This is a genomic window from uncultured Desulfovibrio sp. (assembly GCF_910584445.1).
Lineage (GTDB): Bacteria > Desulfobacterota > Desulfovibrionia > Desulfovibrionales > Desulfovibrionaceae > Desulfovibrio.
The window spans coordinates 92,388-149,265 of sequence record NZ_CAJUBO010000001.1; the positions used below are offsets into that span (position 1 = coordinate 92,388).

General features: G+C 63.4%; 48 protein-coding genes and 2 tRNA genes (2 of these 50 only partly in view). 20 read left to right on the top strand and 30 right to left on the bottom strand.

Going from position 1 to position 56,878, the window contains the following annotated elements; translation table 11 throughout:
- The 6 genes from QZ294_RS00390 to QZ294_RS00415 form a co-directional block, all read left to right on the top strand.
- Positions 1 to 502 carry the 3' portion of a glycosyltransferase family A protein gene (locus QZ294_RS00390; protein WP_297045049.1) on the top strand. 176 nt of this gene lie to the left of the window's left edge, so only the last 502 of its 678 coding nucleotides appear in the window; its start codon lies beyond the left edge, outside the window; it ends in the stop codon at positions 500 to 502.
- 63 nt (positions 503 to 565) lie between these two features.
- On the top strand, positions 566 to 2,467 hold the full coding sequence (locus QZ294_RS00395; protein WP_297045052.1) for an ABC transporter ATP-binding protein: 1,902 nt from the start codon (positions 566 to 568) through the stop codon (positions 2,465 to 2,467).
- Entirely contained in the window at positions 2,449 to 3,282 is an 834-nt protein-coding gene (locus tag QZ294_RS00400; protein WP_297045055.1) for a glycosyltransferase family 2 protein, read from the top strand. Before QZ294_RS00395 ends, QZ294_RS00400 begins: the two co-directional genes overlap by 19 nt.
- The gene (locus tag QZ294_RS00405; RefSeq protein ID WP_297045058.1) at positions 3,282 to 4,439 is read left to right on the top strand and encodes a glycosyltransferase family 4 protein; all 1,158 of its coding nucleotides are present in this window, start codon (positions 3,282 to 3,284) and stop codon (positions 4,437 to 4,439) included. The genes QZ294_RS00400 and QZ294_RS00405 overlap by 1 nt, the downstream gene beginning before the upstream one ends.
- A 134-nt stretch (positions 4,440 to 4,573) precedes the next feature.
- Positions 4,574 to 5,035, top strand: a complete 462-nt coding sequence (locus tag QZ294_RS00410; RefSeq protein ID WP_297045060.1) for a Fur family transcriptional regulator — start codon at positions 4,574 to 4,576, stop codon at positions 5,033 to 5,035.
- A gap of 200 nt (positions 5,036 to 5,235) precedes the next feature.
- Positions 5,236 to 5,415 carry a FeoB-associated Cys-rich membrane protein gene (locus tag QZ294_RS00415; protein ID WP_297045063.1) on the top strand — a complete coding sequence of 60 codons (180 nt, stop codon included), beginning with the start codon at positions 5,236 to 5,238 and terminating at the stop codon, positions 5,413 to 5,415.
- Positions 5,416 to 5,465: 50 nt separating this feature from the next.
- Here the strand turns inward: QZ294_RS00415 and QZ294_RS00420 are convergent, their stop codons facing one another.
- Both QZ294_RS00420 and typA read right to left on the bottom strand, forming a co-directional pair.
- Complete coding sequence (locus QZ294_RS00420; RefSeq protein ID WP_297045065.1) at positions 5,466 to 5,771, bottom strand: Dabb family protein; 306 nt, start codon at positions 5,769 to 5,771, stop codon at positions 5,466 to 5,468.
- A 43-nt stretch (positions 5,772 to 5,814) separates the two neighbouring features.
- The gene (typA, locus tag QZ294_RS00425; protein ID WP_297045068.1) at positions 5,815 to 7,650 is read right to left on the bottom strand and encodes a translational GTPase TypA; all 1,836 of its coding nucleotides are present in this window, start codon (positions 7,648 to 7,650) and stop codon (positions 5,815 to 5,817) included.
- A 237-nt stretch (positions 7,651 to 7,887) separates the two neighbouring features.
- Between typA and QZ294_RS00430 the strand changes: the two genes are divergently transcribed.
- The 5 genes from QZ294_RS00430 to QZ294_RS00450 all read left to right on the top strand — a co-directional run bounded on the left by QZ294_RS00430 (position 7,888) and on the right by QZ294_RS00450 (position 13,686).
- Complete coding sequence (locus QZ294_RS00430) at positions 7,888 to 8,970, top strand: iron-containing alcohol dehydrogenase family protein (protein ID WP_297045071.1); 1,083 nt, start codon at positions 7,888 to 7,890, stop codon at positions 8,968 to 8,970.
- A gap of 71 nt (positions 8,971 to 9,041) precedes the next feature.
- Entirely contained in the window at positions 9,042 to 10,058 is a 1,017-nt protein-coding gene (locus QZ294_RS00435; protein WP_297045074.1) for a WcbI family polysaccharide biosynthesis putative acetyltransferase, read from the top strand.
- Positions 10,059 to 10,098: 40 nt separating this feature from the next.
- Complete coding sequence (locus tag QZ294_RS00440; RefSeq protein WP_297045078.1) at positions 10,099 to 11,286, top strand: DegT/DnrJ/EryC1/StrS aminotransferase family protein; 1,188 nt, start codon at positions 10,099 to 10,101, stop codon at positions 11,284 to 11,286.
- 25 nt (positions 11,287 to 11,311) lie between these two features.
- Positions 11,312 to 12,958 (top strand): cytidine 5'-phosphate N-acetylneuraminic acid synthetase, encoded by a 1,647-nt coding sequence (locus tag QZ294_RS00445; protein WP_297045080.1) that lies wholly within the window; start codon positions 11,312 to 11,314, stop codon positions 12,956 to 12,958.
- The gene (locus QZ294_RS00450) at positions 12,955 to 13,686 is read left to right on the top strand and encodes an NTP transferase domain-containing protein (protein WP_297045083.1); all 732 of its coding nucleotides are present in this window, start codon (positions 12,955 to 12,957) and stop codon (positions 13,684 to 13,686) included. Before QZ294_RS00445 ends, QZ294_RS00450 begins: the two co-directional genes overlap by 4 nt.
- Positions 13,687 to 13,801: 115 nt before the next feature.
- Here the strand turns inward: QZ294_RS00450 and glpQ are convergent, their stop codons facing one another.
- From glpQ to QZ294_RS00465, 3 genes are all read right to left on the bottom strand, one after another.
- Entirely contained in the window at positions 13,802 to 14,959 is a 1,158-nt protein-coding gene (gene glpQ, locus QZ294_RS00455) for a glycerophosphodiester phosphodiesterase (RefSeq protein WP_297045086.1), read from the bottom strand.
- A 169-nt stretch (positions 14,960 to 15,128) separates the two neighbouring features.
- On the bottom strand, positions 15,129 to 16,034 hold the full coding sequence (locus QZ294_RS00460) for an EamA family transporter (RefSeq protein ID WP_297045090.1): 906 nt from the start codon (positions 16,032 to 16,034) through the stop codon (positions 15,129 to 15,131).
- A gap of 134 nt (positions 16,035 to 16,168) precedes the next feature.
- Positions 16,169 to 16,906, bottom strand: coding sequence for a septal ring lytic transglycosylase RlpA family protein (locus QZ294_RS00465; RefSeq protein ID WP_297045094.1), 738 nt, complete (start codon positions 16,904 to 16,906; stop codon positions 16,169 to 16,171).
- A 396-nt stretch (positions 16,907 to 17,302) separates the two neighbouring features.
- Between QZ294_RS00465 and pdxS the strand changes: the two genes are divergently transcribed.
- Positions 17,303 to 18,202: a pyridoxal 5'-phosphate synthase lyase subunit PdxS gene (gene pdxS, locus QZ294_RS00470; RefSeq protein ID WP_297045097.1), complete on the top strand. Its 900-nt coding sequence runs from the start codon at positions 17,303 to 17,305 to the stop codon at positions 18,200 to 18,202.
- A gap of 3 nt (positions 18,203 to 18,205) precedes the next feature.
- Positions 18,206 to 18,811 (top strand): pyridoxal 5'-phosphate synthase glutaminase subunit PdxT, encoded by a 606-nt coding sequence (pdxT, locus tag QZ294_RS00475; RefSeq protein WP_297045101.1) that lies wholly within the window; start codon positions 18,206 to 18,208, stop codon positions 18,809 to 18,811.
- 83 nt (positions 18,812 to 18,894) lie between these two features.
- Here the strand turns inward: pdxT and proC are convergent, their stop codons facing one another.
- A complete protein-coding gene (proC, locus tag QZ294_RS00480; RefSeq protein ID WP_297045103.1) occupies positions 18,895 to 19,740 on the bottom strand; it encodes a pyrroline-5-carboxylate reductase in 846 nt (281 codons plus the stop codon).
- A gap of 19 nt (positions 19,741 to 19,759) precedes the next feature.
- Positions 19,760 to 21,166 carry a S41 family peptidase gene (locus tag QZ294_RS00485; RefSeq protein WP_297045106.1) on the bottom strand — a complete coding sequence of 469 codons (1,407 nt, stop codon included), beginning with the start codon at positions 21,164 to 21,166 and terminating at the stop codon, positions 19,760 to 19,762.
- A gap of 373 nt (positions 21,167 to 21,539) precedes the next feature.
- On the opposite strand from QZ294_RS00485, the gene QZ294_RS00490 reads away from it, so the two are divergent.
- From QZ294_RS00490 to QZ294_RS00500, 3 genes are all read left to right on the top strand, one after another.
- The gene (locus tag QZ294_RS00490) at positions 21,540 to 22,736 is read left to right on the top strand and encodes a D-alanyl-D-alanine carboxypeptidase family protein (RefSeq protein ID WP_297045109.1); all 1,197 of its coding nucleotides are present in this window, start codon (positions 21,540 to 21,542) and stop codon (positions 22,734 to 22,736) included.
- A gap of 83 nt (positions 22,737 to 22,819) precedes the next feature.
- Positions 22,820 to 22,913, top strand: a tRNA-Ser gene (locus QZ294_RS00495).
- Positions 22,914 to 23,085: 172 nt separating this feature from the next.
- Positions 23,086 to 23,322: an Arm DNA-binding domain-containing protein gene (locus QZ294_RS00500; protein WP_297045112.1), complete on the top strand. Its 237-nt coding sequence runs from the start codon at positions 23,086 to 23,088 to the stop codon at positions 23,320 to 23,322.
- A 105-nt stretch (positions 23,323 to 23,427) separates the two neighbouring features.
- Here QZ294_RS00500 and QZ294_RS00505 read toward each other — a convergent pair whose 3' ends face one another.
- From QZ294_RS00505 to QZ294_RS00560, 12 genes are all read right to left on the bottom strand, one after another.
- Positions 23,428 to 24,630 (bottom strand): class I SAM-dependent methyltransferase, encoded by a 1,203-nt coding sequence (locus QZ294_RS00505; RefSeq protein WP_297045117.1) that lies wholly within the window; start codon positions 24,628 to 24,630, stop codon positions 23,428 to 23,430.
- Between the two features lie 18 nt (positions 24,631 to 24,648).
- Positions 24,649 to 25,887 (bottom strand): class I SAM-dependent methyltransferase, encoded by a 1,239-nt coding sequence (locus QZ294_RS00510; protein ID WP_297045119.1) that lies wholly within the window; start codon positions 25,885 to 25,887, stop codon positions 24,649 to 24,651.
- A gap of 10 nt (positions 25,888 to 25,897) precedes the next feature.
- Entirely contained in the window at positions 25,898 to 29,635 is a 3,738-nt protein-coding gene (locus QZ294_RS00515) for a glycosyltransferase (RefSeq protein WP_297045121.1), read from the bottom strand.
- Positions 29,625 to 31,718: a methyltransferase domain-containing protein gene (locus QZ294_RS00520; RefSeq protein ID WP_297045124.1), complete on the bottom strand. Its 2,094-nt coding sequence runs from the start codon at positions 31,716 to 31,718 to the stop codon at positions 29,625 to 29,627. The genes QZ294_RS00515 and QZ294_RS00520 overlap by 11 nt, the downstream gene beginning before the upstream one ends.
- Before the next feature lie 59 nt (positions 31,719 to 31,777).
- Positions 31,778 to 32,869: a radical SAM/SPASM domain-containing protein gene (locus QZ294_RS00525; RefSeq protein WP_297045127.1), complete on the bottom strand. Its 1,092-nt coding sequence runs from the start codon at positions 32,867 to 32,869 to the stop codon at positions 31,778 to 31,780.
- Positions 32,870 to 33,907, bottom strand: a complete 1,038-nt coding sequence (gene gmd / locus QZ294_RS00530) for a GDP-mannose 4,6-dehydratase (protein ID WP_297045130.1) — start codon at positions 33,905 to 33,907, stop codon at positions 32,870 to 32,872.
- Between the two features lie 135 nt (positions 33,908 to 34,042).
- Positions 34,043 to 35,476: a mannose-1-phosphate guanylyltransferase/mannose-6-phosphate isomerase gene (locus QZ294_RS00535; RefSeq protein ID WP_297045133.1), complete on the bottom strand. Its 1,434-nt coding sequence runs from the start codon at positions 35,474 to 35,476 to the stop codon at positions 34,043 to 34,045.
- Between the two features lie 70 nt (positions 35,477 to 35,546).
- Positions 35,547 to 36,968, bottom strand: coding sequence for a phosphomannomutase (locus tag QZ294_RS00540; RefSeq protein ID WP_297045137.1), 1,422 nt, complete (start codon positions 36,966 to 36,968; stop codon positions 35,547 to 35,549).
- Complete coding sequence (locus QZ294_RS00545) at positions 36,962 to 38,788, bottom strand: ATP-binding cassette domain-containing protein (protein WP_297045142.1); 1,827 nt, start codon at positions 38,786 to 38,788, stop codon at positions 36,962 to 36,964. The genes QZ294_RS00540 and QZ294_RS00545 overlap by 7 nt, the downstream gene beginning before the upstream one ends.
- Complete coding sequence (locus QZ294_RS00550) at positions 38,781 to 39,905, bottom strand: glycosyltransferase family 4 protein (RefSeq protein ID WP_297045144.1); 1,125 nt, start codon at positions 39,903 to 39,905, stop codon at positions 38,781 to 38,783. The genes QZ294_RS00545 and QZ294_RS00550 overlap by 8 nt, the downstream gene beginning before the upstream one ends.
- Positions 39,886 to 40,773, bottom strand: coding sequence for a tyrosine-type recombinase/integrase (locus QZ294_RS00555; RefSeq protein ID WP_297045147.1), 888 nt, complete (start codon positions 40,771 to 40,773; stop codon positions 39,886 to 39,888). The genes QZ294_RS00550 and QZ294_RS00555 overlap by 20 nt, the downstream gene beginning before the upstream one ends.
- A gap of 862 nt (positions 40,774 to 41,635) precedes the next feature.
- Complete coding sequence (locus tag QZ294_RS00560) at positions 41,636 to 42,307, bottom strand: outer membrane beta-barrel protein (RefSeq protein ID WP_297045150.1); 672 nt, start codon at positions 42,305 to 42,307, stop codon at positions 41,636 to 41,638.
- Positions 42,308 to 42,525: 218 nt separating this feature from the next.
- Here QZ294_RS00560 and QZ294_RS00565 point away from each other — a divergent pair, with 218 nt between their 5' ends.
- Positions 42,526 to 42,855, top strand: a complete 330-nt coding sequence (locus tag QZ294_RS00565; RefSeq protein ID WP_297045152.1) for a hypothetical protein — start codon at positions 42,526 to 42,528, stop codon at positions 42,853 to 42,855.
- Positions 42,856 to 42,925: 70 nt separating this feature from the next.
- Positions 42,926 to 43,001 (top strand) — tRNA-Ile (locus QZ294_RS00570).
- A 73-nt stretch (positions 43,002 to 43,074) separates the two neighbouring features.
- Here QZ294_RS00570 and rlmN read toward each other — a convergent pair.
- Complete coding sequence (gene rlmN / locus QZ294_RS00575) at positions 43,075 to 44,163, bottom strand: 23S rRNA (adenine(2503)-C(2))-methyltransferase RlmN (RefSeq protein ID WP_297045156.1); 1,089 nt, start codon at positions 44,161 to 44,163, stop codon at positions 43,075 to 43,077.
- A 185-nt stretch (positions 44,164 to 44,348) separates the two neighbouring features.
- Between rlmN and panC the strand changes: the two genes are divergently transcribed.
- Together panC and metK are read left to right on the top strand one after the other, a co-directional pair.
- Positions 44,349 to 45,197, top strand: coding sequence for a pantoate--beta-alanine ligase (panC, locus tag QZ294_RS00580; RefSeq protein ID WP_297045159.1), 849 nt, complete (start codon positions 44,349 to 44,351; stop codon positions 45,195 to 45,197).
- A 30-nt stretch (positions 45,198 to 45,227) separates the two neighbouring features.
- Complete coding sequence (gene metK / locus QZ294_RS00585; RefSeq protein WP_297045162.1) at positions 45,228 to 46,400, top strand: methionine adenosyltransferase; 1,173 nt, start codon at positions 45,228 to 45,230, stop codon at positions 46,398 to 46,400.
- A gap of 215 nt (positions 46,401 to 46,615) precedes the next feature.
- On the opposite strand, the gene QZ294_RS00590 is transcribed toward metK, so the two are convergent.
- From QZ294_RS00590 to QZ294_RS00635, 10 genes are all read right to left on the bottom strand, one after another.
- Complete coding sequence (locus QZ294_RS00590) at positions 46,616 to 47,419, bottom strand: hypothetical protein (RefSeq protein ID WP_297045165.1); 804 nt, start codon at positions 47,417 to 47,419, stop codon at positions 46,616 to 46,618.
- Entirely contained in the window at positions 47,412 to 48,425 is a 1,014-nt protein-coding gene (locus QZ294_RS00595) for a stomatin-like protein (RefSeq protein WP_297045167.1), read from the bottom strand. The genes QZ294_RS00590 and QZ294_RS00595 overlap by 8 nt, the downstream gene beginning before the upstream one ends.
- A 406-nt stretch (positions 48,426 to 48,831) precedes the next feature.
- Positions 48,832 to 49,323, bottom strand: coding sequence for an NfeD family protein (locus QZ294_RS00600; RefSeq protein WP_297045171.1), 492 nt, complete (start codon positions 49,321 to 49,323; stop codon positions 48,832 to 48,834).
- A gap of 17 nt (positions 49,324 to 49,340) precedes the next feature.
- Positions 49,341 to 50,342, bottom strand: coding sequence for a hypothetical protein (locus QZ294_RS00605; protein WP_297045175.1), 1,002 nt, complete (start codon positions 50,340 to 50,342; stop codon positions 49,341 to 49,343).
- 125 nt (positions 50,343 to 50,467) lie between these two features.
- Positions 50,468 to 52,702: a polyribonucleotide nucleotidyltransferase gene (pnp, locus tag QZ294_RS00610; protein ID WP_297045178.1), complete on the bottom strand. Its 2,235-nt coding sequence runs from the start codon at positions 52,700 to 52,702 to the stop codon at positions 50,468 to 50,470.
- A gap of 480 nt (positions 52,703 to 53,182) precedes the next feature.
- Positions 53,183 to 53,452, bottom strand: a complete 270-nt coding sequence (gene rpsO, locus QZ294_RS00615; RefSeq protein WP_297045181.1) for a 30S ribosomal protein S15 — start codon at positions 53,450 to 53,452, stop codon at positions 53,183 to 53,185.
- A 35-nt stretch (positions 53,453 to 53,487) separates the two neighbouring features.
- On the bottom strand, positions 53,488 to 54,417 hold the full coding sequence (gene truB, locus QZ294_RS00620) for a tRNA pseudouridine(55) synthase TruB (RefSeq protein WP_297045184.1): 930 nt from the start codon (positions 54,415 to 54,417) through the stop codon (positions 53,488 to 53,490).
- Between the two features lie 152 nt (positions 54,418 to 54,569).
- Positions 54,570 to 55,217, bottom strand: a complete 648-nt coding sequence (locus QZ294_RS00625) for a precorrin-8X methylmutase (RefSeq protein ID WP_297045187.1) — start codon at positions 55,215 to 55,217, stop codon at positions 54,570 to 54,572.
- A gap of 24 nt (positions 55,218 to 55,241) precedes the next feature.
- Positions 55,242 to 56,762 (bottom strand): cobyrinate a,c-diamide synthase, encoded by a 1,521-nt coding sequence (locus QZ294_RS00630; protein ID WP_297045190.1) that lies wholly within the window; start codon positions 56,760 to 56,762, stop codon positions 55,242 to 55,244.
- Positions 56,759 to 56,878: the 3' portion of a hypothetical protein gene (locus QZ294_RS00635; protein ID WP_297045191.1), read on the bottom strand. 117 nt of this gene lie beyond the right edge of the window; only the last 120 of its 237 coding nucleotides appear in the window; its start codon lies off the right edge, out of view; the stop codon is at positions 56,759 to 56,761. The genes QZ294_RS00630 and QZ294_RS00635 overlap by 4 nt, the downstream gene beginning before the upstream one ends.

Sequence of the window (56,878 nt, forward strand, 5' to 3'; positions counted from 1 at the left end):
TGTGCAGCCGGCCTCCGGGCCGTCGCGGGCGCGCAATCTGGGGCTGCAGATGTCCCGGGGGGACTTCGTCATGTTTCTGGACCATGATGATGTCCTCGCAGATGGTGCGCTTGCAACGATGCTGGCGGCGGCGGAGAGTCAAATAGATATAGTCGCCTCACGTCTGCGTGATTTTGTTTCACCAGAACTGTCGGAAGCGCAGGCAGCCATGCTCCAGCCGCGTGAAGCTGCGTATGGAGGCCTGCTTACGGGAGCGTATCTTTTCCGACGTGGTGCGTTTGAAGAGTTGGGAAGCTTCAATGAGGAGCTGCCCAGCGGAGAATGCGTTGATTTTTTGCTGCGATGCCGCGCAGTCGGCACACGGCTCAGGCAGATCGAAGCGATCACCTGTCACCGGCGACTTCATCTTGACAACACAGGGAGGCATAGACGTGAAGCAGAACACAAGGGCTATGCCGCGAGTCTTCGGGCACGGTTACTGAGCCGTGGGCACAAACGCTAGACGAAGCATTCCCGCGAGGAGGGTCCACGGCACCGACATGGCACTTTCCGACGGATGAAACGTATGCCAGGCCAGCTCCTGCACACCTGCTTCGCCGACTTCCGCCGCATCTGCCGCATCCTGCCCGTGGCGTTGAAGCGGAAGACGGCGCTGGTCTTTCTTGGCGTCGTCATCCAGGCGCTGCTGGAGGTCGGCGCCATCCTCGCCATTTCGCTGGTGGCGGTGAGCGTGGCCTCGCCGGAGCGCATCCTCGGCCATCCGGTCACGCAGGCCATTCTCACCCATATCCCGGCCCTGCAGGGGCTGGGCGAGGACCTGCGTCGCCTGGCCCTGACCTGCGCCCTGCTCTCCGCCGCGCTCATCGTCGGGAAGAACGCCGTTTCGGCGCTGGTGGCCCACCAGACCAACGCGCTCGGCGAGCGCATCGCGCTTTTCGCCGGGGACACCATCTTTCGCGCCTTCTTGTACAGTCCCTATATCTGTCATCTTTCCGGCGACAGCAACGCCATGTTCCAGGCGCTTTCCCGCCGGGGAGAGCTTGGGCGCATGGTCATCCACCTGATGGCCGTTTACAGCTACGCCGTGGTCGCCTTTTTCATGACAACGGCCCTGCTGCTGCTGACGCCCGGGCCGGTGCTGCTCGTCATGGGCGGCATCATGACCATTGCCGTGGCGCTGTATCGGCGCCTGCGCGTGCTCATGGACATTGCGGGGCGCGAGGTCAACGAGCGCAGCCGTGATGAAAGCAAGGCCACGCTGGACGCCATGCGCGGCATCCGCGAGCTGCTCATTTACCGGCAGCAGGATGTCTTTTTCGAGAAGTTCGAGACAGCCTGCATCAAGGGCGCGCCGCCACGGGCCTTTCTCAGCATCGGGCCGACCATGCCCACCTGGATCCTGGAATCGGCGGGCTTTTTCGCCATCGTGGGGTCCATGGCCGTCATGTGGGGCCTGCTGGACGCGCCGTTGCCGCAGATCGCGGGCGTCATGACCATCATCATCCTCATCGCCTGGCGCGTCCTGCCGCTGCTGAACCGTTCGCTGGGCGCGCTGGTCACGGTGCGCGGCTCGCGCGCGGGCGCGCTGGAATGCCTCGACAAGGTCGAGGAGGCCCTCGACGCGCCCCCCCCGGCGCAGCCGGAGCCTGACCCGGACTTTGCCCTGCGCGGGAGCATCGCCCTCACGGCGGCGGGGTTCCGTTATCCCGGCGCGGAGCGTGATTCCCTGAGCGAGATTTCCTGCGTCATTCCCAAGGGTGCCCGTGTGGGCATCATCGGGCAGTCCGGCGCGGGCAAGAGCACCCTGGCGGCCATCCTCAGCGGCCTGGCGGAGCCGTGTTCCGGCGCCCTGCTCGTGGACGGCCGCGAACTCGAGCCGGCCGAACGCGCCGCCTATTGCGCGCGTATCGGCTATGTGCCGCAGAATCCGTACATCCTCGCGGGCAGCATCGCGGAAAATGTGGCCTTCAGCCAGTGGGGCAAGCCCTGGGACGAGGCGCGCGTGCTCCGCGCCTGCCGCATGGCCTCTCTGGATGTGGCGCTGGAGCGGGGCATTGAAAGCGGCCTTGGCGAAGGTGGCGCGGGCCTCTCCGGCGGCCAGATGCAGCGCGTCGCCATTGCGCGCGCCCTGTACGCGGAACCGGCGGTCCTCATCCTCGATGAAGCCACGAGCGCTCTGGACAGCGGCGTGGAAGCCGGGATCATGAATACCATCTTCGCCCTGCCGGAAGAGATCACCACCATCATCATCGCGCACCGCCTGAGCACCGTGGAGCGGTGCGACATGCTGTTCTGGATAGAGGGCGGCCGCCTGCGCGCCTCCGGCCCTCCTGCCGGGATCCTGCCTGCCTACAGGCGCAGCCTTGCGGAAATGGCGGCCCGGAAGCGCCCCGGGATGACGGAGGCGGGCGCGCCCCCCGGGCCGGCGCCGACGGAGCGGGAGGACACATGCTCTCCATCATCGTAGTTACGGTGGATCGGACCCGACAGACGGAGCATTTCCTGCTCAGCCTCACGCACCAGACCTGCGCGGATCTCGAGGTCGTCCTCATGCACGCGCCGCAGATGCCCGAAACCACTGTGGCCGCCATGTGCGCCAGGTTCCCCTCGCTCCGCATCCGCGCCTTTCCCTCGCCGGACACCTGTCTTTCGCGTTCGCGCAATGCCGCCCTCGCGCATGTGGCCGGTGACTGCTTCGCCATTGCGGACGACGATTGCCTGTACCCGCCGGAGGTGGTGGCGCGCGTGCTGGAGACGTTCCGGCGCCACGCGGAGCTTGCGGTGCTCATGGGCAGCCCGGTCTCTCTCGATCCCGGCGACATACCCACGGGCGATGCTCCGGTGCCGCTGCCGGCCTGGCGCCTGTTCACCGGCTGCCCCAGTTTCGTCCACTTCTACCGCACGGCGGTCTGTGACGCGGTGGGCGGCTTTGACGAGTGCCTGGGCGTGGGCTGCGGCACGCCGTACCAGTCCGGCGAAGAAACGGATTTCGCCCTGCGCGCGGTGCGGGCCGGCTTTGCGGCGGCGCGGGTGCCCTCCCTGGTCATCCTCCATCCCAGCACCACGCCCGGCGGTGCGGCCATGCGCCGCAAAATCCGCACCTATGCGCGGGGCCGCATGCAACTGTTGCGGAAACACGGCTGCCCGGCCGGGTTCATCGCGCTCAATGTGCTCTATCCGCTGCTGGCCCTGCCGGTGGAGTGGCTTGCCGCCGCGCGGCGCCTTGCGCGCTACCGGCTGTGCATGTTCATCGAACGCTTCCTGAGCCTGTGGCGTGATTGATGGACATTGCCGTCATTACCCGCGAATTTTCGCCGCTGACCCGAAATGGCGGCATCGGCACGGCGATGCGCCATCTGTGCGACACACTTGCCCGGGCCGCGGGCCATCGGCTGACCGTGTACTATACCGGGCGGCCACATGCGCGTCTGTGGCGGTTTTCCCGCGCCCTGCGCCGGTGCGGCATGGAGTTCCGTCCGGTCATCGCGCCACTGGGGCTGCTCCTGCGCGATCCCGTGCGCCGCAGCCGCGCCGCCTGTGCCGCCCTGCGCGGGACCCGGCACGATTGCTACCTCTTCCATGAATTCATGGCCGACGGCTGGTTTTTCCTCCGCGAGCGGCGGCGCGGGCATCCCCCCTGCGGCATCGTGACTCACGGGAGCGCCCTGTGGGTGGACGAGGGCAATGGCCGGGTGGCCGGCAGGGGCGCCCGGGCGGCGCTGTACGCCATGGAACGGGAGTGCTGCGAGCGGGCGGACTTTCTCGTCAGCCCGAGCCGGTACCTGCTGGGCTGGATGCGCGATCGCGGCTGGCACCTGCCGGAGCGCACCGCTGTCATCCCCAATTTCGCCTCCGGCTGGGGATGCCCGCCGCCCCGTTGCAGGGGAGGGCGCGGCGCCCCCGGGGAACTCGTCTTTTTCGGGCGCCTGGAAGAGCGCAAGGGGCTGCGTGTCTTCTGCGAAGCGCTCCATGCGGTGCCGGTCTCCCTCCTGGCGGGGCGGCAGGTGACCTTTCTCGGCAGGGAAGGCGGCTATGCCCCGGCGCAGGTGGCCGCGTGGCTCGCGCCCCTGGCGCGGAAGGGCCTGCGGCTCATGTTCCGCACGGCCATGGACGCCGACGAGGCGCGCGCTTATCTGTGCGGCGGCGACCGTCTTGCCGTCATGCCCTCCCTGCGGGAAAATTCGCCGTGCGTGGTCCATGAGTGTCTGGAAAGCGGCATCCCGTTTCTCGCTTCATCGAGCGGCGGCGGCCCGGAACTGGCGCGGCCCGAAGATCGCGATGCGTTTGTGGCTCCGCAGGCGGCGGCCCTGGCGGCACGCCTGGGCAGCATCCTTGCGGACGGCCTGCCGGCGCCCGCCCGTCCCCGGCATTCCCCGGCGGAGCTTCTCCATCTCTGGCAGACGTTGCTGGAGGAGTGGCGCCCCCGGACCGGGCTTTGAAAAAAGCGGTCTTCGGGAAGCGCCGGCGCTTTTTCTCTCGACCTTTTGGCGCCGCTTTGGCATCCTGAAGCCGTCCGGCAAGCGACCACCGAGTGGTCGGGCCGGGCGTCCGGTCAGAAAGGGATGGTGCAGCCATGACGAAAGCCACAACGCCCCTGGGCGCGTTTCTCGATTTCATGAGCAGCCGGGGGCTGAACACCACATCACAGCGCCGTGTCATCGCCCAGGCGTTTTTCGAGTTTCCGGGCCATCATTCCCTGGAAGAGTTCTATCAGTATGTCCTGAAGCTGGACGCGGGCATCGGGCAGACCACGGTGTACCGGACGCTCAAGCTCCTGTGCGACGCGGGCCTGGCAACGGAGATCCAGTTCAGCGACAATATCACCCGCTATGAGGTGGCCCGGCCGGACAGCCACCATGACCATCTCGTGTGCCTGGGCTGCGGGACCATTGTGGAGATCTGCGACCCGCGCATCGAAAAGCTCCAGCGGGAGCTGGCCGAGGCCAACGGTTTCAGCCTGACCGGCCATCTGCACAATCTGTACGGGTACTGCCGCGCCTGTCGTGACCGGCAGGCGGCGAAAAGCACGGACTGAAGCTCCGCCGCGCGTTCTTCCGGGGGAGGTTCCGGAGGGGAGTGATATGCGGCGGCGGAAATAAATTGACATTCATTTTCATTTAAGCGAGGGTCGCACCACCACGCCCGGATTGCGGGCATGCTCCGCCGCGCGGGCCGTGCCACCTGCGCGGCGACGAAACTTCAGGAAACCGCATCTTCGGATGCCAAGGAAAGGCTATGAACGTCCAACTGCTGCTGGTCATTCTTTGCGTGGCGGTGGCCGCGTTTTTCATCGGGCGTCGCTTTGTGCGCGCCCTGCGAAGCCGCGGCTGCGTGGGCTGCGGCAAGACCAACTGCTGCGACCCGGCCGCGTGCCCGGAACAGAAAACGCCGGAGGAGCCGCGCCCCCGGCGGTAGCGCCGCAGACGACGGACCAGGGGCGGACCGTCGAGAAAACGTGTCCTGCTCTAGTCCACCGCGTAGTCCAGCGCCTGACGCGAGGCGCAGACGGCCTTGACCCTGGCGGCAAATTCCAGATGCGTCGGATGCTCGGCATAGGCCCTGAGTCCGGCCATGTCGTCATGCGAGGACTGGAGCACCACCTGGGCCGCCACCGTGCTGGTGGGTTGGATGCGGCACGAGACCTCCACCGAGCGCACCGTGGGCAGCCCGTGGAGCATGGCCGAGGCATCGACCAGGCGTTGCGCGTTTTCCGCGGCGCTGCGGCCTTCGGCTTCTTCCTTGAGCGTCCACCAGACAATGTGCCGGATCATGGCATTCTCCTTGTGGGTGCCGCCGTGGCGGCGGTGCGGGGGTTCAGGCTTTGCCCTTGGCGGCGCGGCCCGCGGCCTGATAGCGCTTGAGCGCGGAAAGCTCGTTTTTGCGGAGGCGGATGGACTGGGGCGTCACTTCCACCTGTTCGTCCTCGCGCACGAAGTGGAGCGCGCGTTCCAGGGTCATGCGCCGCACCGGGGTGAGGATGACGTTCTCGTCCTTGCCGGCGGCGCGCAGGTTGGTGAGCTTCTTTTCCTTGGTGGCGTTGACGTCGATGTCATTGTCGCGGTTGTGCTCGCCCACGATCATGCCTTCATAGACCGGGTCGCCCGGTTCCACGAAGAGGCTGCCGCGCGGCTCCAGGTTGAAGAGGGCATAGGCCACGGCGGAGCCTGGCCTGTCGGCCACGATGGACCCGGTGAAGCGCGTGGGGAAGTCGCCGCGCCATTCCTCGTAGCCCTCGAGGTACGAGTTCATGATGCCCGTGCCCTTGGTGTCGGTGAGGAACTCGTCGCGGTAGCCGATAAGCCCGCGCGACGGCACGGAAAATTCCAGACGCACGCGGCCGGTGCCGCCGTTGGCGCAGTTGAGCAGCCGCCCCTTGCGCTGGGCCAGCTTGTCCGTGACCACGCCCATGAAAATCTCGTCGCAGTCCACATAGAGATGCTCCATGGGTTCCAGGGTCTTGCCCGCGGCGTCTTTCTTGAGGATGACTTCGGGGCGGCCCACGGAAAGCTCGAAGCCCTCGCGGCGCATGGTCTCGATGAGGATAGCCATCTGGAATTCGCCGCGGCCCTTGACGAGAAAGGCGTCCTTGTCCGGCGTGTCTTCCACGCGGATGGCGACGTTGCGCAGGCTCTCGCGCACCAGGCGCTCCTGGATGGCGCGGCTCTGGACGATCTTGCCCTCGCGGCCGGCCAGCGGCGAGGTGTTGATGCCGAAGCGCATGGCAACGGTAGGCTCGTCCACGCGGATGCGCGGCAGCGCCGCCGGGGCCTCGCGGGTGCAGATGGTGTCGCCGATGGTCACGTCCTCAATGCCCGCCAGGACCACGATGTCGCCCGGCTCGGCGCGCTCCACGTCGGCGAGGGCCAGGCCGTCATAGACCTGGAGACGGCTCACGCGCAGGGGGCGCGGCGTGCCGTCCTCGCCGATGCAGGCAAGCGCCTCTCGTGCGCGGACGGCGCCGTGCATGATCCTGCCCACGGCGAGGCGCCCGAGATAGTCGGAATAGTCCAGATCCGCCACCAGCATCTGGAAGGGTTCGTCCACATCGTGGGCCGGGCCGGGGATGGAGCCGAGGATGGTCTCGAAGAGCGGCGTGAGGTCCCGGCGCTCGTCCTCGAGGCCGCGCATGGCAACGCCCTCGCGGCCGATGGCGTAGAGCACGGGAAACTCCAGCTGTTCCTCGGTGGCGCCGAGGTCGATGAAGAGGTCGTAGACCTCGTTGAGCACCTCCTGGGGCCGCGCGTCCTTGCGGTCGATCTTGTTGATGACCACGATGACCGGCAGCCCCGCTTCCAGGGTCTTGCGCAGGACAAAGCGCGTCTGCGGCAGCGGACCCTCGGAGGCGTCCACGAGAAGGATGGCGCCGGTAGCCATGGAAAGCGAACGCTCCACCTCGCCGCCGAAGTCGGCGTGGCCGGGCGTGTCGATGATGTTGATCTTGACGCCGTTCCAGTGCACGGCGCAGTTCTTGGCGGCAATGGTGATGCCGCGTTCGCGCTCCAGGTCCATGTTGTCCATGACGCGGTCGTCCACGCGCTGGTCCTCGCGGAAAACGCCGCTCTGGCGAAAGAGCGCGTCCACCAGGGTGGTCTTGCCGTGGTCAACATGGGCGATGATGGCGACATTGCGGAGGGATGCGTTGCGTTCCATGGGAAGTCCCGGAAAGAGGAAAAGGGAAGGCCCGCGCGCAGTGCCCGGCGCGGACAGTGTCGGGCCGCGTTTTTTCTAGCCGCGCCCTTGCCCGAAGTCAACAGCGGACGCCCCCGGCGTTGCGCCGGACGCGGCGGCCCGTCCCGCCCCCGGGGGTCCGCTTGCCTGTGGCTCCGCCATGCCGTATGGTCGGTCAACAACCACGGGCGCCCCGCGTCCGGAACAGTGAGGTCTGCCATGTACCGCAATGCCAAGAATGTGGGCTACTATATGATCGGCGACGGCGCCCTGGCCCAGCTTCAGGACATTCTCGCCCCGCGCCGCGAGGCCATGCCGGACTCCCCGGCGGTCTTCTTCCTCGACCATTGCTTTGAGAACAGCAGCCTGCGCGAGCAGCTGCCCATCCAGGAATGGGACATGGTGGTCTTTGTGGACACCACCGAGGAACCCACCACCGACAGCGTGGACGGCTATACGGCCGACGTGAAGGCCTTCCTCCGCGGCCGCACGCCCTGCGCCCTGCTGGCCTTCGGCGGCGGTTCCACGCTGGACACCTGCAAATGCGTGGGCAACCTGCTCACCAACCCGGGCGTGGCGGCGGACTACCAGGGCTGGGAACTGGTGAAGCATCCCGCCCCGTACAAGGTGGCCGTGCCCACGCTTTCAGGGACAGGCTCCGAGACCTCGCGCACGGGCATCATCTGCAACGAGGCGAAGAATCTCAAGCTGGGCATGAACAGCGACTACACCATGTTCGATCAGGTGCTGCTCGACCCGCGCCTCACGGCCACCGTGCCGCGCAACCAGTATTTCTACACCGGCATCGACACCTTCATGCACTGCTTCGAGAGCCTGGACGGCGCCTACCGCAACACCGTCGTGGACGCGCTCTCGGAAAAGGCCATCGACCTCTGCAAGCGCGTGTTCCTCGACGATGACATGATGAGCGACCACAACCGCGAGCTGCTCATGATCGCCTCCTTCATGGGCGGCATGGCCGCGGGTTTCGTGGGCGTGGTGCATCCGCTCTCGGCCGGCCTGAGCATGGTCCTGCACATGCACCACGGCATCGCCAACTGCTATGCGCTCTCGGTGCTGGAAGACATCTATCCCGGGCCGTACAAGATTTTCCGGGAGATGATGGAGAGGCAGAAGATCGACCTGCCCGCCGGCATCTGCAAAAACCTCACGGACGCCCAGTACGATGCGCTCTATGAGGCGAGCATCGTCCATGAAAAGCCGCTCATCAACAAGCTTGGGCCAAAGTACCGCGAGATCCTGACCAGGGAAAACGTCATCGACCGTTTCAAGCGCATGTAGGGGTTCTCCCGGGGACGTTCCGCGGTCGGCATCCTTTGGCCGCCGGAACGCGCGACAGGGACGGAAGAACCATGCCCACCCTCATGCTTCTCGGCAACTGCGTGGCCCAGCGGCTGGAACGGCTCGTGGAGGCGTGCGCCACGGGGGAGGGGAGCGCCGGGCACGGATGGCGCGTGCTCCGGGCCACGCCGGTATATCAGCTGAGCACGGGACCGTCCCCGGACGAAGCCCTGGCCGCTCTGGCGGCGCAGGCCCGGGGCTGCGACCTTGTCTTCAGCCAGCCGCTCTTCCATTACGGCCCGTGCAATACGGAAGAACTGCGCGCGCGGCTGGGGGACAGGCTGCGGCTCTTTGCCGCGCCCAATTTCGAGGCCTATTTTCCCGACGTGCTGGAGGTCGCGCCGCGCGAACCGGCGCGCTTTGCGCCGCCCCTTGACTGGCACAGCCGCATCTTCGTCCAGTGCCGGGCGGCCGGCCTCCCCCCCGAAGAGTCCGGCGCCATCTACCTGACGCATCCGTGCTTCCGGGAAAAGGCCGTGGCCGCCGCTCTGGAACGGACATGGCGCACCTATGAGCGCCGCGAGCAGGGGCTGGATATAGGCACCCTGGCCGTGGCGCGGCGCTGGTACCGGCGCGAGCCTCTCTTCCACACCTGGAACCACCCCGCGGAGCGGCTCCTGGCCGTTCTTCTTGACGGCATCCTGGCGGAACTCGGCATGGCCGCGGATGCCCGCGGGGCATGTTTGCGCCGCGTGGGCTGGAACGGCGGCCCCCTTGACGCCGGGGACGAAGCGGGCGAGAGGAAGGAAGGCGGCGCGCCCTGCTCCGCCGTCCCCGCCACGGCCGGGAACGGAACGGACGATGACGGCGCCGTGCCGCCGTGGAGCTTCGGCTTCAACAGCTGGCCCATCATCACGCGGCACCACCGCCTGTTCGGCTTTCCGGGGCGGGAGTGGTTCCGCGTGGCCGGGACGCGGGTGGACCTCTCCACCATGGCCCTGGCCTGGTACACCTGGTATGACCTGCATCCGCGCACCTTTGCGGCGGCGGTGGACGCCGTGCGCGCCCGGCCGGAACCGGGACGGTGAGCGCCCCGGCCGCACGCGCGCCGAAAACGGAGAATTTTTCATGGAGATGAAAATCAATTTCAGCGGCCGCGCCATCCGCTACACGGAAGACGAGATCGCGGCCGTGGTCGAGGCCATGCGCACCGCCGACCCGCTCACGCAGGGGCGCTACATGCGCGAGTTTGAAAGCGCCTTTGCCCGCTACCAGGGGGTCGCCCCGGGTTCCTGCTTCACCACCATGAACGGCTGCGCGGCCCTGGAAATGTCCGCCCAGCTCTGCCGTTTCAAGCCGGGCGACGAGCTGGTCATCCCCTCGCACACCTTCACGGCCTCGGCCTATCCCTATCTCAAGAAGGGCGCCGTCCCTGTCTGGGCGGATATCGATCCGCTCACCCGGGTGGTCACGGCCGAAAGCATCGAAAAGGCGCTCACCCCGCGCACCCGGGCCGTGGTGGTGGTGCACCTCTACGGCTATGTGGCGGACATGCCGGAGATCGCGGCCCTCTGCCGGGAACGCGGCATCCTCTGCATCGAGGACGCGGCCCAGGCCATCGGCGCGGAAGTGGCGGGGCGCAAGGCCGGGAGTTTTGGCGACATGGCTGTTTTCTCCTTCCATTCGCACAAGAACCTCACCACCCTGGGCGAGGGCGGCATGCTCTATGTGGCGGACCCGCAAGCGGCGGCGATCATCCCGGCCCTGCGCCACAACGGGCACTGCGCCTACCCCTTTGAGCGGCCCGACTACTGGAAACCGGCCATGGGCAATGTGGACATCCCCCGGCTGGGCGATGACCTGCTCATGCCCTCCAACTATTGCCTGGGCGAGGTGGAATGCGCCCTAGGGCTCAAGCTGCTGGAACGCATCGACACCATCAACGACGAAAAACGCGCCCGCGCCCTGCGCTTCATCGACGGCCTGGCCGATTTCCCGCAGCTCCAGTTCCACCGCGTGGAAAGCAGGCGTCACAACTATCACCTGCTCGTCGCGCGCATGACCACGGGCACCGGGGCGCGCGACCGCTTCATCCGCGCCATGCACGACGAGAAGGGCATCAAGTGCGTGGTCCAGTATATCCCGCTGGACCGCTACGACTTCTACCGCCGCCTGGGCTTCGGCACGGCCCGCTGCCCCGAGGCGGACGCCTTTTTCGACACCATGGTCTCCTTCCCGTTCCAGCACTGGATGAGCGACGCGGAGCTTGACTACATGCTCGCCTCGGCCCGGGACGTGCTCGCGGGCATGGACTGAACCGGCCGCGTCCGGCGTGAACGGCATGAAAGAACGCTGCATCGTCATCCCGGCCATCAAGAAGAACGCGGTCATCCCCGACCAGCTCGTCAAGCGGCTGGCGGGCGTCACGCTCATGGAACGCGCCCTGAACACGGCCCGGGCCTGCGCGCCCGGCGAGGACATCGTGGTCCTCACCGACAGCCAGGAGATCTCGCTCATCTGCGAACGCGCGGGCGTGCGCCACTCCTGGAATCGGGACCTGCGCTTCACCAGCCTTGACATCGTGGGCGAAATGCGCGGGCTGCTGGAAAACCTCAGCCGGGACTACGAGCATTGCCTCATCCTGCGCGCCTCCTGCCCGCTCCTCACCTGGGTGGACATGGAGGACGCCTGGCGGCGCTACCGCGAGAGCGGGGCGGACAGCCTGGTGACGGTCCGCAGCGTGCGCCAGCGCATCTGGCGCGCGCAGGGCGACAGCATGGAGAGCCTGCTGGAGGGCGCGGGCGGCGATGACGGCGAACGCAGCTACCTGGTGGAGAGCCGCGCGCTCATCATCCTGCGCCTTGCGCTCCTGCGCGGGGACGCGACGGCCGCGGGCGGCCGCGGGCCGTGGCGCGTCATCCCCTACTTTCTCGACGAGCGGGCCATCGAGATCCAGAACTATCAGGACTGGTGGATCTGCGAGCGCCTGCTGGAGCGGCGGCATGTGGTCTTTGTGGTGGCGGGCTATCCGGCCATCGGCATGGGCCATATCTTCCGCGCCCTCATGCTGGCCCACGAGATCACGAGCCACAAGATCACCTTCGTCTGCACGCGCGAGAGCGAGCTGGCCGTGGAAAGCGTGGCCCGCAAGGACTACCGGGTGGTGCGCCAGGGCGACGGGGAACTGGCCGACACGGTGCTGGCCCTGCGCCCGGATCTGGTGGTCAACGACATTCTGGATACCGGCGCGGCCTACATGGAGCGCCTGCGCGCGGGCGGCGTCCGCTGCGTGAACTTTGAGGACGAGGGACCCGGCGCGCCCCTGGCCGATCTGGTCATCAACGCCCTCTACGAGCGCGGCGCCTCCACGGAACGCCTGCGCTGCGGGCCGGACTATTTCTGCCTGCGCGACGAATTCCTCAACGCGCGGCGCAACCCGCTCCGCCCCCAGACGCGCACCGTGCTCGTCACCTTCGGCGGCACGGACCACAGCGACGCCACGCGCCGCGTCCTGGACATCATCGAACCCATCTGCCGCGCCTTCGGCATTGCCATCCGCGTGGTGGCCGGGCCAGGCTACGCGCACAAGGAGAGCACCGAGGCCCGCGTGCGCGAGCTGGGCAATCCGCTGCTGGAATTCACCTGGGCCACCAATGTCATGAGCCGGATGATGGAGGGCGCGGACCTCGCCATCTGCTCCGCCGGGCGCACGGTCTACGAGCTGGCCCACATGCGCGTTCCGGGCATGGTGCTTGCCCACCACGAGCGCGAGGCCCGGCATGCCTTTGCCCGGCCGCGCAACGGCTTTGCCTTTGTGGGCATTCTGGACCGGGTGGACGACACGCGCATCCGCAATGTGTTTCTGGCCCTGCTCAAGCAGGAGCGGCGCGCCCGCTACTGGGAGCGGCAGGACCGCCTGGACTTCACGGCCAACAAGGCCCGCGTGGTGGGGCTGATGCAGGACCTGCTGGAAAAGGAGGACGCATGAGCGCTTCGGCAACCGGAACGGGCCGCGCCGGCGGCAAGGTGGTGGCTATCGTCCAGGCCCGGCTCGGCTCCAGTCGTCTGCCTCTCAAGTCGTTGCTTTCGCTGCGCGGCATGCCCATCATCGACTGGGTGACCCGGCGCCTTTCCCGGGCGCGGCGCCTGGACGGCATCCTTGTGGCTGTGCCTGATACGGAACTGGACAGGGTCCTGCTCGAGCATCTGGAGCGCCGGGGCGTGCCGGCCATGGCCGGTCCCGAGCAGGACGTGCTGCGCCGTTTCAGCCTGGCCGCCAGGGCTGCGGACGCGGGGCTTGTGGTGCGCGTCTGCGCCGACAATCCGTGCATCTGGGGCGAGGCCGTGGACCGGCTGGTGGACTTCTACCGCAACGGCGCCTGCGATTACGCCTACAACCATGTGCCGCGCAACAACCTCTGGCCCGACGGACTCGGCGCCGAGATCCTCTCGCGCGAGCTGCTCGAGGAGCTGGACGACCGGGCGCGGCTGCCCGCCCAGCGCGAGCACTGCCTCAACCATATCTGGGACAATGCCGCCCGCTACCGCATCGCCACCTTCGACCCCGAGGAGCCATGGCTGCGCCGCCCGGAACTCAGGCTGGACGTGGACAGCCCCGATGACTTCCGGCGCCTGGCCCTGCTGCCCCTTGCGCCGGACATGGACGCCCGCGCCCTGGTGGATGCCTGCGACGGCGCGGCGCGCCGCGACGCCTGAGTCCGTTTTTCCGCAATTCCGCAGCGCAACGCGGCAACACGCCCGCAAGCGAACGCCCCGTCCCCGGAACAGCGGGGACGGGGCGCAGCCATGTCTGGAAGCGGAAAAAACAGCCTCAGCGCAGGCCCTCGGCCTTGAGATATTCCACCACATCACCGGGGAAGTCCGAGAACAGGCCGTCCAGCCGGATCTCCTTGAAGGCCGCGTCCAGGGCCTGGCGCGAATCCTTGAATCCCTTGAAGGGCGCGTCGCGCCGGTGCGTCCAGGAATGCACCTTCATGCCGTTTTTGCGCGCAAGATCGGCCAGCCCGCTGACGGTGTAGCCCTTGCCGTCGGCCGAGGGCACCGCCAGGTGCGAGAACCAGGGCGCGTAGATGGTGGCATATTTGGAAACTTCGGCGACGCCCGAGGGCGTGAGCAGCCATTCGTGCACGGCCTTGTCGTCCGTGAGGTGCTGGCCGCCCCGGAGCACGAGCATGGCGAGTTCGCCCTTCCAGCCCTTTTCACGCGCGGCCTTGACCGCGTCATAATCGAAGATCTGGAGGATGGATTTGGCCTCCGGGCTGTTGTAGCCGTAGCGGTCCAGCATTGCGATGACCGCGCCCGTGATGTCCTTGCCCTCGCGGGCGTAGAACGCGGGTTCCTTCACTTCCACATAGACGCCCACATTGCCGCCCGTGGACTTGTTCAGGCCCTGGATGAGCCGAAGCTCCTCCTCAAGCGTGGGGATCTGGAAGCCGATGCCGGAATCGCCGGGGAAGCGGCCCGCAAAGACCGGCGTGCCCGTTTTGGGGTTGAAGCGTTCCGTGACCGTGAGGCTGCGCAATTCCGGGAAGGTGAAGTCCACCGCGTAGAAGCTGCCGTCCTCGCGGGCGCGTTCCGGAAATTTTTTCGCCACATCCGTGGTGGTGTCGAGCACCGGATCGTGCATGATCATGAGCACGTCGTCCTTGCTCATGATGACGTCCTGCTCGATATAGTCCGGGCCAAGGGCATAGGCCATGGCCTTGGCCGGCAGGGTGTGCTCCGGCAGGAAGCCGCTGGCGCCCCGGTGCGCGGCCACAGCCGGGCGCCAGGCGGGTTTTTTCGCGTTCTGGTCCGCCGCCCCGATGGCGGCCTGGATCTTGACGAGGTCGGGCGCGGCCCTGTCGCCCGCATCCGCCGGGGCGTTCCCGCCGTCCGCCGCAAGGGCGGGGCAGCAGAAAAGGCCAAGGCAAAGCAGCGACTGGAAGCAGATCCGCCGCGCCAGCGGCAACACTCGTGGCATGGGCATGGAACACCTCCCGCAGGGGTTGAAGGAAAGGGACGTGACGCGCGGCGTCCGTCATGCTGACTCGCGCTTTCAGCATAGGCGAAAGACAGGGAGCGGGGCAATGCTTTTCTGGCACGGCCGCGGTGCGTCGGGGGCGTTGCGCCCGGAACGGCGCCCCCCGCGGGCTGCCTCAGGCCGTTGCGTCCGCGCCGGCGGAGGCGCCCCGGTCGCGCCTGCGCGAACCGAGCATGACCAGCAGGACGGCGCCCGCAATGAGCGCCACGCCACCGGCCAGCGGCGCGGTGAACGGCTCGCCGAAAACGAGGACGCCCACACTTACGGCCGTGAGCGGCTCCATGACGCCCAGCACCGACGTCAGGGTGGAGCCGATGCGCTTGATGGCGAGAATGAGCGTGAGATTGGAAAATACCGCCGTCACCAGCGCGAGCAGGACGGCCGAGGCCGCCTCCGGCACGGTGCCGATCCACTGGAGCGAGCCTCGCGCGAGGCCGTCGCCCACGGAAATGGCGGCGCCGAAGGCCATGACGTAGAACGTCATGACCAGGCCGCTGATATTGGGGATGCGCGCGATCTGGATGCCGATCATGTAGCATCCGTTGGTAAGGCCCGCCAGCAGGGCAAGACAGACGCCCGTGACGCTCACGGCGGCGGCGCCTGTCTGCGGACCCCCGGCGCTGAGCAGCCCCACCCCCGCGGCGGCGAGGACCACGGCCACCCCGATGCGCCAGTAAAAGCGCTCGTGGAACACCACGATCATGATCAGCATGACCATGACGGGATAGAGGAACTGGATGGTGGCCGCGATGCCGCTGGGCAGGTGGCCGAAGGATTCGAAGAAAAAGAGCACGGCCAGCATGTAGCAGACGCTCAGGCCGGCGAGCTTGCACACGTCGATGCCGCGCAGGGCGAAGCGTTCGCCCCTGAGGCGCAGCAGGCACCAGAGCGCGAGCGCCGCGATGGTGAAACGGTAGGCCAGCGCTGTCTGCACGGAAATGCCGGCGCGCAGCAGCGGCAGGGAAAACAGCGGGATAAGCCCGAAAGCGGCCGAAGAGAGCAGCCCGTAGATAATGCCCATCTGACCTCCGTGCCGCCGGCGGCCGGGCGGCCCCCCAGTGTCCGGGGCGGCGCGCGGACACGCCGAAAAAAGGCCACCGTTCCGGCGCACACCGGAACAGTGGCCTTTGGCTCCCTGCTGCCGGACCGGGCGCGTCAGCGCGCGCTGTCCAGAACCACCTCGGCTTCGGGATGCGCCTGACGCAGGGCCTCATGCATGGCGGCCGCGTCCGCGAAGGCGCGGAACGGTCCCACCCTGCTGGCACCCCCGTGGGCACCGTAGCGGATGAAATAGGCCTGATCCGCCTTGAGCGGCGTTCCTGTCTCGTCGCTCACCACTTCAAGGTCCACCCGGCCCACGCCGCGCTTGCCCAGGTTGATCTGTTGGGCAGCGGCATAGGAGAGGTCGATGATCCTGCCGCGCACGAAGGGTCCGCGGTCCGTCACGCAGACCATGACGCTCTTGCCGTTGTCCTGATCCGTGACCTTGACGACCGTGCCCATGGGCAGGGTGCGGTGAGCGGCCGTGAACGTGTACATATCATAGGAAAGGCCGCTTGCCGTGGCCTTGTTGTGGAAATCGGGACCGTACCAGGATGCCTTGCCGGAGAGCAGTTCGCCCTGCTGGGCGCGTTTGAGCCAGAGGTCGCGGTCGGCGGCGTTGTTCTTTGCCGTCGTCAGGCGCGCCTTGCCGCTTTTCACGCCTTTTTTGGCGTGCCGCTTGTCTTTTGCGCGGGAGGCCGTTTTTTTGGCGGTCTTGCCCTGCTTTTTGACGGATGCCTTCCGGCTCTTGGTCTGGACGGAGGTTGAAGCCGCATGCGCGGTGAGGGGGGCGGCGATGCACAGGCAGAGCGCGAGCGCCGTCCCGAGGGAAAGCCAGCGCAGATACTTCATGATGCTTCCTTGGTTGGCGTTGTGAGGCTGCGCGGCCGTGCCGCGCGGGCCGCGCCCGCGGCCCTGACCCCCCTGAAGTTCCGCTGGCGGGCCGACGCCTCTGCGCGCCGGCAGCGCCCTCCGGGAGGGATGCCTTTTCCTCAGTTGAGGCAACTATAGCCCCGGAAAAGAAGGGCTGTCAAACCCGGACCCGGCGACCGCAGGGACCGGTCTTTTTCACCCCGCATGCCCTTGTCACCCGGGGGATTATTGCATATAACCGCCGCAGACGCGCCGGGGGGCGCGCTTTGTTCTTTTTCCGGCCGCGTTGTGGGCGCGGCCGTACCGTCAACGCGCGGCGCGGGCGCCTGCCTTCGCGCCGCTGCATGCCTTCAGGCGCATAAGGGAGCGTACGCGATGAACAACGGCAAACACGGTGAACGCGGCACCATCCGCCTCAAGACAGGCCTGGCCGAAATGCTCAAGGGCGGCGTCATCATGGACGTCACCACTCCGGAGCAGGCGAAGATCGCCGAGGACGCGGGCGCCTGCGCCGTCATGGCGCTGGAGCGCGTTCCCGCCGACATCCGCGCGGCCGGCGGCGTGGCCCGCATGGCCGACCCGACCATCGTCAAGCGGATCATGGAAGTGGTGAGCATCCCGGTCATGGCGAAGGCGCGCATCGGCCATTTTGTGGAGGCGCGCATCCTCGAGGCCCTGGGCGTGGACTATATCGACGAGAGCGAGGTCCTCACCCCGGCCGACGACCGTTACCATATCGACAAGCAGAAGTTCACGGTGCCCTTTGTCTGTGGCTGCCGCAATCTGGGCGAGGCCCTGCGCCGCATCGCCGAGGGCGCGGCCATGATCCGCACCAAGGGCGAGCCGGGCACCGGCAACGTGGTGGAGGCCGTGCGCCACTGCCGCATGGTCATGGACGAGATCCGCATGCTCTGCGCCCTGCCCGAGGCCGAAGTGCCCAACTTCGCCAAGGAATGCGGCGCCCCGCTGGAGCTTTGCTATATCGTGCGCGAGCAGGGGCGCCTGCCGGTGGTGAATTTCGCGGCCGGCGGCATCGCCACCCCGGCGGACGCGGCCCTGATGATGCAGCTCGGCTGCGACGGCGTCTTTGTGGGTTCGGGCATCTTCAAGTCCGGCGATCCGGCCAAGCGCGCCAAGGCCATTGTCCAGGCCGTGACCAACTACAAGGATTACGCGCTGCTGGCCGAGATCTCCCGGGACCTCGGCGAACCCATGGTGGGCATCGAGATCTCCCAGATCCCGGAAGAACAGCGCATGCAGGAACGGGGCTGGTAGGCCATGACGGCGGCGAAGAACCCCCTGGTGGGCGTCCTCGCCCTTCAGGGGGCCTTCCGTGAGCATGTGGCCGCCCTGGCCCGGCTGGGCGCGGCCACGCGCGAAGTGCGCCAGCTCAGGGACATGGCCGGCATCGACACCATGGTCATCCCCGGCGGCGAAAGCACCACCATGGGCAAGCTCCTGACGGACCTGGAAATGCTGGAGCCGCTGCGGGCGCGCATCAGCGGGGGCATGCCGGTCTATGGCAGTTGCGCGGGGCTGATCCTGCTCTGCCGGAGCATCGAAGGCTCGGAACAGCCGCGGCTGGGCGTTCTGGATGCCGTGGTGCGGCGCAACGCCTTCGGCCGTCAGGTGGACAGCTTCGAGGCGGATCTGACCATCCCCGAACTGGGCGCGGAACCGTTGCCCGCGGTCTTCATCCGCGCGCCGGTGATCCTCTCCACGGGACCGGAGGTGCGCGTCCTCGCCCGGGTGGAGATGGACGGCGCGGAGCGCGCCGTGGCCGTGCGCCAGGGCCGCATCCTCGCCACGTCCTTCCATCCCGAACTGACGCCGGACACGCGCTTTCACCGCTATTTTCTGGATATCTGCCGGGGCGCGGCGTAAGGCGCGATTTTTGGAGAAGTCATGGAACGCCCCGCCGGTATCCGGTGGGGCGTTTTTGCGGACGTTTTCCGGCAGGGGAGGGTTCAGCTCTCCATTTGGCGCCCGCGCTCCCGCGCGGCCAGCACCGCATCCACCAGAAGGCCCGAAAGGCCCGCGCGGTCCAGCACGTTGACGCCGGCGATGGTCAGGCCGCCGGGCGAGCACACGTCGTCGCGCAGCTGCATGAGCGGCGTGGCTCCAGCATCGGCAAGGGCCGCGCAACCGGCAAAAAGCTCCCCGACCATGCGCCGCGACTCGGCGTGCGGAAAGCCCAGGGTCACGCCCGCCTGGACCAGCCCCTGCATCATGGCGAACACATAGGCGGGTCCGGCGCCGATGAGGGCGGAGAAGTCCGTGAATTTTTCCTCGGGCAGTTCCAGGCAGAAGCCGAGCTGTCCGAAGAGTTCAAGCAGCGGCGTGCGCCATTCGTCCACATGAGGACCAGGGGCGAAGCAGAAGGCGAAGATGCCCTTGCCCACCAGCGCCGTGGTGGTGGGCATGCAGCGGGCCACGGCCACGGCGCCGTCCACGGCGTCCGCGATCCGGGCGAGGCTCACGCCCGCGGCCACGGAAAGCACGAGCGTTCCCGGCCGCAGGTGCCCGCGCGCGGCCGCCAGCGCCTCGGCCACCTGATACGGCTTGACCGCGAGGATGAGGATGTCGGCTTTGGCGGCAAGCTCCGGGATGCCGGGAATGACTTCCACGCCCAGCGGCGCCAGGGGTTCCATCTTTTCGGGGCTGCGGTTGTAGCCGCACAGCGTAAGGCCGGGGAGCTTGCGCGCGGCCAGCCCGAAGAGGATGGCGCCGCCCATGCGGCCGCAGCCGATGCAGCCGACGCGGAGTTTTCCCGCAAGCCGTTTGGGAAGCGGACTTGTCAGCGGTGCTGTCATGGCGTTTTCCCCGGTGATGCTAGCGGGCCTGTGGCGCGGGCGCGGCCTGCGGCGTCCTGATTTCCTGGAGCCGGGGCAGGCTCTTGACCATTTGCAGGCCCATACGCAACTGGTTGTCGCGGGCGAGCTGCTCCCTGCCCTCGTCCTTGCCGCCCTTGCCCCTGGCGGCCTTGCCCTTGCCGTTTTCCAGATGCCGGTTGAGGTCCTGCTCGCGGAGGAGCAGGCGGGGATTGTCCTTGTCTTCCGCGCGCGGCGGCTCAAAGACGACCTCGAAGTCCGGCACGATGCCCTCGGCCTGGATGGAACTGCCATTGGGCGTGTAGTAGAGGGCCACGGTGAGCTTGAGGCCCGAACCGTCGGACAGGGGGATGATGTTCTGCACCGAACCCTTGCCGAAGGAGCGTTCGCCGAGGATGGGCGCGCGCTTCTGGTCGCGCAGGGCGCCGGCCACGATTTCCGAGGCCGAGGCCGAACCGGCGTTGACCAGCACCACCATGGGCACGTCGATGTCATCGGCCTGCCTGCGCGCGGCATAGGTGCGCCGGGCGCCGTCGTCGCGTCCCTTGATGGAAACGATGGTGCCCTTGTCGAGGAAGGTGTCGGACACGCTCACCGCCTGGTCGAGCAGGCCGCCGGGGTTGTTGCGCAGGTCAAGGACGATGCCCTTGAGTCCGCCGGTGGCCGCGCTCTCCTTCTGGGCCTGTTTGAGCGCTTCCTTGAGTTCCTCGGTGGTGCGCTCGGAAAAGCGCGTGAGGCGCACCCAGTAGTAGCCGTCCTCCAGCTGTTTGGCCTTGACGCTGATGAGCGGGATGGCGTCGCGGGTGATGCGCACGGTCTGGGGAGTCTTGGCATTGCTGTGGAGGATGGTCAGCTCCACCTCGCTGCCCTTGGCCCCGCGGATGCGGGAGACCACTTCCTGAAGCGAAAGCTCCTGCGCGGGCTGGCCGTCGATGGAGAGGATGACGTCGCCCGGCTGGAGTCCGGCGCGAAAGGCGGGGGTGTCCTCAATGGGCGTCACTACGATCACCTGGCCGTTCTCCAGAGAGATCTCGATGCCCACGCCAAAGAATTCGCCGGAGGTGGTCTCCTGCATCTCCTTGTATTCGTCGGACGTCATGAAGGTGGAGTGCGGATCAAGCCCCTGGAGCATGCCCTTGAGGGCGCCGTTGATCAGCTCCGCCTGGGTGACGTCCTTGACGTAGTTGCGCTCCACCAGATCGAGCACCTGGCTGAAACGGCGGGCGGCATCATACTTGTTGAGTTTTTCCCTGGTCTGATCCCGGGCCTGTTCTTTCTGTGCCTTGGCGGCGTCCCTGCTCTGGTTGCGCGCGGGGGCGGCGCCTTCGGGACCGGGAGCCGCCTGCGCGCCGCAGCCGCACAGGAGGAGCAGGAAGGCGAGAAGGCAGGAGGGGGCGAAAACGCGCATGATTGCCTCGAAGGTTGGTCAGGGGTCGGGCAGGCCGCCGGCACTGCGGCGGCCTGAAAAGCAAAAGCGGCCCGCGGCGTTGCCGCCGCAAATGCCGCCAAACGGGTTTGCGTTCACTGGTACGCCGGAATGCGGCGCTGATAGTGCCGTTTTTCAGGTGAAAAGGCAATGCCGCGGCACGGGGAATGTCGCGAAACGCGGCGGCGCGAACAAGCTAAGGCGTTTCCCCCGGACGTCAAGGGGCGCGTTTCCGGCATCCGGCCGGCGAGGGAACCGCCGTTTCCCACCTTTTTTCTTGCAAGCGGCGGCCGGAAGGCTTATTGGGAACCAAAACCCTGCGTATCCCGCCCACTTCCTTCAGCCCAGGATCCCCATGCCGTTTTTTCGTCGCGCCCGTTTTTGCCGTCCGTTGTGCCCGGCCGTCCTGTTCCTTCTGCTCCTGTCCGCGGCGCCGGCCGTCGCGGCGGCTCCCGAAGTGCTTCCGGCCAGCGCCGTGGGCGTTTCCTCGGCCATTGTCTATGATCTGGACAACGACGCCATCCTCTTCGAGCAGAACGCGGATGAGCCTATCCCCCCGGCCTCGCTGACCAAGATCCTTTCCATGTTCCTGGCCCTGGATTTCATCCGCGAGGGGCACGCCAGGCCCGAAACGACTGTGACCATAAGCCCGGAGGCGGCCGCCACGGGCGGCTCGCGCATGGGGCTGCGGCGGCATGAGACGGTGCGCCTTGACACGCTCCTGCTCGGCATGGCGGTCTCTTCGGGCAATGACGCGAGCCATGCGGTGGCGGAATTGGTGGGCGGCTCCGTGCCCGCGTTTGTCGCCATGATGAATGTCAGGGCCAGGGAACTGGGCATGCGCGACAGCCTCTTCCTCAATCCACACGGACTCCCGGCGGCGGGGCAGCGGACCACGGCGCGCGACATGCTCACCCTTGCCCGGGCGTATCTGCGCTGCCATCCCGATGCCTTGCGGATGCACACCACGCGCCTGCTCACCCACGGCGGCCTGACCACCTGGAACAAGAATCCGCTGCTCGGGCAGTATCCGGGCGCCGACGGACTCAAGACCGGCTGGATCCGCGCGTCGGGCTACAATCTCATTTTCACGGCCAGCAAGGGCGGCCGGCGCCTGCTCGCGGTCATCATGGGCGCGCCCGACGTGACCGCGCGTGGCGTGGAGGCCTGCCGCCTGCTCGATGCGGGCTTTCTTGTCTGCGAAAACCGCGCCGTGTCCGTGGCGGCCGCGCTGGACACATTGCCTGTGGACGCGCGGCGCATCGATGCGCGCAAGACCGCGCGTGAGGCCGGCCTGCTCAAGGCGGCCCGGGCCTGGGCCGGAAAGGGCAAGGCCGCGGGCGGCGTCCGGGCCGGCAAGTACGGGCGCGCCCGCTACACCAGGCATGCCGCCACCGCCTACGGCAAACGGACCCAGGGCCGCATCGCCCCGGCCAAGGCCGCGTCGGCCAAGAGCGGGCGCGGCGACATGCGAAAGGCAAAACGCAAGGCCGAACTCCGCAAGGGCGGCCACGCGGCGCGCGGCAACCGCGCCCGCGCCGGTTCTGGCTAGGCGGACACTTGGCTGCGGATTGCCATTTGCCTGAAGATGGGCTAAAAAATCTCCCGTTCACGGCATTGCCGGAAACGGACCCCGGAGGGGTAGCGAAGCGGCCGTAACGCGCTCGACTCGAAATCGAGTTATCGGTGAGTAACCGGTACGTGGGTTCGAATCCCACCCCCTCCGCCAAATGAGTATCCGTTTATGTTCAGGAAAGTCCGCAAGGCATTGAGCCAAGCGGATTTTCTTCGTTGTATGTGTTCTCTGCAATCCGCTGAGGTTCATTGGCAGCCGCGCAATTGGGGGGCAACGATGGGGCAAGTCGTGACTGTACACGTTGCCCCCTGCCGGAGTTGCCCCCATGCCCTTCAAATTGACGGATACCGCCATCCGCGCGGCCAAGCCCAGGGAAAAACGCTACAAGCTGGCGGATGGCGAAGGTCTGTACGTTGAAGTTGCCCCCGCCGGGGGCAAGTGGTGGCGCATCAAGTTCCGCTTCCGCTTCGGCGGCAGGGAGAAACGGCTTGGGGAGCAGCAGTGGTTGGGGAGCAGCAAAGGAGTTTGCCGAGGAGGAAACGGGGTGGCGAAAAAAGGATAACGGCTTTTGGATTTACGGCTATTAGCGTAATAGTCTGCATAAAATTGATATGTTGATTCAGATGTGTGATTCATAGGCGTCGTTTCTATTTTCTGAGTTGAAAATCTAGGATATGGAAATGGTGAGGGGAATATGCAATGTGGCTGAACCTGATGATATTAAAAGTATCTCAACGCCAAATTTTGTATTTTTTACATTAATATGGCATTTAATAACAAGATCATTATTAAAATTAGAGGTAAAAAATGATTTGTAATATAAAATTTCTCCTGAATTATCGATAATCTTACAATCGACGATCCTGACATTTTCTTTTGGAAGATCTTCTGCAAAAATGCGTACTTCTACTTCCCTCTGCCCCTTGAATAGAGGGATATACGGTCCCTGCCAGACAGGACCACTTTTCCCCTTATCCATGGTCACCATGTCTCTGTCAGTGTCGTATCTCCCTCCGAGAAGAGTCACCCTATTGCATCGTTCACTGGACGCCCGTACAAAAATCTCGCGTGCCAGAGTGCTGAGCGTTTGTGCATCGGGACGACTTTGCGCTTTCTGCGCTTCAACCCACCAGACAAAGGAATCGTCTGGTGCGGCAAGCCCCCCAAGAGCGCGCCTTAACGAATTATTCTGTCCGCCTGTCCAATTCATGTCAGGCAGGTTCGACGCGATTGTGCCATCCTTGTCACGCAATCGGATAGCCCCTTTTGCCGAAATCAGGTGAAATCCTGCTGCAGGTAGCAACAGGCGCATATCGTCCAACGTATATTCAGCAATATGCTCCGGCTGCTGATACCCAATCAGCGATGTTATGCTTCCGTTTGGGCTGTCTATAACCAGCCATCCTCCAGGTCTGAGAACTCGCCATGCATGCTGGAAAAAGCCAATCAAGTCACAAAGAGGGAGATGTTCCAAATTCTGTCCACTGAGGAGCAGATCCACACTCGCATCCGGAATGGCGCTCAGGTCACCGGCAGTTGCTTCTAGCCATTCTACATTACTTGGCAAATCCACAGGCTTGGACATAAAGTATTCAACTCCGATGTGCTTTGCGATTGAACCGTATTCTCGCGCAAACCAGTCGAAGTACCAAGTGCCGGAACAGCCAACACTGCAAACAGTTTGAGCTCCCGCGGGTATAGAGGCCAAGAGGAAGGAACGTAATTCATGCAGATAGTGATTAAAATCCGTCAGCAACAAAGGTGTTGATTTCTGGTCCCCCTCTACATTTGTTTTGGATAGTTTATTTATAATATATTTAGATAGAAAATTCAATGCGTTGCTTGCTGATTTTTTTATTATGCTTTTCATAAAACAAAATTCCTTTTATTAGACAATTTCAATTTCCGGAAATGGGAAAATCATCTTGCCACCAGCGGCGAGATATTCCTTTTCCCTGCGTAAAATGCTTTCCTTAAAATGCCAAGGGAGGACCAAAAAATAATCTGGTTTCATGGCTCTTGCCTCAGCTTCTGATATTATGGGTATCCCAGTCCCTGGAGTATAACTTCCAAACTTGTCTGGATTGACTTCTGCAATGGCGGTAATATCATTCTCTGTGAATCCACAGAACTGCAATACAACATTTCCCTTTGTGGAAGCGCCATAGCCAAATACTGTTTTGCCATCGTCCCGCAGATTGCCAATGAGCCGCCGCAAATCTTCACGGTGCCGAAATACCCTCTCTTCAAAATCCCGATAGGGACGTGGCGTTGCCAGGCCCATGCGTTCTTCCTGTTCCAGCAGCCAATCAATGACCGGTGCATTTGCGCGCAGGCTCTTGTTCGATCTTTTCGCAGCAGTGACGGCGAATGATCCCCCGTTGACGGAATTCATCATTACGTCAATAAGCCTAAATCCGGCGGTATCCAAAATACTTTTGATAACGGTGAGCGAATAATATTCCAGATGCTCATGACAAACTGTATCATAGGAATTCAAACGTAACATTGAAGGGAGATAGCTCTGCTCGAAATGCCATATACCATCGTCTGCCAATATGGTTTCTACTTGACGGGCAAAATCGACGGGAGAATCCAAATCATAAAACATGGCGATTGAAGTCACAATTTTTGCTTTTTCGCAACGTGCTTCCTTGAAAGAGTCAGAAGAAAAGAACTCGGGAACAAGGAGAATATCATCTGTATAAAAATCGCGGAATTTTTGTCCTGTCGGGTCAATTCCAATACGTTGAATTCCTTTTGTAGTATAGGATTTGAGAGTCGTGGCATCATTGGATCCGATATCCAATACGACATCACCTTGATGTAGTTGAAAAGTACGTTCAAGTAATGAAACCTTATTGGAAAGATGAGCAACCATGGATTGGTTGAGTCCAGACCTATAGCCGTAATTCTCGCCATACATCTCTGATGATTCGTAACTATGGGCAAGCTGAAGGAGGCATGTATCCGGGCACCAGACGAGTTCAAGAGGTCCAACAGTTATTTTCGCATCTCTCTGTTTTGGGAACACGCCTGTCAGAGCCTGCCTGCCGAGATTGAGAACCGGTATCAGATGGTTGCTTGCGCTGAGACGGCAATGCTCTATTGCTGCATACGAAGCCATGACACTGCTCCTAGTTTGTCTTTTCAATGAGTCCGATCGCGGACAGCAGCTGCCGCGTGCTTTCTTCCCACGTCATCACAGGAATGCCAGCTGACGATGGCGCCCGGCCATCCTGTGCGAGTTTCCACCACGTTGCGATGCCTGCGGCCAATGCATCCGAGGAGGAGATATCCAGATAAAACGCATGGTCGCCGGCAATTTCATGAAAGACAGGAATATCTGAACAAAGGACAGGCGTCCCATAGTGGGCAGCTTCAATGATTGGCAGGCCAAAGCCTTCTCCCTTGGAGGGGAAAAGCAGTCCTGCGGCATTGCCATACAGTTGCTCGAGATCCGTATCAGTGGGATTTTCTATAAAAATAAAGCGGGATTCATTGGTGTTCAAATCTCTGATGCGTGACATCAGGGATTCTACCATCCAGCCTTCATTTCCCGCAATGCAAAGGGATAATTCACAACCTTGCTCCCAAAGCGTAGCAAAGGCATCCAATGCCAATGCCTGATTTTTATGTGGAGCGATCGTACCGATGATCAGCAGAAAAGGCTTTTGTGGGGACGTGGTTTCCTGGATGAGGCATGGTGATTTTGTACTTGCGGGAAGATCCGCCCCCAGATGCCACCACGACAGCGTCGGGGGAAGGAGACCGCGTTTTTCTATCCACGCGCGCAGTTCCTCAATAGCAACTGAGGAAATACCTACGATGCGATCACTTTGTTTAATTGCAGTATCCAGCCAATTGGTAAACCACTCTCGAGAGCCTTGTACCATATCATTTTCCGGAAATACAACAGGCAAAATGTCATATATCGTTGTAATTACCTCACCTCCAACTTTTTTTAGCCTTTCAAATAATGGCAAATATTCATTATACCTTGACCACGAAGAGTCAAGCATCAATAAAATATCTCCACAAGAAAAATCTACAGAATCAACGGGAATGTTTTCCTCAGGAAAAATTGCCCCAAGGCTATTTAGCCAGGATATTGCAGGTACAAGATGTCCATCTTTTAATTCTACTGCAATATAGTCAAATTCACTCATATCCAGACGGTATAAATTTTTTACAATTTCTCGAACAACGCGAGAAATACCAGTATGTGGATTATTTTCTGCTGTATATCCGACATCTATAAACAACTTTCTACGTTTTGCGGGGACAAAACTCCTTGAGGAAATCCATCCAGCAAACTTTAATGTATCCTCTCTGCATACAGCTGGAGAAATCGATTTTGTGTAAACATCAATCTCACGTTTTTTTGTAGTATTACTACATATGTCATAAAATTCTTTTATTGCATCAGCGTAGAGAGATGCACATATTTGTGGATTATTGTTCATGTGTATGTAGTCTCGTGATTTATTCGCAAGTTTCGTCCTTAATTCTGGCGAGTAGACCAGCGTTTCAATGGCGCTTCTGACTTCCGTTTCGTCAGGAACTTCACTCAACATATATACGACATCATCTGGGTAGTCCGCATAGTCTCCTGAATATCTATTTGTGATCACGGAAATTCCGTGTGCCATGGCGTCAACTGCACCTTTTGGAGTTCCTCCACGAAAGTCTTTACGTAATTGTATAGCAACATCTGTAACAGAAAGATATAATTCATAGTCTTTATCATTAATATATCCTGTAATTTTTATCCTAGAAGACGTTCCCTCTGTGATTCTATTTTCGATATCAATACTATAGTTATCTGTTCCAGCCTGCCCTACAAAAATGAAGTAAACATCCTGATTTTCCATAAGACGTTTGCTGTTTAAAAAAGCGTCCAACGCAATATCATTCATCTTTGTAAAAGAGATATGCCCATATGAGGCAATGATAATGGAGTTCTCCGGAAGCCCGAGACGTTTCTTGATGGATGCCCTTTCGTCTGCTGATTTGGGTTTAGCAATTTTGGCAGCCTGAGGTATGATACGATATGGGGAGGGCAATCCTTCAGGATAGCAGCTATTTGCCAGTTCAAGATTCCATCGGGAATGTGAAATGACACCAACCGCCTGTTCAAGAACACGGCGGGTACAGGGAAGTTTTGTAATAGCTTCGAAATCTGCGTTATCCACCTGGCGCGATGGCAAAAGAATCCGCCTGGCAAGAGAGCCGTGCGAATACAACGCTTCCCGCACAAAGCCCTCCCTTCCCATCCAGTACAAAACGCCACTCAGATAGGCATCATGCAGGGTCACCACTCCGGGAAAGCGTTCCAGAAGTTCGAACATATGCGCGTGGAAGGCTGAATTGCCGAATTCGTAGAGGATATGATCATAAGCAGCTGCAGCATCGGGAAAATCCTTGGCGGCATAGACACGAAAGGCTGAAGTTATCTGAGGACAGCGCAATTGCTTGCACGTTGTGTATATATCGATGTCAAAAAATTCCGCGAGGTATGGCAGAAAGAACGCCGCATAATCGGCTATACCACTTCTGTCAGATGGCAGGGGGGTGAATACGGCCAGACGCTTACGGGGCAGACCACCTGACTGTATATATTGAAAAGTAGTTTTTCTTTTGCGAGCGAGAGCTTCATCAAACGCTTCAAGGATGATTTTTCCGGGATCATTCCTACAAAAATCGTGTATCCTTTCGATACTGTATTGGCTCAGCGCCACCCTGAAGCCATCATCGGTCAGGGCATTGTGCATGGCAGCGGCGATGGATGCATCCTTTTGCGCATCAAAAAGCGCGTCCGAACGCCCGATGATCTCGCGCTGACTTGAATTGTCGCCGGCCAGAACCGGCGCGCCACAGGCCATGGCCTCCAGCAGAGGCAAGCCCAAGCCCTCATAATAGGAGGGGAAAATGAAGAGTTTGCACAATGCGTAGAGTGGGGGCAGATCTTCATCGGGGACAAAGCCGGTAATGACCACCTCATCAGGGCGGACACCCAACCCTGAGGCCATACGCAGCAAGGATTTTCGCCGTTCGTCTTCAACTTTGCAGGCAATGACCAACTGATGCCGCATCCTCAGCCCGGAAGGCAATAAGGCAAAAGCGCGTACCGCGCCGTCGATATTCTTGCGGTATTCGTCACCACCAACATACAGGATGAAAGGTCGATGAATGCCATACCTGCCGAGAAATCCCCTCTTTTCTTCGTCAGCGAATGTCCATGGCCTGTACCGCCCGAAGTCCACACGGGGAGGAACCACAACAACTTTATGTGGCGCGATTCCCGCGATATCAATAGCGTCATTGCGAGTGGCGTTCGAGATGGACAGTAACAGATCAGCCTGGCGCAGCCATTGCACTCGTGAAAGATAAAAATGCTTGAAGTCGGTGTTTCGAAAATAGTATTCGGGAAATACCATGGGAATAAAGTCATAGACAGTGGCGGCTATGACTTGATGAGGCGAGTGCATGGCGCGATACGGCAGCCCGCCAGGTTCCGCCGCATAATCTTCAAAGGCGTGCGCCACATGGATGACATCAGCGCGGTAAGGGGCGACAAATGAAGAATAGGCGGCATTGCTCAGGCTATCCGCTTCGCCGCCGCGCCAGTCTCTGTCCGACGACCAGACGGGAGGGGGTGGGAAGGGGATGCGGCGGTTACCTTGAAGACCGGGCAGAGGGATACGCTCTTTTCCATTGACATCCACCAGGGCGTAAAGTTCCCGGTTTTCACGGTGTCGCAGCATCTCCGTGAACCAGAACAGCGACAGATTGCCTATTCCGCGCCCACTGGAGCACGGGCTTGTGCATGCGCGCAGATCCGCCAGGATCCGGCTGGGGATGTCAGTCCTCATCCTTGCCTCCTGACAGACGTTTGCCGAAAGAGATGCCGCTGGCCCTGTTCTTCAGTATGGCGGCGATCTCCCGTCCTTCCCTTTTTTTCGTCGCGGGTAAAATATCAGGCCGGCGTATGGCGAAACGCCAGGCGAGCTTTCTTTTTACCCGGGAGCAGAAGTCATGGGGGTCCTTCCGCAACAACTGCAAATAGCGATAAGGTTTTCTGAGGCGGTGCGCTCCGGGAATGGTTTTGATCTTTTCCTTGAGCTTCCTGGCAGCATCGTGCGGGTTCTGCAGGCAAAGGATCATGAATCGTATGGGTTTTGTCACGCGCCAGGATAGTGAGTTGACGATGCGCGCATTTTCCCTGTGCAGCATATCCAATTCCTGATGGAGCAGGACCAACTTCGCAGTCGTTTGCGAATATTCATAATCAAGTTTCTTCAATCGCCACTTGTCAGTTTTTGACATCAGGCACATTTGGTATTCATATTTCTCCGCCGCATTGTCATACACTTCTGCATTCTTTCGAAATACAAGGGTCGCAAAATGATAGCGGCAACCATCATGATCAAAATCTGGTTCATATTCATTCCAGTCCGGAACATCCAAAAGTCTGCATCCATGCAACTCAGGAACAAACTTTCCGAGAATCCTGGCTGTGCTGTAAAGGCGTTTGTCCGCAGCTGGGATAGCGGCGCCATCCTGATATTTTTCTTGAAAATCCATGGTCAGAATGGCAATGCCCCCCGGAGCCAGCAACTGTGCGATCTGGGAAATGAATGTTTCATCATCGGCAACATGCTCAATGGCAGAAGTGGAAAAAATACAATCATAATAACGTTTGCCATGGTACTGCTTAAAAAATCCATCAAGATCAGTATTGAATTCCGGATCGATTGCATCAATTGTGTAGCCCTTTTCCTGCAGTGTGTAGTAGGCGGTGTCGTCATTATAGCCAACGCAAAGCACGGCATCCCCAGGCTGTGCATGCCGCTCCACCTGCTCGAGAACAAATGCCTGCTGCACATTTGCGCGGGGTATTTTGCGAATGAATATAGTGGGGCACAGTTGCTTCATTTCCTCTTCGCGAGGCTGCAATGCCACCCTGAGGTCATCTGTCAGGACAGTGTTCACTCGATGCGTCCGGGGCCGTGCGAAATCAGCCAGAACAGCCTCAAAAATCCCATCCAGGGCGTTGGCTGCGTTTTTGGGTGTCCAGAGCGCTTTGAGCCGTTGGCAACTCGCTGTTCCTTCCGCAAGAATGCGCTCAAGAGGCGAAATATCCAGAAACAGCTCAGGCGCAACGGCACGCACGTGGCGGAACATGGTACTCTGGGAGAGAGCCAGTGGACGCTCGGCGGCCACGGCAAAATCAAGGACGCTGGAAATTCCGCGCCCCGGCTGATCATCATACAGGAACATATTAAGATCATTGGCTGCCAGAAACCTGACCAGTGCTTCTTCAGAAAGATATTCCCCGGAAAATTCAATCTCTATTCGGTCATCCGCAAGTTTTCGGCAATCATCCACCATCTGTCTGGCATATTTTCCATCCTTGTCACAATAAAAGGAGTTGGGGATGTGCAGGCGAATGCGGGCCTTCTGAAAATGCCGGGCAGCAAAGCGGATGATTTCATCATAGTTCTTGCCTTGCGTGGCAAAGCCGAACGTGCCGATGGTAAAAATGTCATTGGCAGGCGCGGCAACGGGTATTTGGGGCACAATGCGCGGCACACTCCAGAGGCCGGGGAGGCGGCTTGCCAGGGAAGGGTCGGACACTATGCGGTAACGAAACAGATCGGCCAGTTCCGTATAGGCGGTAACATAGTCAAACTCGTGCAAAAGGCCGACTGCGGGTTTTCCCGTGCTGCGAATATCGGCTTTGCTGAGAAAGCCGAGTGTATTCGGGTGATAATTATACACTGCCAGATCGGCAGCGGCGATGTCCTCCCGGGCCGCTTCAAAGTCCTGCTTGCCGGCCAGGGGATAGGATATCACCGTATTTCGGGAAAAGTCTTGCAGGGCGGCAATAATGCTCAGGCCATATTGGGAAACGCCACACTGCACAGAAGGATTTGTGATGAAGGCTATTTTCATTTATAGTATCCTTCAAAAGCGTATATTAAATTCATATTATAAATAATAATGTGTAATTATTATGCTTGTTCTATCAATCTGTAATGAGGTGCAATATCAATATCCTCTGGACAATTTGAGCAACAGGCCGGCGGATCAAGCCTAAGCATGTCTTCCCGAAATTTTTTATAAACAGGCCCTGCAAAGATATCGAATATGCTGCTCGTTCCAACTGAACCACCAATGAAATCTTTATGTCCCGGATAATCAGGCCGTAAATTATGGCAAGCGCATGCCTCCCCTCCATGATAAATGACAAACTGCGTAAATGGGGCAACGCAAATTTTTCGACGCTCATTACCACGTCTATTTACAGGGGTATAGTCAGGAATCATTCCACCACGATCGTTTGTTGTTGCTGTATGGTTATCTGAGTGCATAACTATATAGAGAGAATGTGAATTTTTCATGTATCTACCAATGCTTTGACAAATTGTTTGGTTTTCTTCACTCAATATTTCCATATTCAACGATAATTTATTTGCCATAGCAATCACTGCCAATTTTGCTTTTTCATATGACCAATATGGCTTTTTTTCATCAATATAAACCGAAATCAACATCCTATCCAATCCAGAAGCCAAGAGATCATCCAAAAGATTTTTATTAAGATAATCTCCATTTGTATTGAGGTGTATTTTAACATTTGGCAAATATATTTTGGCAGTTTCAATCAATTTTGGAAGGCGTCTGTCAGAGAGAGGCTCATTGCAAAGAGCAAAAGCTAAATCTTCACTATAATTTATAGTTTTTAACTCAGAAAGTATTTTTAAAAATAATTCCTCAGATAAATATTGAGTCTCTTCTTTAATATCTACAGACCTATTCGAACAAAACCAGCATTTTCTGTTACAAAATGACGAATTTTCGATGAGGAGATAGTGCACATTATTCTTAAAGAGCATTTTCTTTTCATTTTCAGACATATTGCTGGTAAAAAAATTCGGATCAATCCTGAAGGGGCTATCAGAGCATTTTTGGGTTCTCCCGGACCCCTCTGCCAGGTGCGGGCTTTCTTGCAGTTCTTTCTGCAGGATCGAACACATCCGCGACATGGACCTGACCAAAGGGCGGAGGGCGCATTTCAGGGTCTTTTTCACGAGGCTGTTCATTTATTTGCCCTCTTCTCTTCCGATCCGTTCCACATCAGCCTCCACCATCATCCGGCAAAGTTCCTCCAGGCCGACATGCGCCTGCCAGCCGAGCGTTTCCTTCGCCTTGGTCGGGTCGCCGATGAGCAGGTCCACCTCCGCCGGGCGGTAAAACCGGGGATTGACCTTCACCAATGTTTTGCCGCTTGCAGGCGCATACCCTTCTTCATGCAGGCCTTCGCCGCGCCAGGCGATGTCCATGCCCACAGCCTTGAAAGCCATGGTCACGAAATTCCGCACCGTCTCGGTGCGCCCGGTGGCGAGCACATAGCTGTCCGGTTCCGGGGCCTGGAGCATGCGCCACATGCCCTCCACATATTCGGGCGCAAAGCCCCAGTCCCGCTGCGAGGAAAGATTCCCCAGTTCCAGGCGGTCCTGCGTTCCCCGGCTGATGCGGGCCACGGCATCGGTAATCTTGCGGGTGACGAATTCAATGCCACGGAGCGGGGATTCGTGGTTGAACAAGATGCCGCTGCATCCGTAGATGCCGTAGCTTTCCCGGTAATTGATGGTCATCCAGTGGGCATAGAGTTTCGCCGCGGCATAGGGACTGCGCGGATACAGGGGCGTGGTTTCGGTCTGGGGCACTTCCTGCACCTTGCCGAACATTTCTGAAGTGGAGGCCTGATAAAAGCGGGTATCGGGCTTGGCCTGGCGAATGGCCTCCAGCAAATGGACGGGACCAAGGCCCGTGATCTCCCCGGTAGTCAGAGGCTGGTCAAAGGAGACCCCCACAAAACTCTGCGCGGCCAGGTTGTAGATCTCGTCCGGTTCGGTCTTGTCTACCAGGCGCAGCGCCGAAGACAGGTCGGTGAGGTCGAATTCCACCAGTTCCAGATGTGGATGGCGACGCAGACCGAGGTGCTCCAGGCGCCAGAAATTGGGAGAAGAACTGCGCCGATATGTGCCAAAGACCTGATACCCCTTTTCCAGAAGCAATTGGGAAAGGTATGCGCCGTCCTGTCCTGTGATGCCGGTAATGATCGCTTTTTTCACCATACCATCCTTCCGCTGTTCGTCATGATATTTTTTCTTGTAGAGTAATTTCATTTAGTTGAAATGAGTATATTCCATTTGAACTCCACGATACTTCTTTATATCTATTCTTTCAGGATATCTCCATCATTACCGTTCTCACTTGCATTCTTGTGGAGTTTCCCCACGTCCGTAGGCATCGGCGAACCGCACGATATCGTCTTCGCCAAGATAGGTCCCGGACTGGATTTCGATGAGCACAAGAGGAATGAGACCGGGGTTTCGCAGCCTGTGGACTGTGCCAATGGGGATGTATGTCGACTGATCTTCGGTGTACAGGCGTGTTTCCGTGCCATTGACCACTTCGGCAGTCCCTTTGACAACGACCCAGTGTTCGGCGCGGTGATGATGCATCTGGAGGGAGAGTTCCGCGCCGGGATCGACGATGATGCGCTTCACCTGAAAGCGGTCGCCCAAAACAAGCGTCTCGTAGCTGCCCCAGGGGCGATAGACCAGCGGATGCACCTTGCATTCCTGCCGTCCGGCGGCAGCCAGTTTGGCAACGATGGCCTTGACCTCCTGCACCCGACTGCGCGGGGCCACCAGGAGGGCGTCGCGCGTTTCCACGATGGCGAGGTCGCGCACGCCTATGGCCGCCACCAGGCGATTCCGGGCGTTGAAATAGCAGTTTTGCGTGTCATGGATGATGACGTCCCCGTGACGGACGTTGCCGTCAGGATCCGCCTGTCCGGCCTGATAGAAGGATTCCCAGGAGCCAAGGTCGCTCCAGCGGGTCGCCAGCGGCACCACGGCCGCGCGGTCTGTGTGCTCCATGACCGCGTAATCGATGGAATCGGCCGGGGAGGCCAAAAATGCGTTGCCGTCCGGCCGGATGAAGGCGCCATCCAGCGAATGGGCTTCCCAGGCGGCGCGGCAGGACGCGGCGATGGCCGGCGCGAAGCGTTCCAGCTCTTTCAGATACACGGAAGCGCGCATGAGGAACATGCCGCTGTTCCACAAATAGCCCCCGTGTTCCAGCATTGTCTGCGCCGTCGCGGCATCGGGCTTTTCCACGAAGCGCGCGACGCGAAAGCCTCCATACCCTGTTGGCGCGCCCGTTTCGATGTAGCCGAAACCCGTTTCCGCACCCGCGGGCGTGATGCCGAAGGTAATGACAAGCCCCTGTTCCGCCAGGGGCGCCGCGGCTTCCACCCCGCGCAACAGGGCATCCTCGTCCTCGATGACATGGTCGGCAGGAAGCACGAGCAGCAGCGGGTCTTCGCCCCCGGCCGCCAGGGCCAGGGCCGCGAGCGCGATCGCCGGCGCCGTGTTGCGCGGGGCAGGCTCAAGCAGGATGACTGCCTGTGCGCCGGTTTCCCGCTGGCTTGCGGACACATAGAAGCGGTGCGCCTCGTTGCAGACGATGACCGGCTCCTGACTGCCCGGGATGCGCGTGGCGCGGGCCAGGGTATCCTTGAACAGGGTGCGCCCGTCGCCCAGATCCACAAACTGCTTGGGATAGGCTTCGCGGGAAAGCGGCCACAGGCGCGTGCCGCTGCCGCCGCAGAGAATGACCGGTGCAATGGGTGCCATTGATGCAATCCCTTCGTTCTCAGCTGACCAGGCCCCGAGGCCGTGGCCGGAACACTCCAGCCGGCCGCCCTCAGGCCGGGATGGCGCCGCCTTCCCGCTCCAGCAGGGAGAGGAGTTCGGCGGTCTTGTCCTCCAGCAGGGCGGCATCGCCCCGCGTCTCCACATTAAGGCGCAGGAGCGGTTCCGTATTGGACATGCGGAGGTTGAAGCGCCAGTTGGAAAATTCCAGGTTGATCCCGTCCATCTCATCCGCATGCAAGGCCCGGGGCGTGTAGCGCTCCGCGACAACGCGCAGGAGGCCGGCCGCATCCGGGACCCGGCGGTTGATCTCGCCACTGCAGGGAAACGCGGCCATACGTTCGGCAACCAGTGCCCCGAGCGACCGCCCCGTGCGCTGCACCAGGGCTGCCATGAGGAGCCAGGGAAGCATGCCGGAATCGCAATAGGCGAAATCGCGGAAGTAGTGATGCGCGCTCATTTCGCCGCCATAGAGGGCGTCCTCGGCGCGCATGCGCTCCTTCATGAACGCATGGCCTGTCTTGCCCATGACAGGCTCGCCGCCCGCCGCGCGCACCACATCCTGCGTGTTCCAGTACACGCGGGCGTCGTGCACGATCCTGCCACCTGGCGCGCTGCGCAGCAGCTCCTCCGCCAGGAGGCCGATGCAGTAATAGCCTTCGATGAACTTGCCATCGGCGTCATAAAAGAAACAGCGGTCGAAATCCCCGTCCCAGGCAATGCCCATGTCAGCCCCGGCAGCGCGCACGGCTGCGGCCGTGGCCGCCCGCCGTTCCGGCAAGAGCGGGTTCGGCACGCCGTTGGGGAAGGAACCGTCCGGTTCCATGTGCAGGAAGGTGAAGTCAAAGGGGAGCGTCCGCGCCAGATCGTGCAGCACAAGACCGGCGCAGCCATTGCCCGCATCGGCGACGATCTTGAGGGGGGGGCGCCCGCGGCGCGGAACGAGCCTGTCCGCGCCGCTGCAGGCAAGCAGCCGGCGTACATAGTCATCCCGGAAGGAACCCTCGCGAAGCGGGGCCAGCGCGGCGTCGGGAGCAGCGGGCGCCGTCCCCAGCAGTTCCTCCACCCGGTCGCGGATGGTGAAAAGCCCGGAATCGCCGCTCACGGGAATGGCCCCGGCGCGCACCAGCTTGAAGCCGTTTTCATCCCCGGGGTTATGGCTGCCGGTGATCATGACGCCCACGTCAAAAGGGCGATCGGCTGTGGCATGATAGATCTCTTCCGTGCCGCACATGCCAATGTCCGTGACGGCTGCCCCCCTGCGGCGCAGGCCGTCCACCAGGGCGTCGCGCAGGAGCGGGCCGGAAAGGCGCGCATCTCGCCCGATCACCACCTCCCGCGCCCCCAGCACGTCCACCAGGGCGCTCCCAAGGGCAAATGCCAGAGGGGCGTCCAGCGCCTCAGGCACGCGCCCGCGAATGTCGTAGGCCTTGAAGGGCGAGCCGTGTGACGTGCGCCTGATGAGGTTCAGCATGCGCGTTCCCCATTATGCCTCTGTTCCTTCAGATACGCGTCAAGCAGGGTGGCGGGCGCGCCAAGGGCGCGTATCCTTCCCTTTTCCAGCCAGATCACCATGTCGCACACTTCCAGGGTGCTCAGCCGGTGCGCGGCGATGACGCAGATCCTCTTGCCCCTGTTCGCCAGCACGGTCTCCTGCACGGCGGCCTCGCTCGCCTGGTCCAGGGCGCTCGTGGCCTCGTCGAAGATGAGGATCTCCGGCTCGGTATAGAGCGCGCGGGCGATGGAGACGCGCTGCAACTGGCCGCCGGAGAGACCGTTGCCGCCCTTGCTCACCACCCGGTCCGTCTGGCAGCACGCCGGTCCCAGAAAGTCGATGGCCGCCTCGCGGCAGGCCCTGCGCACCTTTGCCTCATCCAGCTCCTTGCCCCAGTCGCTGAAGGCCACATTCTGGGCCACCGTTCCGGCGAGCAGATAGGGGTTTTGCGGGACATACCCGACATGCCGCCGGTATGCGGCCAGTTCCGCGGCGCTCATGGGCCTGCCATCGACCAGGAGCCGGCCGGTGTCAGGCTCCAGCAGGCCGCTCAGGATGTTGATGAAGGTGCTCTTGCCCGCGCCGGAACGTCCCACCAGGCCCACCGTGCTGCCAAGGGGAATGGTGCAGCAGATGTCCGTGAGCGCGTCCCTGTCCGCGCCGGGATAGCGGTAGCTGACATGGTCAAGGACGATGTCGCCGCTGATGCGGAACCCCGGTGCGGGCGTCACGGCCAGCGCGGCATCGGCGGCGTTCAGTTCCTCAAAATAGTCCAGGCACGGCAGGGCCGTGGCCTGCAAGCCGCGTAACGCCACGGTGGCGCCGACCACGCGGTTCAGGGACGGCAACACACGCCACGCCGTGAGCGTGAGCAGAGCCACTGTGGTGGTGATGGCGGGCAGCCCGGCATCCTGAACAAAAATGAGCAGGAACATGGCTAGCCAGATGAGGAAAAAGCCGCAGCTTTCCAGCGTCCACGTGGGGACGGTGGCGCTGAGGCCAAGGAACGTCCTGGGCCTCATGCCGGCGTTCACCTGGTCGCCGATGGCCTTGAGGAATATCGGCTGCTGCTGGTAGATGATGAGTTCGCGCACGCCGCCGAGGGCGGTCATGCTGGCCGCTGTTTCTTCCTGCTGCGCCTTGGCCGCCCGGGCCGAGGCCCGGTCGATGCGCCGGCGCAAAAGCTGGTAGGTCAGCAGCGACACGGCCAGCATGAAGGCCACCGTGCTCAGCGTGACGCCGGGCGCGTAAAGGGTGAGTCCCAGAAAGAGCAGGCAGACCGTGATGAGATTGCTGAAAGCCGTCAGGATCTGCAGCAGCATCTGGCCGAGGTTGAAACGCCACTGCATGGCCGTCATGGCGCGGCTGCTCTGGGAGGAAAGGTGCCAGTCATACGGCATGTTCAGGAAGCGCTCCATGATGTTCATGCCCACATGGCCGGCCACCCGTTCGGCCAGCATGGAGGACCGCCAGGCCACCAGAGCGGAGAGCAGATTTTTGAGCAGGATCAGGACGATGGGCACCATGCAGGCGCAGAGCACGAACAGGCGCCGGTCCGCGAATGCGGGACCCAGCGCCGGGAACAGCTCCAGCAGCGTGCGCGCGGGGCCGGAACCGATGAAGCGCTCCGGCATGTTCAGCACCGCGAAGAATCCCGTCAGGGCCATGATGCTCGTCAATTCGATGATCCCCAAAATCGTCATGCCGCAGAAGAGGCCGATGATGCGCCGTTGCAACATCGGCGGCAGCACGGCGTAAATGCGTTTCAGGTTGCCGAAAAGCAGCTCCAGTCTAGGCATTGGTTTCAGCCAGCTCCTGATGCAGCTTCCGCAAAATTGCCGCCGCAGCCTCCACATCAGGCTCCGCCCACCTGGCTCTGAGTCCTTTGCAGGGACCGCTGCCGATGTCCATGGGCACCAGCGTGTACGGGACCGGATGCGCCAGACCCCCGGTCATAAAGTCCATATTGCCCGACCAGCCCGTGGCCACGGCGTGCAGGCCATGGCGCATGGCCTCCAGAATGGTCAGGCCGAAGCCTTCCGAACGGTGCAGCGAAAGATAGACATCGTGGCGGAGATAGAGGTCTTCCATGGCCTCCGGCTCAAGAACTCCGGTGATGATGCTGACGCCGGGACTTGCGGCGCACATGGTCCGAAACTGCGCGAAGCGTTCCGGGTCCGTATCCTCGTTGCCCACCTTGAAGGTCAGTTCCGCCTCGCCCGGTCTGAACGCCCTGGCAAAAGCCTCCAGCACGGCCCGGGGATTCTTGCGTTCCCAGGAAGACCCGGCATCAAAAACATACAGACAGCGGAGAACGCCCTCTCGGGCATACTCCGTCTTGCGCCGCTGGGGCACGGGCACGGCATGCGGCGCCACCGTGACCGGCTTGCGCGTGCAGCGTCGCACGGCATCGGCCACAAAGGCGCTGGGGACCTCCACGGCATCCACATAGTCCAGCGCATGTTTCCAGACCGGGGGCAATGTCTCCAGCTCCCAGGCCCAGTAGCCCACCACGCGCTTGCCCCGCAGAAATCCCTTGCCCAGGGCGCAGAGCGCCAGCTGGAACTGCGGGGGATTGGCGTGGATGACCACTGTGCCCGGGCCGCGCATGGCGGCGGCATCCACTTCGGAAAGCAGCCCTTCCGCAGGTTGCCGGTCGCGGGGCATGCGCATGGAGTTCGTTATATCCACCATATGAAGATGGCCGCCCATTTCACGGCGGTGTTCAACGTAAAGCCGTGCGCCCTGCGCCAGACCGCTGGTATTGCCGAAGGCCCCGCACACGAAGAGCGGCTGCGCTGCCGCCACTTCCCGCCGCCGCTTTTGCGCCCTCAACAGGCACAGGCCCGCACAAAACAACAGGCGCAGGGATTGCGGCGATGCCCGCCAGCAGCGCTTAAGCAGGGAGCGGCCCATGCCCCGTTCCCGAACACAGCAACCGCGCATGCAGTTCCCGCATATCCGTGATGCCCATGCAGCGCTGGAGCGTGGGCATGCTCATGCCGGACCGCAGCTGCCAGTCCGCGAACACATAGCGCAGGTCGCGGATTGTCAGGTCTTCAAGGCCCAGTTCCGCACGCACCTCTTTCCAGAACAGGAAAATATCCGAGATGGGTTTCGCCTTGTCCCTGCCCGGGAATATCCACGGGGAGTCTACCTGGCGGGGGATACTCCGAAAGATCTCCCGAGCCTCGGGTGACAGCCATATCTTGCGCCAGGATGCTGTCCCCGGCCGGGAGGCGAGCAGCAGGTTTTCTTCCAGAAAAAGGTTTTCCCACCGGGCGGTGAGGATCTCGTTCTTGCGCGCGCCCGTGAGCAACAGCAGGGCAAGTGCCCGGGCTTCCCGCCTTTCGCTCCTGTTCAGAACCTCCAGCAGGAAGGAGAGATGCTCCCTGTCCAGCGAGGGCCAGCGCGTCTTCGCCACTCGCGCACAGCGTATCTGCCGGGTGGGCGCCGCCGCCAGGACACCCCTTTCCACGGCCAGGTCAAAAATGCCCTTGAGCACATGGAAACGCCGATTACGGGTGGCCGGAGCGCTATTCTGCCGTTCAAAGCCCGCGAGCCAACGCCGCACGTCCGCCTCGGTGATGGCGTCGAGGCGTTTTTGCCCGAACATCGGCAGGATGTGGTTTTTGGCGGTGTTCTCCTCCAGCTTCCAGCTTGCCTTGCTCGCCCTGATGTGCGGCAACCATGTGCCACTGACGAAGTCCGCCAGCGAGGGCGCCCCTTGCGTCCCCCGGCGTGCGGCTGTGGGGAGACTGTCGTTGTTTTGCGAAAGCGTCATGAGCGTCCCCGAAGATTCTCGTGCACGCAGCTCCGCTGCCTTCTGGCGCCCCGGTCTGCCGGGGCGGCCAATCGGAGGACAGCAGTTCCTCGCGGAAGCTGAACTGTCAGATACACTGATAATGAAGTCGTGGATTTCTTATCCTATCGCCATTCTTCTGACAAGTTTTTTCCTCATTCATTTGCCAAGGCTGAAACCCATACGTGGAATATTCTATAACATACTAAATTAATTTACTCTTTTATCTAAAGTCCCCGCATAAATCGTCAGTGTATCTGATGATAAAGCACGCCAATAAGATAGAATTTCTCACGAAATTTTTTTGCCAAAGTCTCCCCTTCGTCCTTCCTGTGCGCCGTGTGTCTGTGCGAAATGCCGTTTTCGCGCATGACTTCTGGACGTATTCTCCTCATCTCGCGCACCTGTTCACAGCCCCTCCCAGTGCCTGATTGCAAAAATTCCGCAGAATATTTCTTGGAAATGACTGAATCATGGAAAAGCGTATCCTGAAAAACTGTTCCCGGCATATCATTCGGAGATGCACAGCACATGGTCAGGTGCATTCTTTGCACAGGATTCTTGACCGTGTAGCCATGTTTTACGAAGCGCAGGGAGAGGAGGTGCGTATTCTGGTCCTCAAGCACCAGCGCGAGGCAGGGTATGGCGAATGACCATGTCCTGCCGAGAGCGTGGGGTGATGGGCGGGAGGGAGGCCTCGCACGCAGTGTGCGGTGCCATCTCAGGATTTCAAGGGGCGGTGGAGAAACGAGGGGAGAAACTTTGAGTTGTGACGAAGTGTGGAAGAGGAGAAGTGAACACTCCACCGACTTTAATCGATGGAGTGTTCATTTCCAGAACGTGTCTAGAACGTGTAGCGGATGCCGAGGCTGAACTCGTTGGCATAGGGCGACGTGCCGAACTTGCACTTTTCGCCGTCAATGGTTTTTTCCGTCTCGTTGTAGCCCAGGCCCACAAAGCGGTAGGCCAGGTCGGCCGAGAGGTTGTCGGTGATGGCATAGGCCACGCCCGCGCCGGCGTTCCAGGCGAATACGGTGTTCAGCTCATTGACGCTTTCGCTTTCATTGCCGAACTCCACTTCATACCTGTTGCTGATGAAGCCCATGCCGAGACCGGCGCCGATGTAGGGCGTGAAGGCGCTGTCATTGTGGAAATCCCAGTAGGCGTTGAGGAACAGGGTCTGAAGTCCCCACTGGCCCTTGAGGTCGACGCCGGCGGAATACTTGTCGTTCCAGCTCGTGGTGGAGTTGGTGCGGATGGCGTATTCGATCTCAGCGCGCACGGGCACCTGATACAGGGGATAGAAGTCGAAACCGAGGAAGGCGCCGCCGCCGATGGTGTTCTGGGAATACTCGCCGGCGTCAAAGAAGTTCGCGCCGCCGCCCTTGGACACCGGCCCTGTGCTCTGGATGGAGTCGATGAATTTCAGGCCCATGTAGAAGCCGTTGTCGGCGGCCGCCGCGGGCACGGCCAGGGCCAGGGCGAGCGCCAGGGCGAGAAGCGTTTTTCGGAACATGGGAGCCTCCTTGTGATGGTGGGTGCATATGGACGGAAATCATTTATCCGATAAGTGATAGAGTGTCAACTTTTCGGGCGGGTCCGGGCTTTTGAAAAACGGCGGACTCTGATGTACCCTGTGCCACCGGCGCGCCAGGCAGCGGATCTTTGGCTATCGCAAGCCCCGCCATCCGGGGGGCGTGCAGGACGCGGCGCAGCGCCGACGACGGAGGACGCATGGAAGTCTGCATTGGTGAGGTTCACGGCAAGCCCGTCATGCTGGAGGTGCGCGACGGCATCGTCTTCATCGACGGGGTGCCCGAACCTATCAAGGATCTTGGCGAAGAGGAACTCAGGGACTTTCAGGCCACGCTGGACGCCCTGCCCCGGAATGACGAAGAGGGCCATGCGGCGCTGGTCAACGCGCGCAGGGCGGCCTTCATCGCCGCCCTGCTGGGCAAGGCCGTGGGCGACGACTGCGTGGCGCGCCTGACCGACATTCTGGACCATGTCCACTACGAGGTGCTGAAATACCTGGGCGAGACCGGCGAGGAGGACGGCTTCTGAGCCGTTTCCCGGGCGGCGTGCGCCGCGTGCCCGGCTTGACAGCGGGCAAACCGCGCCGTAAGGAACTGCGGGGCCTATAGCTCAGTTGGTAGAGCCTCCGGCTCATAACCGGCAAGTCCCAGGTTCGAGTCCTGGTGGGCCCACCATGACCGACACGCCGAAGTTCGCGGGCGATCCCGCGGGCTTCGGCGTTTTTTTGCCAGTGGCCGGACCGCGCGTTCAGCCGGCGGGTCCGTCGCCGTGGGCGGCGCGCAGCTGGCCGCAGGCCGCCGCGATGTCCTGCCCCTTGCTCTTGCGGACAATGGCCGTGATGTTGCGCTCCCAGAGCGCGCGCTCGAAGGTGAGGACGCGCTCTTCCGAGGGCGCCTTCCAGGGCGAGCCTTCCCAGGGATTGAAGACGATGAGGTTGAGCTTGCCGCGCACGCGGGCCACCAGACGCGCCAGCTCGGCCGCGTGTTCCGGGCTGTCGTTGACGCCGCCGAGCAGGAGATATTCGAAGGTGATGCGCTCGCGCGCCTTGAGGGGATACGCCGCCAGCGCGGCCAGAAGCTCGTTCAGCGGCCAGCGCGCGGCTCTGGGCATGATACGTTCGCGCAGGGCCTGGTTGGGCGCGTGCAGCGAGACAGCCAGATAGGCAAGCCCGCTTTCGCCCAGTTCGCGCAGACCCTCGCGGATGCCGCAGGTGGAGACGGTGATGCGCCGCGGGGAAAAGTTCAGGCCCCGGTCGTCATTGAGGCTTTCCAGGGCGTCCCTGACCGCGCGCCAGTTGAGCAGAGGCTCGCCCATGCCCATGAAGACGAGGTTGCGCAGCACGGGCCAGTCCGGGCGCGTGTCGCCCAGGTGTTCGCGCGCCACCAGGATCTGCCCGAGGATCTCGCCCATGCTGAGGTTGCGCGCAAAGCCCATTTTGCCCGTGGCGCAAAACGTGCACGCCATGGCGCAGCCCACCTGCGACGAAAGGCACTGGCTCCAGCGGCGGCTGCCGTCACGCGCTTCCGAGGGGATGAGGACGCTCTCCACCAGCGCGCCGTCCTCCATCCGCAGGAGGAATTTGACCGTGCCGTCGCGGCTTTCCTGCGTCCGCGCCACCTCGGGCCAATGGATGCGCGCGCGTTGCGCGAGGCGCTCGCGGCAGGCGCGCGAGATGTCGCTCATGCCTTCGAAGTCGCGGGCCATCTTGCGCCACAGCCATTGCCAGAGCTGGACAGCCCGGAATCTCGGCTCGCCGAGTTCGTCGCGCATCCAGTCGATGAGCGCGGGCAGCGTGAAGTCCAGAAGGTTGACGCGTTCGTCGGGAGAAGGGCACATGGCCCGGTTTAAGCATCCGGCGCCCGGCTTGTCAAATGCCGGCGGACGAGGGCGGGACAGGGCCGCGGAACGCGGGGCCTTCCGCCGCGTCCTCCCCCTTCTGCCCGATGGCGGCCACTGACTTTACAGGGCGGGAGTTTTCCGGTATGAAAAGGCTCCCGCAACCTATATCACCATAGCTTGATATGCAGATATTCACTGATCCCCAAGCATTGGCGGCCCAGTGCCGGGCCTGGCACGCCGCCGGCGAGGACATCGCCCTGGTGCCGACCATGGGCTATTACCATGCCGGCCATGAAGACCTCATGGCCCATGCGCGTGGCCTTGCCAGGCGTCTGGTGGTGAGCCTTTTCGTCAACCCCGCGCAGTTCGGGCCAAACGAGGATCTGGAGTCCTATCCCCGCGATGCCGCGCGGGATAGCGCCATCGCGGAATCCCGCGGCGCGGACGCGCTCTTCATGCCCGAGCCTGGCGCCATGTACGCGCCGGATCACGCCACCTGGGTCGAAGTGCCGCAACTGGCGAAGGGCCTGTGCGGCGCGAGCCGTCCCATCCACTTCCGGGGCGTGTGCACGGTGGTGCTCAAGCTCTTCCTGCTCACCGGCGCGGATGTGGCCGTGTTCGGCCAGAAGGACTGGCAGCAGCAGGCCATCATCCGGCGCATGGCGCGCGACCTCAACGTGCCCACGCGCATCGTGGCCCGGCCCACCACGCGCGAGGCGGATGGACTCGCCATGTCCTCGCGCAATGTCTATCTCACGCCGGACGAGCGCGCCGTGGCCCCGCAGATCCGCGCGGCCCTGCTGGCGGCCCGCGACGCCGCGGTCGCGGGCGAGACGGACGCCGGCCGCCTCAAGGCGCTGGTGCTGGCCCATTGGGCCGAACGGTTGCCCGGCGGCCAGCCCGACTATCTGGAGATCGTCCACCCTGAATCGCTGGAGCCGCTCGCCGTGGTGGACGGTCCGGCGCTCATGGCCTGCGCCGTTCGCCTCGGCAAGGCGCGGCTCATCGACAACATCCTGCTCCGCTCCTGAACACGCGGCGGCAACGCAAGGGAGAATGCCATGCACAACAAGGGCACCTACTACTTCACTTCCGAATCCGTCACCGAGGGCCATCCCGACAAGGTGGCCGACCAGATCTCCGATGCGGTGCTGGATACCCTGCTCGCGCAGGACCCGGACGCGCATGTGGCCTGCGAGACGCTCGTGACCACGGGCATGGCGGTCATCGCGGGCGAAATCAGCACGCGCGGCTATGCGGACCTGCCCAAGGTGGTGCGCGAGACCATCAAAAACATCGGCTACAACAGCTCGGACATGGGCTTTGACTGGCAGACCTGCGCGGTCATCTCCTCCATCGACCACCAGTCGCCGGATATCGCCCAGGGCGTGCTGCGCGCCAGCCCGGAGGAGCAGGGCGCGGGCGACCAGGGCATGATGTTCGGCTATGCCTGCAACGAGACCGCCACGCTCATGCCCGCCCCCATCTACTGGGCGCACCAGCTTTCGCAGCAGCTGGCCCGCGTGCGCAAGGACGGCATCGTGGACTTCTTCCGCCCGGACGGCAAGACGCAGGTCTCCTTTGAGTACCATGACGGCAGGCCCGTGCGAATCAACAATGTGGTGGTCTCCACGCAGCATTCGGCCGATGTGGGCCAGGCGGAAGTGGCCGAGGCCGTGAAGCGGCACGTCATCCGCCCCATTCTGGAAGATTCCGGCTATTTTGACGAAAAGGCGTGCGAGATCTTCATCAATACCACCGGCCGCTTCGTGGTCGGCGGTCCCATGGGCGACTGCGGCCTCACCGGACGCAAGATCATCCAGGATACCTACGGCGGCAGCGGCCATCACGGCGGCGGCGCCTTTTCCGGCAAGGACCCCTCCAAGGTGGACCGCTCCGGCGCCTACATGGGCCGCTATATCGCCAAGAACGTGGTGGCCGCGGGCCTGGCCCCGGAATGCGAGGTCCAGATCGCCTATTGCATCGGCGTGGCCGAGCCGGTGAGCGTGCTCGTCTCCTCGCGGGGCAGCAGCGACATCCCCGATGAGGTGCTGACCCGCGCCGTGCGTGAGGTCTTTGACCTGCGGCCCTATTTCATCAGCAAGCGCCTGGACCTCAAGCGGCCCATCTACGGCAAGAGCGCCTGCTACGGACACTTTGGCCGCGAACTTCCGGAATTCACCTGGGAAAAGACGGACGCGGTGGCGGACCTGCGCACCGCGGCAAAAGTCTAGGCTCAGAATTAAAAAACAAAGTACGCTATGATGTTTTGCTTGCCGGTGAAAAAGGCTGTTTTTGACGGATAATTGCGGCAGTACATAACACGCCCATCCCAAACTGGCAGCGCATTATAGGGTCTGACCCTAGTCTCGGCCCCCGCGGGTTCTGTCCCGACGGCAACGGCGGCGCATCCCTTTCCGGGATGCGCCGCCGTTGCGCGTTGCCGCCGTCAGGGCGCCCGGTGGCGTTCGTCCGCGTCGTCCCGCTCCCCGGCGGGGCCGGGCCGCGCGTCCACATCCACCACGCCGGGCAGGGCGCGGGCGGCGTTCGGGGGGAGCGCCCGCGCCGGGGCGCCGTCCGTGCCGGGGGGCGGCAGGGCCACGCAGGACTTGTCCACCAGCACCATGCCCGTGCGTTCCAGCACCTCGCGGCGGTAGGCGTATTCCTGCTCCATGCGCCGCTGCCGGTAGACGAACCACGCATGGCCCAGAAAGCACACGGCCAGCAGCGCGGCGATGCTGCCCGCGATCCAGGGGATATAGGGGATGAGCGCGGCGCCCGCGCGTCCCAGGGCCGAGAGCGCGCCCTCCACAAAAAAAAGCCCGGCCCCCAGGAGCAGGATGCCCAGCAGGACGACAAGGGTGGGCGCGTTGCGCACCATGGCGTAAAAACGGCGCAGGCCCTCGGGCAGGGCTTCGCCCGTCCGCGCGTCGGCGTTTCCGTCCGGCGCGGGCGCCGCGTCGCGCTCCAGCGTCCGCGAAAGCCAGGTCCCGGCCAGGTGGACGATGAGGAGCAGGCCCACCGGGGAGAGGACGGCCGCAAGGCACCAGGCCAGCCAGGGAAAGCGCGCCACGGGCGGCCCCCCGGGGCTTTCCGGCGCGGCATGCATGATGCCGTGAAAAAAGGCCACCCCGCCCACGATCATTTCAAGGAAAAAGATCGCAATAAGCAGATAGACCAGGGCATCCCGGTGTTCACCCGCATACCAGGGGAGGCGCCCGGCGGCCGGGCGGGATGTGTCGGATTCAGGCACGGCCGGCCGCCCCGCTGCCGGCGCCATCCGCGCTGTCCGCCCTGGGTCTCGCGCTGCCGGGCCGCGCGCCCGCAGGGGCGGCAAGGCCCTGATCCGGCTTGATGATCCTCGTCACCGCGGCCACCATGCCCGCGGCGTCCGCCAGATTGGCGGGGATGATGAGGCTGTTGCCCTTTTGCGCCAGCCTGCCGAATTCGGTGATCCATGACTCGGCCACGCGGAGCTGGGCCGCCGCCACGGCATCGCCGTTCAGCTGGCGGCCCACGATGTCCAGCGCTTCGGCCGTCGCCTCGGCCACCTTGCGGATCTGCGCGGCCTCGCCATCGGCCTGGTTGATGAGCGCCTGCTTTTCGCCCTCGGACTGGGCGATGGCCGCCTGCTTCTGCCCTTCGGCAAGGTTGATGCGCGATTGCATGTCGCCCTCGGAAAGGGCGATGGCCGCCCGCTTTTCGCGTTCGGCGCGCATCTGTTTCTCCATGGCTTCCATGACGTTGCGCGGCGGCGTGATGTCGCGGATCTCGTAGCGCAGCACCTTGACGCCCCAGGGGGCCGTGGCGGAATCCAGAGCTTCCACCACCTCCTGATTGATGCGCGTGCGTTCCTCAAAGGTCTTGTCCAGCACCAGGGTGCCGATGACCGAACGCAGGGAGGTCTGGGCCAGCTGGATGGCGCCCCATTCATAGTCGGAAATGCCGTAGGCCGACTTTTCGGGCGTGATGACCTGAAGGTAGAGCACGCCGTCGATATCCACGGTCACATTGTCGCGCGTGATGCAGGTCTGCTTGGGCACGTCCAGCACCTGCTCCTTGAGGCTGCGGCGGTAGGCCACCACATCCACGAAGGGCACGAGCAGATGAAAGCCCGCATAGAGCACCTTGTGGAACTTGCCCAGCCGTTCCACCACATAGGCCGACTGGTTGGGCACCACCACCGCGCTCTTGAGCAGGACGACGATGACCAGGGCCGCGAGAAGAAAGAGCCAGCCGTAGCCGAGGAGGCTTTCCATGGTCGCTCCTTTGCAACAGGAAAATCGCGCGCCCAGTCCGGCGCGCCGTTTCGTTTCGGGACATCAGCGGGAGGCCGTTGCGCGGGCGCGCATGCGCGTCACCTCTAGAGTGTAGACCTAATTAATGTGACCGCTGGCTTGGGATGTGGCAGCTTGTGCAATGCCACAATCATCCGTCAAAAACAGCCTTTTTTGCGCTGGTGGCGTCACTGGGCGATTTTTGTCGGTCATGTACCTGAGTACACTCCCTCCAAAAATCGTCCACTTCCTTGCCAGCGCAAAAAAATCTTATTTTTTCGGATCCTTGCGGCGACAGCCCCCGCCCTTCGCTCCGCTTCGGGCGGCCAGCGGAAAAACCTCTTTCCCTCGCTGAAAAAACCATAACGTAGTTTAATGAGGCCTGCGCCTAGGAGGCGCCGCCGGACTCTTCCCGCAGGGGCGTCACCCGCAACAGGAGCGAATCCTCCGGCGAGCCGCCCAGCACGCGCACGCCGCGTCCCTCGGGGAGGGGTTCCGGGGCCGTGGCGCGCCAGAAGCTGCCGTCAACGCGCACTTCGCCGCGTTCGCCGGGGCGGATGGCCTTGCTCACCACCCCCGTGTGTCCGGCCAGGGGATGGGGCGGCGGCGTTTCGCCGCGGCCGCCGTAATCGCGCGCATCGCGCGCGGCTTCGGCCCGGCCGCCGAAGACATGGCGAAAGCGTCGCCTGAGCAGGCACAGGGCCAGCAGCGACGCCGCAATGAAGAACGCCACCTGCCAGCCCGCGGGCAGGCCCGTCAGGGCGGCGCCGGCCGTGAGCCACGCCCCGATGCCGAAAAAGACCAGAACCATGGCCGGATTGGCGAGTTCCACCGCCAGAAAGGCGAGGCCCAGCAAAAACCAGAGCAGGGGCAGGCTCATGGCGTGCCTCCGGGAAGCTACTGGTGGGGGACCGTTCCCGGCGCCATGCCGCCGGGCGCGGCGTCCGCGTCCCCGGCGTCCGCCGCCGGGGCGCCGTCCAGGTCGATGATCCGGCCTTCCAGCCAGACATAGGCCTCCACCTCGTCGCCTTCCTCCGGCACGAAGTCGCCCAGGACGAACCTGGACGCATAGAGGGCGAGGCGCAGGGGTTCGCGCTCCTCAAAGGGAAAACTCAGGTAGAGCGCCCTGACGTCCATGTTCTCCAGTTTGCAGTCTTCCACGCGCTCCACGACGGTGCGTATCTGGTATTCGCCGAAACGGCGTCCGGGCATGATGCAGCGCTTGCCCGTCATGGGGATTTTGAGCGGCGGCACGTCGAGCCGCGAGGCGCCGGGGTTCTGTTCCAGCCATGCGGCCGCATGGGCCTCGAATTGCGGACCCTGCGTGATGGCAAGCTCGTCCAGCAGCGCCTTGCGGATGCCGAGCGCCAGCCCCGCCAGCCAGAAGGTATGCGTGATGCCCGGCGTGAGGTCGTCCTGGTCGCGGCCATAGAGCGGATCGAAGAACCACAGGGGGTTCTCGCCCTCGAGCATGGTCACGGCAACATCCGCGCCCAGTCCCTCGGCGCGGGGGTGGACGCTCTCCACCAGCAGGTCGTTGGGCAGGCCTTCCAGAAGGGGCACGGCCGTGACCGGGGCGAGCTTGCCGCCCTCCTCCCCGGCCATGAGCACGGCGGCGCGCACGGGCTGGTCCTTGGGCCAGGCCATGAGCACATGCTCGCGGCCGCCGCGTTTCCACTGCCATGCGGGCCGCGTGCCGCCGTCATGGAGCACCGTGCCCACCACCTGGGGCATGATGGCCGCGGGGTCGCGCCCGGTGATGGCTACCCAGGCATCGCCGAGTCCCTCGGCGTGGACGCGGTCCGCGCCCGGGCGCCGGGCGGCCTGCCGTTCCTTCTGGTCCGGCGTGTCTGACTGGTTCGGGGCGGCGGATTTCGGCTGTTTCTTTTTTCCGAACATGGCGTGTCCTCTGGCCGGTCCCGCGCGGCCCGGGCAGAAACGCCGGACCGCGCGGGCAGCGGTAGTTGCGCGAAGCGTCCGTCCGGGGGCGGCATGACCGCCCCCGGCTTTCCTGCAGGCGGGTGCTAGCGGCGCGGCCCGCGGTCCCCGCTGCGGTCGCCGTGGCGCGGTCCCCGGCGGTCGCCGTGTCGGTCGCCGCCTTCGCGGCGCGGGGGCCGGGCCGTTTCCTCAGGATTCCAGGGATGCCCCTGTTCCTCCAGCAGGACGGCCTTGCGGCTGGCGCGGATGCGGTCGCCGTTGATCTCAATGACCTTGACGAGCATGTCCTCGCCAAGGCGCGCCACATCGCCGGGCTGTTCCACGCGGTTGATGTCCAGCTGCGAAACATGGACCAGGGCTTCCACATTGGGCAGCACTTCCACGATGGCGCCGATATCCATGACCTTGCGGACCTTGGCGAGGTAGTTCTTGCCCAGGTCCGGGCGCTGGTCGTAGTAGGAGACCATCTCTCGCGCCTTTTCCAGGGCCTCCGCCGTGGGCGCGAAGATGGAGACGCGGCCCGAATCCTCGATGTCCACCGAGGCGCCGGTGGCCGTGGTGATGGCCTTGATGTTCTTGCCGCCGGGTCCGATGATGAGCCGGATGATGTCGGGATTGACGAAGATCTCGGCGTGCTGGGGCGCGTAGCGCGAAAGCTCCTTGCGCGGCTCGGCGATGGCCTTCGCCATTTCGCCGAGGATGTGGAGCCTGCCCTCGCGCGCCTGGCGCATGGCCGCGCGCATGATGTCCGTGGTAAGCCCGGTGATCTTGATGTCCATCTGGACGCCGGTGACGCCTTCGGCCGTGCCCGCGATCTTGAAGTCCATGTCGCCCAGGGCGTCTTCATCCCCCAGGATGTCGGTGAGCACGATGAAGCGGTCGCCTTCCTTGATAAGCCCCATGGCTACGCCGGCCACCGGCGCGGAAACGGGCACGCCCGCGTCCATGAGGGCCAGGGAGCCGCCGCAGACCGCGGCCATGGACGAGGAGCCGTTGGATTCCATGGTCTCGGCCACCACGCGCAGGGTGAAGGGGAAGTCCGCATCGGCGGGAAGGATGGGCCGCAGGGACTTTTCCGCCAGGGCGCCGTGCCCGATCTCGCGGCGCGAGAGGCGCACGGGCTTGACCTCGCCCACGCAGTAGGGCGGGAAATTGTAATGGAGCATGAAGCGCTTGGTCACGTCGCCGGTGAGGGAATCCATGCGCTGCTCGTCCGTGGAGGAACCGAGCGTGGTCACCACCAGAGACTTGGTCTCGCCGCGCCGGAACAGCGCCGAGCCGTGGGCGCGCGGCAGGACGCCGGTCTGGATCTGGATGGGCCGCACGCTCTTGACGTCGCGGCCGTCGATGCGCGTGCCTTCATTGACGATGCGCCCGCGCACCAGGCGTTTTTCCAGGTCGCCGAGCATGTCGGGCACGGCCTTGAGCGCGGTCTCGTTCTCCGCCCAGGCCGGATCGGCGGCAAGGGCCTCGAGCACGGCCGTTTTCACGGCCTTGCGCGCGTCCTTGCGGGCGAGCTTTTCCGGCACGCGCATGGCGGCGTCCAGCCCGGCGCTCATGGCAAGCGCTTCCACGCGGGCGGCCAGCGCCGGATCGTCCTCATGCGGGGTGAACTCCATCTTGGGCTTGCCGCAGAGTTCCGTCAGTCTGAACTGGGCGTCGATGAGCGGCTGGATCTCCTTGCGGCCCCACTCCAGGGCCTCGATGATGTCATCCTCGGGCACGAAGTGCGCCTCGCCCTCGACCATGGTCAGCGCGTCGCGCGAGGCGGCAAAGACGAGGTTGATGTCGCTCTGCGCCTGTTCGGCAAAGGTGGGGTTGAGCACGAACCGCCCGTTGACGCGGCAGATGCGGCCGCCGGCCACGGGACCGGCGAAGGGCAGGCGCGAGACCATGAGCGCCGCCGAGGCCCCGGTGATGGAGAGCACGTCGGAATCGTTCTCCTGATCCGCCGAAATGACGCTGGCGAGCACCTGGACGTCTTCGTTGAGTCCCTTGGGGAAGAGCGGGCGGATGGGCCGGTCGATGAGCCGGGAGACCAGGGTCTCGCGCTCGGAGGGGCGGCCGATCTCGCGCCGGAAGAAGCTGCCGGGGATGCGCCCGGCGGCGTACATTTTTTCGGAATATTCAACGGTGAGGGGGAAGAAGCCCTTGTCGAACTCCAGCGGCTGCGAGCACACGGTGACGAGCACCACCGTGCCGCCGCACTGCACCCAGACCGCGCCGTCCGCCTGATTGGCGAGGCGGCCGCATTCAAGGATGACGTCCTTGCCGCCCACCTGGGCCGTGACCCGCGTGGGCTGGAAAATGTCCTGATCCATACGTTCCTCATGGGAAGGGGATTCCGGGAAAAGCGGGCAGCGCGTCAGCCGCGGAACCGGGGACGGAACGCCGGCGAACCGCGCGCCCCTTGGCGACCAAAGCGGCCCCCTGCCCGATTTTCCCGGACCCCCCTTCTGCGTTTGCGCCCGTTGCGGGCATGGAGCCTGCCATGCGCCGCCGCCCCCTGCGGGCGGCCGGCTTCCGGGCAGGAAGCGGTCGCGCGGCCGGTGCCGGGCATGCGCCCGCATGGCCGTCCATATGCCAAGGGGGAGCCTTGCGCCCCCCCTGGCAGTTTTGTCCCAGAGCTTTTTCTGAGGAAAATATCTGCAAGACAGATATTTTCCTCAGGCTTCGCTGCCTTCATTTCGGCGGAAAAACGTGGTTTTCCGCCTCATTACGGCGCGGGCGTCTGCTCCCGCATCCGCCAGGGCGTTTCCGCAATTTCATTGCGAAAACGCTTCAATGATAAAAACGAATGCCTACTTGCGCAAGCCCAGTTTTTCGATCAGGGCGCGGTAGCGCTGAATATCCTTCTTTTTCAGATAGTTGAGGATCTTCCTGCGGTGGCCGACCAGCTTGAGCAGGCCGGTGCGCGAGTGGAAGTCCTTCTTGTGGACCTTGAAATGGCCGGTGAGGCCCTCGATGCGCGCGGTGAGCAGGGCCACCTGCACCTCGGGGGAGCCGGTGTCGCCCTCGTGTTTGGCGTGGGCGTCAATGACAGCCTTTTTCTGATCGGCATCCATGACCACAGCGATTCTCCTTTCAGGAAGGGTTGATGAAGCGCCTACCCCCACAGGCCCCGTTCCACGGCCCAGGCGTCGCCCAGGGGCGTGGCGTCGCGCCGCGCCAGCGCCAGGGCCGCGCCGTCCGGCGCGCAGAGCAGCGCATGCGCCGCGGCCTGCGCGTCGGCACGCGCGGGCACGGGCATGCCGTTGCGTACGCGCCGTTCCTGCTCCGGCGTGAGCAGGATCCTGGGCCAGGCGGGCAGGGCGTCGGCCAGGGGCCGCACCCGCGCCGCCAGCAGGGCCGGGTCGGCCAGCAGGGCGTCAAGCCCGCTGGCTTCGTCCAGGCCGAAGGGGTGGCTGTACTCCCGGACCAGTTCCGTCAGCACGGCGCCGCAACCCAAGCGCATCCCCAAGCTGTGGGCCAGGGAGCGAACATAGGTGCCGGAGCCGCACGCGACCCGGAAGCGCACAAACGGCAGGCTCACCTCAAGCGTTGCCGCCTGTGAAATCTGCACGGCCTTGACTCTGGCCGGGGGCGTCTTTCCCCGGCGCGCCAGCCGGTACAGGGGCTGGCCCTCGTGCTTGGCCGCGGAATAGGGCGGCACGGGCTGTTCGCGCAGCGCCGTCCAGGATTCGACCTCGCGTGTCACCGCCTCGGGCCGCACCGTCTGCCACGGGGCTTCGGCAAGCACTTCGCCCTGACAGTCCCAGGTGTCGGTGGTCCTGCCAAGGCGCAGGGTGCCGCGATACACCTTGCCGCCACCTTCCATCAGGAAGGACGAGAGCTTGGTGGCCTGCCCCAGCAGGATGAGCAGGACGCCCGAGGCCAGGGGGTCCAGCGTGCCCGCGTGGCCGATTTTTTTCTGCCCCAGGCGCTTGAGCACGGCCACGCACCGGGCCGAGGTCGGTCCCGAGGGCTTGTTCAGCACCACCACGCCGTCCAGTTGCGGCAGGGGCGGCGCGGGGCGTGCGGCGCGCTGTTCCGTCATACGAAGTTTGCCCTGTGGCGGAGGCTCCACATTCGGGAGCAACTGGCTCTCATAAACCTGTCGGGCGGGAAAGTCAAAGCTTTCCGCCAGAGTTCCCCGCCAGAGTTCCCCGCAGTTCCGCGCCGGGCGCGCGGGCCGCCCCGGCATCCGTTTCAGGGGCGCAGGGCCAGTTCGGCCAGCGCATTGACGCAGGCCGCGGCGGCCGCCGAGCCGCCCTTGCGGCCCAGCAGGGTGAAGTGCGGCCACGCGCTTTGCGCCAGCAGTTCCTTGGACTGGGCCGCGTTCACAAAACCCACGGGCATGCCCACGATGAGCGCCGGTCCCGTTTCGGGCGGGCGGCCCTGCAGCGCTTCCAGCAGGGCCAGAAGCGCGGTGGGCGCGTTGCCGATGACCACGATGGCTCCGGCAAGGCGGTCCGCGATCATGCGGATGCCCGCGGCCGCCCGCGTCACGCCCCAGGCCCTTGCCTGCGCGGCCACGCCGGAAAGCTCCATGAGCGGCGTCACCGCCACGCCCAGGCGGTCCATGCGCCTCGCGGGCAGGCCGGCGGCGGCCATGCGCGTGTCCGTGAACAGGGCGCGCCCCGCGTGCAGGGCGGCCACGCCGCGTTCGAGCGCCGCCCCGTCAAGGCGCAGATCCCGGAGGATGTCCGTATCTCCCAGGGCGTGGATGCAGCGGCGCGCCACTTCCCAGAGCGGCCCGGCAAAGGGGCGCGGCTCGGGGAGTTCCGCGTCGATGATGGCGAAGGAGCGGGCTTCGATGGCTTCGGGCGTGGCGGCGGGGTCAAGGACGACAGGCATGGGAACTCCGGGCGCGTCAGGCGGTCACGGGTGGCACGGCCGGGCTTTCGTCGCCGCCATCCGGGCAAGCGCGAGCCAGGCTTTCCAGAAGGCGCGGCTGCCCTCGGGATAGAGATGGAGCCAGGAACCGGCGGTCAGGCCACGGCGGCAGCCTTCGGGACCGCGCGCCTGTCCCGCGCCGTCGCGCACGCGCCAGAGCGGCGCGCACCCCTCCGGCAGGGCGGCGGATGTGCGGCGCGCATAGTGGAATTCATGGCCGCGCACCCGCAGGGCCGCAGGCGCCGGGACCGCGCCGTCCGGCAGCCATCCGGGTTCGGGCGTGGCCTCGCGGTAGCCGAGCGCGGCGGCCCGGTCGCCCAGGCGGCAGGCAAGGGGCAGAAGCCCGGCGAGGGCGTGGCGGCGTCCGTCCGCTTCCAGTTCGCGCATGAGGTAGATATAGCCGCCGCATTCTCCATAGATGGGCACGCCGCGCGCGGCAAGGGCGCGCAGGGCGGCGAGCATGGAGGCGTTGGCGGCCAGGGCCTCGGCGTGCAGCTCGGGATAGCCGCCGGGAAAATACAGCCCCGCGCAGTCCCGGGGGGGCGCGGCGTCGGCCAGCGGCGAAAAGAAGACAGGCTCCGCGCCCAGGTCCGCCAGCAGGGCCGGAAGATCCGCATAGCAGAAGCTGAAGGCCGCGTCGCGGGCGATGCCGATGCGCGGGCCGCGTCGTCTGCGGAACGGAAGGATCCCGGACGCGGCGCCGGCGGCTTCCCCGCCCGTGTCCGGCGCGGCGCCCGGCCGCGCTGCGGGCGGGGAGACGCCGAGATCGCGGAGCAGGCCCGCAAGGTCGCAGTGCGCGGCAAACCAGCGGCCGAGCGCGTCCAGATCCAGTCCGGCGAGGGTCTCCCGGGCTTCCACGAGGCCCAGATGGCGGGAGGCCAGGCGCGGCGCCTCCGCTCTGGGGAGAAAGCCCGCCAGGCGGCAGCCGGCTTCCCTGAGCGCCGGGGCGAGCGCCCGGCGCAGGAGGGTCTCATGCGTGTCGCCGCCGCTGCGGGCGCAGAGGACGCCGAGAAAGCGCGGCCCGCCCCCGCGCGGCGCATGGCGGAGAAAGCCCTCGGCCAGGGCCGCCGCGGACTGGCCCATGCCGCGCACATCCAGCACCAGCAGAACGGGCAGGTTCAGCAGGGCCGCCAGTTGCGCCGCGCTGCCCCCGCCGCCGGGGGCGCCGTCATACAGTCCCATGGACCCTTCGACCACCCAGAGGTCGGGCGCCCTTCCGGCCTGCGGGGCCAGGAGCCTGCGCGCCACGCGCCCGAGGCCGCGCGGCAGGGAGCGGGGATGCCGCGTCCTGCCGGGCGAACACATCCAGCCGTCGAGATTGGCCGCCGGCGCGCCGCTGGCCGCGGCGAGAAAGGCCGTGTCGATGAAGTCCGGCCCGCTCTTGGCGGCGCGCACCTCAAGGCCGAGGCCGCGCAGGGCGCGGATGAGGCCGAGCGCGGCCACGGTCTTGCCCGCGCCGCTGGCATTGCCCGCCACAAGGAGGCCGGGCGGGAACGCGACGCTCATCGGGTCCTGAGCGCCTCGGCGATAATGGCCGCGTCTTCCTCGGGCCGCGCCTTCAGGCCAAGCTCGGCGCTGCCGCCGGAACAGGCGAAGCCCGCTGGACCCAGTTCCAGGGCGCC

What these genes read in the sequence shown, in the direction of transcription:
- QZ294_RS00505 (WP_297045117.1), bottom strand. Translation starts at nt 24,630, where the DNA reads ATGAAAAGCATAATAAAAAAATCAGCAAGCAACGCATTGAATTTTCTA.
- QZ294_RS00630 (WP_297045190.1), bottom strand. Translation starts at nt 56,762, where the DNA reads ATGAGCGTCGCGTTCCCGCCCGGCCTCCTTGTGGCGGGCAATGCCAGC.
- QZ294_RS00510 (WP_297045119.1), bottom strand. Translation starts at nt 25,887, where the DNA reads ATGGCTTCGTATGCAGCAATAGAGCATTGCCGTCTCAGCGCAAGCAAC.
- QZ294_RS00535 (WP_297045133.1), bottom strand. Translation starts at nt 35,476, where the DNA reads ATGGCACCCATTGCACCGGTCATTCTCTGCGGCGGCAGCGGCACGCGC.
- QZ294_RS00605 (WP_297045175.1), bottom strand. Translation starts at nt 50,342, where the DNA reads ATGTTCGGAAAAAAGAAACAGCCGAAATCCGCCGCCCCGAACCAGTCA.
- QZ294_RS00460 (WP_297045090.1), bottom strand. Translation starts at nt 16,034, where the DNA reads ATGGGCATTATCTACGGGCTGCTCTCTTCGGCCGCTTTCGGGCTTATC.
- proC (WP_297045103.1), bottom strand. Translation starts at nt 19,740, where the DNA reads ATGACAGCACCGCTGACAAGTCCGCTTCCCAAACGGCTTGCGGGAAAA.
- QZ294_RS00490 (WP_297045109.1), top strand. Translation starts at nt 21,540, where the DNA reads ATGCCGTTTTTTCGTCGCGCCCGTTTTTGCCGTCCGTTGTGCCCGGCC.
- QZ294_RS00540 (WP_297045137.1), bottom strand. Translation starts at nt 36,968, where the DNA reads ATGCTGAACCTCATCAGGCGCACGTCACACGGCTCGCCCTTCAAGGCC.
- QZ294_RS00625 (WP_297045187.1), bottom strand. Translation starts at nt 55,217, where the DNA reads ATGCCTGTCGTCCTTGACCCCGCCGCCACGCCCGAAGCCATCGAAGCC.
- QZ294_RS00400 (WP_297045055.1), top strand. Translation starts at nt 2,449, where the DNA reads ATGCTCTCCATCATCGTAGTTACGGTGGATCGGACCCGACAGACGGAG.
- QZ294_RS00500 (WP_297045112.1), top strand. Translation starts at nt 23,086, where the DNA reads ATGCCCTTCAAATTGACGGATACCGCCATCCGCGCGGCCAAGCCCAGG.
- QZ294_RS00560 (WP_297045150.1), bottom strand. Translation starts at nt 42,307, where the DNA reads ATGTTCCGAAAAACGCTTCTCGCCCTGGCGCTCGCCCTGGCCCTGGCC.
- QZ294_RS00600 (WP_297045171.1), bottom strand. Translation starts at nt 49,323, where the DNA reads ATGAGCCTGCCCCTGCTCTGGTTTTTGCTGGGCCTCGCCTTTCTGGCG.
- QZ294_RS00395 (WP_297045052.1), top strand. Translation starts at nt 566, where the DNA reads ATGCCAGGCCAGCTCCTGCACACCTGCTTCGCCGACTTCCGCCGCATC.
- QZ294_RS00565 (WP_297045152.1), top strand. Translation starts at nt 42,526, where the DNA reads ATGGAAGTCTGCATTGGTGAGGTTCACGGCAAGCCCGTCATGCTGGAG.
- QZ294_RS00595 (WP_297045167.1), bottom strand. Translation starts at nt 48,425, where the DNA reads ATGGAAAGCCTCCTCGGCTACGGCTGGCTCTTTCTTCTCGCGGCCCTG.
- panC (WP_297045159.1), top strand. Translation starts at nt 44,349, where the DNA reads ATGCAGATATTCACTGATCCCCAAGCATTGGCGGCCCAGTGCCGGGCC.
- pdxS (WP_297045097.1), top strand. Translation starts at nt 17,303, where the DNA reads ATGAACAACGGCAAACACGGTGAACGCGGCACCATCCGCCTCAAGACA.
- QZ294_RS00415 (WP_297045063.1), top strand. Translation starts at nt 5,236, where the DNA reads ATGAACGTCCAACTGCTGCTGGTCATTCTTTGCGTGGCGGTGGCCGCG.
- QZ294_RS00465 (WP_297045094.1), bottom strand. Translation starts at nt 16,906, where the DNA reads ATGAAGTATCTGCGCTGGCTTTCCCTCGGGACGGCGCTCGCGCTCTGC.
- rlmN (WP_297045156.1), bottom strand. Translation starts at nt 44,163, where the DNA reads ATGTGCCCTTCTCCCGACGAACGCGTCAACCTTCTGGACTTCACGCTG.
- QZ294_RS00550 (WP_297045144.1), bottom strand. Translation starts at nt 39,905, where the DNA reads ATGGGCCGCTCCCTGCTTAAGCGCTGCTGGCGGGCATCGCCGCAATCC.
- typA (WP_297045068.1), bottom strand. Translation starts at nt 7,650, where the DNA reads ATGGAACGCAACGCATCCCTCCGCAATGTCGCCATCATCGCCCATGTT.
- QZ294_RS00420 (WP_297045065.1), bottom strand. Translation starts at nt 5,771, where the DNA reads ATGATCCGGCACATTGTCTGGTGGACGCTCAAGGAAGAAGCCGAAGGC.
- QZ294_RS00525 (WP_297045127.1), bottom strand. Translation starts at nt 32,869, where the DNA reads ATGAACAGCCTCGTGAAAAAGACCCTGAAATGCGCCCTCCGCCCTTTG.
- QZ294_RS00405 (WP_297045058.1), top strand. Translation starts at nt 3,282, where the DNA reads ATGGACATTGCCGTCATTACCCGCGAATTTTCGCCGCTGACCCGAAAT.
- QZ294_RS00515 (WP_297045121.1), bottom strand. Translation starts at nt 29,635, where the DNA reads ATGAGGACTGACATCCCCAGCCGGATCCTGGCGGATCTGCGCGCATGC.
- QZ294_RS00445 (WP_297045080.1), top strand. Translation starts at nt 11,312, where the DNA reads ATGAAAGAACGCTGCATCGTCATCCCGGCCATCAAGAAGAACGCGGTC.
- truB (WP_297045184.1), bottom strand. Translation starts at nt 54,417, where the DNA reads ATGACGGAACAGCGCGCCGCACGCCCCGCGCCGCCCCTGCCGCAACTG.
- metK (WP_297045162.1), top strand. Translation starts at nt 45,228, where the DNA reads ATGCACAACAAGGGCACCTACTACTTCACTTCCGAATCCGTCACCGAG.
- pnp (WP_297045178.1), bottom strand. Translation starts at nt 52,702, where the DNA reads ATGGATCAGGACATTTTCCAGCCCACGCGGGTCACGGCCCAGGTGGGC.
- QZ294_RS00435 (WP_297045074.1), top strand. Translation starts at nt 9,042, where the DNA reads ATGCCCACCCTCATGCTTCTCGGCAACTGCGTGGCCCAGCGGCTGGAA.
- glpQ (WP_297045086.1), bottom strand. Translation starts at nt 14,959, where the DNA reads ATGCCCATGCCACGAGTGTTGCCGCTGGCGCGGCGGATCTGCTTCCAG.
- QZ294_RS00520 (WP_297045124.1), bottom strand. Translation starts at nt 31,718, where the DNA reads ATGAAAATAGCCTTCATCACAAATCCTTCTGTGCAGTGTGGCGTTTCC.
- QZ294_RS00545 (WP_297045142.1), bottom strand. Translation starts at nt 38,788, where the DNA reads ATGCCTAGACTGGAGCTGCTTTTCGGCAACCTGAAACGCATTTACGCC.
- pdxT (WP_297045101.1), top strand. Translation starts at nt 18,206, where the DNA reads ATGACGGCGGCGAAGAACCCCCTGGTGGGCGTCCTCGCCCTTCAGGGG.
- QZ294_RS00440 (WP_297045078.1), top strand. Translation starts at nt 10,099, where the DNA reads ATGGAGATGAAAATCAATTTCAGCGGCCGCGCCATCCGCTACACGGAA.
- QZ294_RS00555 (WP_297045147.1), bottom strand. Translation starts at nt 40,773, where the DNA reads ATGACGCTTTCGCAAAACAACGACAGTCTCCCCACAGCCGCACGCCGG.
- gmd (WP_297045130.1), bottom strand. Translation starts at nt 33,907, where the DNA reads ATGGTGAAAAAAGCGATCATTACCGGCATCACAGGACAGGACGGCGCA.
- QZ294_RS00485 (WP_297045106.1), bottom strand. Translation starts at nt 21,166, where the DNA reads ATGCGCGTTTTCGCCCCCTCCTGCCTTCTCGCCTTCCTGCTCCTCCTG.
- QZ294_RS00430 (WP_297045071.1), top strand. Translation starts at nt 7,888, where the DNA reads ATGTACCGCAATGCCAAGAATGTGGGCTACTATATGATCGGCGACGGC.
- QZ294_RS00410 (WP_297045060.1), top strand. Translation starts at nt 4,574, where the DNA reads ATGACGAAAGCCACAACGCCCCTGGGCGCGTTTCTCGATTTCATGAGC.
- QZ294_RS00450 (WP_297045083.1), top strand. Translation starts at nt 12,955, where the DNA reads ATGAGCGCTTCGGCAACCGGAACGGGCCGCGCCGGCGGCAAGGTGGTG.